Origin of the sequence: Vibrio sp. 10N.261.54.A5 (assembly GCF_041471145.1) — a bacterium.
GTDB lineage: Bacteria > Pseudomonadota > Gammaproteobacteria > Enterobacterales > Vibrionaceae > Vibrio > Vibrio crassostreae_C.
Window position 1 is genome coordinate 1 of sequence record NZ_JBFRNU010000047.1, and the last position, 57550, is coordinate 57550.

Sequence of the window (57550 nt, forward strand, 5' to 3'; positions counted from 1 at the left end):
AAGGCGCCTTGGCAGAGTGGCTATGCAGCGGATTGCAAATCCGTGGACCTCGGTTCGACTCCGGGAGGCGCCTCCACTATTCAAAGTTGAAAGGCCAGCAGAAATGCTGGCCTTTTTGCTATCTGAAATTCTAAACCCTCATGCTATGTTCAAACTTCCACGTATGCTCTCTAATCAGTAGCACCACTAGGAACAAGCTATATCAGATCACTTTTGTGCCGGTCTTTTCCTTATGTAAACCTATCATTTGCTAAACAACCAACAGCATCTGTTAACCAATTGCGCCGTTTGTGAGTGGAATGAGTGGGGAATGGAAAAGGGCGACTGTCTTTTGCGTCATTAAATTCTTCATATTTATACATAGTTGCTCATGATCCTGTAACGCTTTCATGAGTTATTACACTTATTATGACCACAAATGAAAATGATTGTCATTTACTTGTGTTGCTGCTAACCTATTGTGAAACTTTACAACATCTTATTTACTGCACGAAAGTGTATATAAAACCCCGCTAAACCTTATTAAACCTACGGTTATTCGTTTACTTCGTATGATAAATCAGCAGATCTACCTCTTTTGTCCTACCCCTTTAGGGTAGTTCGATTTCGTAATTGATTTACATCATATTTTCATTTTCTTTCATAATTCATTATTCGCTCAGTTAAGAAATATATAACCTTCAGGAATTCTTATGAGCAAGATGAAGCTAGTCGTAATCGGTAACGGGATGGTCGGCCATCGCTATATCGAAGATTTAGTCGAGAAGACAGACGTTGCTAACATGGACATCACAGTCTTCTGTGAAGAGCCTCGCGTAGCCTATGATCGTGTACACCTTTCTTCTTACTTTTCACACCATACTGCGGACGAACTTTCTTTAGTTAAAGAAGGCTTCTACGAGAAACACGGCATCAACATGCTGATCGGTGAGCGTGCTATTAACGTTAACCGTGAAAAGAAAACAGTTTACTCAAGTACTGGTCGTGAAATTCAATACGACAAGCTAATCCTTGCTACAGGTTCATACCCATTCGTTCCGCCAATCAAAGGTAACGAAGGTAAAGACTGTTTCGTTTACCGCACAATCGAAGACTTGAAAGCTATCGAAGCAACCGCTAAGAATTCTAAATCTGGTGTGGTTGTTGGTGGTGGTTTGCTTGGTCTTGAAGCTGCAGGCGCACTAAAAGCTCTTGGTGTAACCACGCACGTTGTTGAGTTTGCTCCAAAGCTAATGGCTGAGCAGCTTGACCAAGCGGGTGGTAACCAACTTCGTCAAAAAATCGAACGTATGGGCGTTAACGTACATACAAGTAAGAACACGCTTGAGATTGCTCCTGAAGGCACTGAAGCTCGTAACGTAATGCGCTTTGCAGACGGTACAGAGCTAGAAACTGATTTCATCGTATTCTCTGCTGGTATTCGCCCACAAGACAAACTTGCTCGTCAAATGGGGCTGGGTATTGCACCACGTGGCGGTATCGAGATTAATGATCACTGTCAAACGACAGACAAAGACATCTACGCAATCGGTGAGTGTGCGTCTTGGAACCAAACGTTCTACGGCCTAGTGGCTCCTGGTTACAAAATGGCAACGGTAGCGGTTGACCACGTTGTTGGTAACGAAAGCACATTTGAAGGTGCTGACATGTCTGCGAAGCTTAAGCTTTTGGGCGTGAAAGTAGGCTCTATCGGCGATGCGAACGGTCGTACTCCTGGCTGTAAGAGCTACGTTTACCAAAACGAAGAACAAGAAGTTTACAAGCGTCTAATCGTTTCTGAAGACAACAAGAAGCTGCTTGGTGCAGTAATGGTTGGCGACACGTCTGACTACGGTGATCTTCTACAGCTTATGCTGAACGAAATCGACCTACCAGAACACCCAGATGCATTGATTCTTCCTGCTCATGCTGGTGCTGAAAAGCCAACACTTGGCGCGGATTCTCTTCCTGAGTCTGCTGTTATCTGTTCTTGTTTCGATGTGACTAAAGGCAAGATCGCTCAAGCGGTTGCTGAAGGTCACCACACAATCGGTGATATCAAAGCAGTAACAGGCGCAGGTACTGGTTGTGGTGGTTGTATTCCACTAGTGACTTCAGTACTAAACGCTGAACTTGCTAAAGCTGGTGTTGAAGTGAAGAACGACGTGTGTGAGCACTTTGCATACTCTCGCCAAGAGCTTTTCCACCTAATTCGCATCGAAGAAATCAAAACGTTCGATGAGCTATTAGAGAAATACGGTAAAGGCTACGGCTGTGAAGTATGTAAGCCTCTAGCAGGTTCTATCCTTGCTTCTTGCTGGGGTGAACACATCCTTAAGCCTGAATTAGTGAAGCTGCACGATACCAACGACAACTTCCTAGGTAACATGCAAAAAGACGGTACTTACTCTGTAATCCCTCGTATGGCGGGTGGTGAAGTAACACCTCAAGCACTAAGCGTTCTTGCTGATGTTGCTGCTGAATACAACTTGTACACCAAGATCACAGGTGCACAACGTATCGGCCTATTTGGTGCTCAGAAAGATGACTTACCAGCAATCTGGAAGAAGTTAATCGCTGCAGGTTACGAAACGGGTCAAGCTTACGCAAAAGCACTTCGTATGGCGAAAACATGTGTAGGTTCTACTTGGTGTCGTTACGGCGTTCAAGATTCAGTTGGCCTAGGCGTGATGATCGAGAACCGTTACAAAGGCATCCGTACTCCTCATAAGATGAAGTTTGGTGTGTCTGGCTGTACTCGTGAGTGTGCTGAAGCTCAAGGTAAAGATTTAGGTATTATTGCGACTGACGCAGGTTGGAACATGTATGTATGTGGTAACGGTGGTATGAAACCTCGTCACGCAGACTTACTGGCAAGCGACCTAGACCAAGAAACGCTAATCAAGTACATCGACCGTTTCATGATGTTCTACATCCGCACGGCTGCGCCACTACAACGTACTTCGGTATGGATGGACAACCTAGAAGGTGGTGTTGATTACCTACGTGAAGTGATTGTAGACAACAAGCTTGGTATCAATGACCAACTTGAAACTGACATTGCTGGCCTAGTTGATAACTTCGCTTGTGAATGGACAGACACTATCAACGATGAAGCTCAACTTAAGCGCTTTGCACACTTCATCAATGCTGATGACCGCGATGATAACGTTGTGTTTGTTGAAGATGGTCGTGAACAACACCGTCCTGCGACATTCACTGAGAAACACCCTGAAGCCATTACTTCAAAGCATCAGGGCGACATCATTCACGTAGAATCTGTTTAATTGGGAGACGACATCATGGCATTTACCAAAGTTTGTAAGATCGAAGACATTATCCCAGGTACAGGTGTTTGTGCGTTGGTTAGTGGTGAGCAAGTGGCTATCTTCCGCCCAACTGAGGCTGAAGAAGTATTCGCGATTAGCAACACAGACCCATACTTCCAATCTAACGTGCTATCACGTGGTTTGATTGTTGAGCACAAAGAAGAGCTTTGGGTAGCAAGCCCACTTAAGAAGCAACGCTTTAACCTAGCAACAGGTGTGTGCATGGAAGACGAGAACTTCAACGTGAAAGCGTACAAAGCTCGTGTTGCCAAAGGCGCTGTAGAAATCTCTGCTTAATCTTCGGATGAGCAAGATTTGATAGTTCAAGGGTTCTAGTTCTCGATATTGCCTTAACTCGGCAACTAGAGCCTTTTCCTATCCAATTTTAACTTTTAATTTAAACTTTTTAAGGACAACCTTATGTCTCCTGATTACAAACCAGCTGAATTCGTTCAAACGATGATTGATGTGGGTGAAGCGAAAACGAAAACAAGTACTCGCGATCTTCTGATTCGAAGCACTATGGCTGGTATCATCCTTTCTCTAGCGGTTGTTGTTGCTATTACAGCAATGGTTCAAACCGGTATTGGCCTTGTTGGCGCACTTGTGTTCCCAGTTGGCTTCGTCATTCTAAGTGTAATGGGTTATGACCTAGTAACTGGCGTATTCGGCCTTGCACCTTTAGCGAAATTCGACAACCGCCCAGGTATTACTTGGGGTCGTATCCTACGTTGTTGGGGTATTGTTGGTCTTGGTAACCTTATCGGTTCTTTGATTGTTGCTTTCCTTGTTGCAGTATCACTAACGGGTAACTTCTCTTTAGAACCAAACGCTGTTGCTCAAAAGTTCATTGCTGTTTCTACAGGTCGTAGCCTAGGTTTTGAAAACATGGGTATGGACGGATGGATCACGTGTTTCGTACGCGGTATCTTCTGTAACCTTATGGTATGTCTAGGTGTGATTGGCAACATGACTGCACGCACAGTATCTGGCCGTGTAGCAATGATGTGGTTCCCAATCTTCATCTTCTTCGCACTCGTATTTGAGCACACAGTAGTAAACATGTTCCTATTCCCACTGGGTATGATTCTTGGCGCTGACTTCGGTATTGCGACATGGTTGAACTTCAACCTTATCCCAACAATCCTAGGTAACATCGTTGGTGGTCTATTAATGACGTGTGTTCCTCTATACCTAACTCATGCTAAAACAGCTCCTTCTCTAGGTGCTAAGTAATTCTGAATACGGTGAAACGTAATTTAGTATGAGATTAAGAGCCCCAACAACATGTTTGGGGCTTTTTTAGTTCGAAAGCCCTTATATCATTGCGCAAATTACTCGCAATAGACTGTTTTGTTATAATTACTTCTATCTTCGTTAGTATTTAGACTGAATATTTATATCAACACCTGATAGTCTAAGGGTTAAGGATTTGGATAAGTCATCATGAATACAGTGACTTATCACATAGATTGAAGCTTGAGATAAAACAAGCAAACCTTCGGAGCACAGCATGTCAGAAGTATCGTCATCGAATGTTAAAGAAGTAACCAAAGGATTGGTTTCATTAGTAGGCGCGGGTCCGGGCGACCCAGACTTACTTACGTTAAAAGCGGCACGAGTGATTCAACAAGCAGACGTTTTGGTTTATGACCGCTTGGTATCAAAGGATATCTTGGCGATGGCTAACCCAGAAGCGGAAATGCTGTATGTGGGTAAAAAGCTCGATCATCACTGCGTACCGCAAGATCAGATCAACCAACTATTAGTGACCAAAGCTCAAGAGAACAAACACGTAGTGCGTCTAAAAGGTGGTGACTCGTTTATCTTTGGTCGTGGTGGTGAAGAGTGTGAAACGTTAGCTGAGAATGACGTGAGATTTGAAGTGATTCCGGGCATCACAGCTGCTGCCGGAGCAACGGCTTATGCGGGCATTCCGTTGACGCACCGTGATCATGCACAAAGCGTGCAGTTTATTACAGGTCACTTGAAGAAAGATGGCGAAGATATTGACTGGCAATCTCTTGCTCAGCACAACCATACCATCGTGTTTTACATGGGCTTGAAAGAGAGTCCGAACATTCAGAAGAATCTACTCGATAATGGTATGCGAGCTGACATGCCAGTTGCGATCATCGAAAACGGTACACGCCAAGAACAAAAGGTGTTTAGAGGTGGGTTACGTGATTTAGCTGACCTTGCGAGCGTCGCAAAGAGCCCAGCGCTGATTGTTGTAGGCAGCGTGGCTCAGCTCCATGAAAAACTTGCTTGGTTTAACAAACAAGCTTGATCGTTTGACCTTCTAATTGGATCTCTAAGCCACTACTGAGTCCATCAAGAATCAAATACTGCAGCGGCTGCCTTGTCGCTGCATTTCTTGTTGGCGCATCGGCATTTCGTCAATGATATTGGTGATCTGTTTCCAATCTGTTTTGCCACTCCATCGGTGCTTCTCTTTCCCGTCTTTACCAATCAAAACAGCGGTATGTGATCCTTTCGGGATCTCGTAAATACTGGTGACTGCTTCTAAGTTAAACTCTTCTTCTAACCAAGTTGGGACTGTGTAACCACTCTCAGCAATAACCATAATGACGACATCTCGTTCGTCCAATTGACAGTTATTGAGCAACACTTCATTCAGAAACTCTTTAACGATTGAATCTTCCTTTGGAGCGAAATAAATCACACTGCGGTGTGGCAAAGGCTTTGAGTGAGAATAAGCGGGGTAGGCGAGTACTGAATTGATGGTTAAGCTCATGATTATTACCGTGCTGATGGTCAGTAGTTTAAGCAAACTAAACCAGCTACCAGAGTTTGATGGTTGATTTAAAGTTTGCATCGCTTTGGTTGTGTCGATGCTTACGATCGAATTGTGTGTTTGTCGGTGCAGCATTGCCAACCTCCCTTTAAAAACTCTAAGCCTGAGTACGATTTGAACGCTACGTAAAGAAGAAGGTGAAGATCAGAACCACCTAAGAAACGCTCAAAACAAATCCACTTACAATAAGCATAGTTAGGATTACGTAAAGACACTTAGCTTTACGCTAAAGATATTAGATTTACGTTAACGATAGCTGGCAGGTTCATTTTTATTGAGTAAAGCGACTCGCATTTTACAATTGAATAGAATAGGGTATACGGAAAATCTAAAGGTATGAATTTATGGAAAACATAGCAATTTTGGTCGACGTTCAGAACGTTTACTACACGACGCGCGACAAATACCGTTCTAACTTCGACTATAACCAGTTTTGGTATGTTGCCACGGAAGGGCGTAACGTTATTGCAGCTAATGCTTACGCAATCTCAAGCCAAGATCCAAAGCAGCGTCAATTTCATCATATCCTTCGTGGTGTGGGCTTTAATGTGAAGTTAAAGCCGTTTATTCAGCGTCGAGATGGCAGTGCAAAAGGCGATTGGGATGTGGGTATTGCGTTAGACGCGATAGAACTTGCTGAGACGGTTGATACGATTGTTTTGGTATCAGGAGACGGTGATTTCGAAATCCTTGTAGAGCGAATCAAAGAGCGCTTTGGCAAGCCTGTTGAAGTGTATGGTGTTCCCGGGTTAACTGCTCAAAATCTTATCGATTCTGCATCAAAATTTGTACCGATTGAAAAAGATTTTCTTCTATAGAGGAAATCGGGCACTTTATAATTGAAATCAATAATAACGATAATTAGAATGCAAACAGTTCTTATTTATCGGTATGTGTAATGTCTCGCGTTTTAGTTGTTGATGATGATATTCAATTGTGTGAATTACTGGGTGAAGTGTTAGAAAATGAGGGGTATCACGTTGATACTGTTCATTGCGGTGAATCCGCGCTTGAGTTTATTCAATCTCACCCTGTCGATTTGGTTCTACTCGATGTAATGCTTCCGAACCTAAGCGGTATTCAAGTGGCAAGACGCATTTGTCAGCGTTTTGCTACTCCCATTCTTATGTTGACCGCGCTTAATGACGACGCTTCAATGCTTGATGGCTACCAAGCGGGCGCCGACCAGTACATCGCCAAACCTTTCAATGTTCCTGAGCTCCTGACTCGTATAAAGGTGATTTTACGCCGAGTGGGCTTTGAGCGTCAGAGACAATCTTTAGCTTCCTCTAATCACGGCTTGTGTGAACAACTCTCTCGTTTGCCATTAACTGGCACTGAAAAAGACTTGCTTGATTATTTGGTCAAAAATGACGGTATTGTCGTCTCAAAATCTGATCTGCAAATCCATGTACTCAAGAAAGAATTGTGTCCCTTCGATCGTAATTTAGATATGCATATCAGCAATATACGTAGAAAGCTCGTTCAGGCAGGTTTGTCTAAACAACATATAAAAACCGTTCGTGGTAAAGGTTACAGTTACCTAAAGTCGGTCGGAGCATGAGTAAAAAACTGCTGCGTTGCCCTGATTTTATTGCTAAGCGTAAAGACGGACTCACTTTCCAACTGTTCAGTTACCTGACCGTCATTTTGGTGAGTATTTTGATCCTGCAAGGTGTCGCTGAAAGAGCCTTGATGAAAGCGCTGCTTAAAGTCCCAGAATCGGTAAAAGCGGAAATGCTCGACCTTGCTTACCAAGCGAATGTGTTGATCGAAGAAGGGGACATGGATGAACTCGCGGACTGGGGTAATGCTCAGCAGTATTATCTGTTCGTCATTGATAAAGACAATCGTCCGATCACACATCGTCACATGCACCCACATTTTGAATTTAAGCTCAAATACTTAAGAACGTTAGATCACCAACTTAGTGATCGTGTGAGTAAGCCGATCTTCGGCCTACCACTGGATAACGGTAAAACACTGGTTATCCAACTACCGCACCAGTTTCATCCCGCAAAATCTTTTGCGCCATATTCCTATATGCTTAAAGCATTGATTGCATTGGTCGTATTGTCTCTGTTCTCGATTATCATGGCCAAAAGCCTTCAGCAACCGTTGGATAGATTGAGAGAAGCGAGCCGCAGACTGGCTCAAGGTGACTTCACGGTCAGTGTGGTGTCGGAGTTGAACTCCACCACGCGTGAATTCAACGAGCTTGCACACGATTTTGATTATATGACCTTTGAGATTAAATCTCTGGCTGAAAAGCAACGTTGTTTGATTCGTGATGTCTCACACGAGTTAAGAACACCATTAGCAAGGCAAAACCTCGCACTACACCTGCTGCGCAGCAAGGTTGATGATAAAAGCATTGGTTTGCTAGAACGAATGGAAAATGAAACAGAAGAGATGAATAAGCTGGTGGGTGAGATACTTGAATTTAGCCGCTTAGAAACCTCTCGCTATGACTCCAAGTTAAGTTTAATGCACCTTGAGCACTATTGTTCAATGTTGATCGCGCAGATGCAAAACGATTTAAAACCGAATCAAACTTTGATTGGTTCCCTAGAGACGCCGATATCAATGGTGAACGTTGATGAGAGGCTACTGCTTCGAGTCATTGGTAACTTGGTCGGGAATGCCATTAAATACGCGGGTGAGAACGCTCATGTGGTCGTGACGACATACGAACAGGTAATGGATAGACGTTACAGTGTAATATCTGTAGAAGATGACGGTGACGGTATTCCTGATAACAAGATTGCAGGTATATTCGACCCGTTTACTCGTATTGAATCAGCAAGAGACAAACGGTCTGGTGGCTACGGTCTGGGCCTTGCGATTGTTAAAGAAGCGATGGGTGTGATGAATGGACATGTAACTGCTGAGAATAGAGAAGGTGGGGGGCTGAGAGTGAACTTGATGTTCCCAATCGGTGATTAGCTTTCCCTATTGATAATTACCTTAAATTGATAACTGTCCCAACTCAGTAGTACTGACTTAAGCGATACCCAATAAAAACGCCACTGCATCTGCAGTGGCGTTTTTCTTTATGCGCTTTGGTATGGGCTAGGCGTAGCCATTAATTACGCCTGAGCTTGAAGACAAGAGCATAAGATAAGCGAGACTATGCCTGTTGGCGAGCTAGCTTAACTTCTTCTTCTTTCTCACCTGCTGCTGGGTCGTTGAAGCGAGACTCGTCTAGAGCGCCTTCAGACTTAGCAACGATGATAGATACGGCACTATCACCTGTGATGTTTACAGCGGTACGAATCATATCAAGAAGGCGGTCAACACCCATGATTAGAGCAATACCTTCAAGCGGCAGGCCAACTTGGTTCAATACCATCGCTAGCATAACAAGACCAACACCAGGGACACCTGCAGTACCAACAGACGCCAGTGTCGCCGTTAGGATAACCATTAGGTAATCACCCATTGAAAGGTCGATGTTGTACGCTTGCGCGATAAACGCCGTCGCAACACCTTGCATGATTGCAGTGCCGTCCATGTTCACAGTTGCACCTAGTGGTACTGTGAAAGAAGCGACTTTGTTGTCTACGCCCATACGGTTCTTAGCCGTTTCCATAGTTACTGGAATTGTTGCGTTCGAAGATGCTGTTGAGAATGCAAACATGATTGCATCTTCCATCTTACGTAGGAACGTAATCGGACTAAGACCTGTGAATCCTTTAAGCATCGCACTGTAAGTCACCAAGCCATGCAACAGCAGGGTACCAGCAAGCACTAAGAAGTATTCTGCTAGGTTCCAAATTGCACCTAAGCCAAGGCCAGAGAACAGTTTCGCCATCAAGAAGAATACGCCGTAAGGAGCAAGGTTCATTAGTAGCGCAACTAGCTTCATGATCACTTCGTTTAGATCAGAGAAAACTGTAGCGATACGTTCACCGGGTTTGCCCGCTGCACTGATTGCGATACCAAACAACACTGCAAATACGATAACTTGTAACGTTTTGCCCTCAGCCATCGCCTGAATAGGGTTGGTTGGGAACATGTCGATGATTACTTGGCCCAGAGAAGGGGCATCCGCTGATTTGAAAGAGCTCGCAGCAGTAAGATCCGCACCAGCTCCAGGTTGGAACAGGTTACCGATAGTTAATGCTAGAGTGATGGCAACGGCAGTAGTACCGATATAAAGTGCAAGCGTTTTGCCACCCATACGGCCAAGAGTTGATAAGTCTTTAAGAGAACTTGTACCGCACACTAGTGAAACGAAGACTAGAGGCACAACAAGCATTTTTAAACTGGCGACAAAGATTTGTCCGCCCACTTCAAAGAGTCCGTTAACGATGTAGTTGTTAACAAATCCGTTGTCTGCAAAAAGGGATTGAATGGCGAATCCCGTTAATATACCTACGACCATACCGAGGATTACTCGACCAGTCAGAGACATAGGTTTCTTGGTATTCATTTAGAACACTCCTTATTATTTATAACTTTGATACCTTTTCAAAGTGAGCAGGAGATTAGCAGTCGGATAATCAATTCGAAAAACAAAAAATGAGTTTGGAATTATAGATGTGATCAAAATCACTGATAATTGTGTAAATTAAACAAATAAAAACAAAATAATTCACTATTAATTTACATCTATCGAGGGTTTTATACATAAATTTGTCGTTTCAAAGGTAGTAAATAAGAAGAGATGATTTTCTTATCAATCTTCACGTCTTCAATTGACTGAACAAATACCGTTGTTTCAAAAAATTCGGTGAAGATAACCAGTCGATTTACGTCCATGAGCCTTAACTATTTGTATTGAATGGTTTTGTTGAACTCCTCAAATATGACTCACCGACAGGCCTTTACAAAACTTTACGAATGCAAAGAATGTAAATTTAATGCAAATGGTAATAGTTATCACTTATATTTACTCCCGAAATAATTCAGTGGTACCGACAACGGTTCAGCGAACACATCGAATAAATAACAAAGTGTTCGTCTAAAAGAATAAAAGCGGAGTAAAGGACATGTTTTCAAAGAGCCCATTGGCTTTAGTAATCGGCGCAGTATTAGCTTCACCAGCAGTATTGGCAGAAACAGCAAAAACAGACGAGCACATGGTTGTTGAAGGTCGTGACTACGGTTACAAAGCCGACACGAATACAACAGCAATGCGCATGGAGGCGACTCAATTAGAGACTCCGGGACAAGTTTCAGTAATCGATGAGCAAATCATCGATGAACAGCGTGCAACAACGCTTGGTGACGTGCTTAAGAATGACGCGAGTGTAAGTGCTGGCGGTACAAGTCGTAACCGTGAACGTTTCTCTCTACGTGGTTTCTCGGTAGAAAGCTCTTCGGGCTTCCTTAAAAATGGCCAGCAACATTGGTCTCACTACCGTCAACCAATTGAACTGCTAGAGCGTGTTGAAGTACTTAAAGGGCCTTCTGGTCTTCTTTACGGTATTTCTGCACCAGGTGGTTTGATCAACATGGTAAGCAAAAAACCAACTTACGATACGCAAGTAAGTGTTAGCCAAGATATTGGTTCTAATGACCATTCTCGTACAACGGTAGACGTAAGTGGCGCTTTGAACGACGCTGAAACTCTACGTGGTCGCGCGATTCTATCTAAAGAAAGCTACGGCTCTTGGAGAACTTATGGTGACGGAACTGAACCACAAACAGAACGTTTTGTTGGTGGTGTATTCGTTGATTACGATGTAACTGAAGACGTGACAGTTTCTGTTCATTACGACAAAACTAACGACGAAGGTAGCGTAGATTCTGGCGCTTTATACACGCTAGACGGCAACCGAGTAGGTAGCGACAAGCACATCTGGGATGCACAGTGGTCACAGATCGAGAATGATGTTGAGAACGTTGGTTTTGATATTGCTGCTAACCTGACTGATACATGGTCATTAAAAACAGGTTTCAACTACCAAGATTTCGAACGTATTGATATGGAAAGCTACCCAAGCTTTTCAAATATGAATCCTGATGGTACGGGCACCGTGACTCAAGGCGGTAACTACCGTCATGATAAATGGCGTTTCAGAACGGCTTACGTTGATCTAACAACAACCGCTGATCTTGCGGGCACAGAGCACCAACTATTATTCGGTGCTAACTGGTTAGGCTACAGCTATTACCGTGGTATGGATCGCTTCAGCAGCGCTGAATACGCACCAGATGCAACAGTACCAGCGCCGTCAGTGGGTCCAACATCGCTAGGTAAGATGAGTACTTACGATACTTGGGGCTTCTACATCCAAGATTTGATTACTATTAATGATGAATGGCAAGTTCTTGCGGGTGCTCGTTTCGACCGTAAAGTAAGTGATGGCGTAGCAGAAGAAAATGTAGCGCCTAAGCTTGGCCTGATTTACCACCCAGCATCAAACGGTAGTATCTACGCTTCTTACTCTGAAAGTTTCGAACCACAAGGTGTTGTGTCTAGCGGAAGCCGCAACTACACCAACGATGGCGAACTTCTTGACGCAGCAACGGGCGTGTCTTACGAAGTCGGTACTAAGTGGGAACTGATGGACGAACGTCTATTCGTTTCTGGTGCGGTATTCGATATTACCCAAGAAAACATTTCAATGGATGTAGAAGACACTTCATCAGGCGATTGGACGAAGACACAAGGTGGCGAACAAGTTCACCGTGGTGCTGAGCTAGCCGCACAAGGCTTTATTTCAGAGCGCTTCTCAATGTCTGGTTCTGCAATGTACTTAGATGCTGAAATCACGAACCATGAAACATATGAAGGTAACCGTCCAGTAGACGTACCTGAGTTTGCAGCAAGCGTTTGGTCTACCTATGCAGCAACAAACGAAGTTGATGTGAACCTGGGTCTTATCTACGAAGGTTCTCGTTACGGCGATAGCGCGAACACATTCAAGAAAGACGGCTACGCACGTGTAGATATGGGTGCTGCATACACGCTTAAGTACGACGATTCTCTTGATTTCGTAGCGCGTCTAACAGTCGAGAACGTATTTGATAAAGAATACCTAGCGGGTGGCGGTTCAACATCTTCAAACCACCAATTTGCTGAAGACGTAGTAATCGGCGAAGGCCGTAACTACATGGCGACTTTACAGGTAAAATACTAATTTGTTAGTAGGGTACTATTGTTAGCCTAAATACTAAGGGGAAAGTTTCGGCTTTCTCCTTTCGTGATTCTGCTATTCAGTAAAATATCCCTAGTAATGCGAGTGACTTTTAATGATAATGAGAGTGCTTATCAATAATAGTATTTATCAATAAAATGTATTTGACCTTCTTCTATAGTAAATGACTACAATTATGAATCTTTTAAAAACTAGCCTAGCGCTTGCCATCAGTTTGGTTGCAACGTCTTCTATGGCAAACAGCTTGGATCAAGCTCAATCAATTCAAAACAAGACCAATAACGCGTCGGCTTCGAGCCAAAAGGTTATTGATAAAAGCTCACAAGCGACTTTAATGCTGCAAGCTGAGATTGAGCGTCTGCAAGAAGAAGTTAAAAACTTAGAAATCTATCACGATCACCTTGCTGCATTGGTTGAAAGCCAAAACCAAGAAGCTCAAAGCATTGAAGAGCAGATCGACGAAATCAAATATACACGTCAAGGTGTCGTGCCTTTGATGTATCAGATGATTGATGGTCTTCAACAGTTAGTTGAGCAAGATGTGCCAATCAGGAAAGAGCAGCGTCTAGAAAGAGTTGAAAAGCTGCAAGCAATGATGACTCGTGCTGATGTGAGTGATGCTGAGAAATATCGTCGTATCCTAGAAGCTTACCAAATCGAGATGGACTACGGCATCAAGCTCGGTGCTTACCAAGGTCGTGTTGCATTGAGCAACGACAGGACGATTGAAGCTGACGTGTTGCACCTAGGTCGTATCTCTTTGGTGGCTCGTAACCTAAATGGCAGCCAATACTGGTCTTGGAATCAAACACAAAATCAGTGGCAAGAGCTAGATTCTTCAATGAAATCTGAGCTAGATAAAGCTTACGACATTGCAAGCCAACAAGCGGCGCCAAGCCTAATTACTTTACCTGTTTCTCTAACTGTTGCGGAGGTTAAGTAATGAACTTAAAACTATTAGCAGCATTGCTTTGCATTACATCACTTTCATTTTCTGCTTTTTCGGCATCAGACACGACGGCTCAGCTAGTTAATAAAGCAAAATCAGAGAGCCGAACTCAAGCTTCTCACAACGTAGTGCGTGAGGCTGACTTCAAAAAGACAGAACAAGAACTGAAAGCGATCAAAGCTCAGCTTGAAGCGAAACGTACCTCTATCCAAGGTGCGACAGATGTTTTGACTCAAACCTTCAGTGATAACGAAAACAAGCTTGCTCGCTTAGAAGAGAAGCTGCGTTTAGAAACCGGTAGCTTAGGCGAGCTGTTCGGTGTCGTTCGTCAAAACGCAAAAGAACTCGGCGCAGAGCTTAGCTCAACCGTGAATAGTGTTGATCGTGCTGAACACACTGCAACTGTTGATCAAATCATTGATGCTAAATCACTGCCTTCAATGCCACAGCTGACCGGTTTGTGGATGAGCATGGTTGAACAGATCCAAGCGAGCTCTGAGCTTAGCAAATCTCAAATTGCATTCATCAATGGTGAAGGCAACACACAAACTGTCGACGCTTATCGTTTAGGTTCAATCGGCCTAGTAACAGACCAAGGCTATGTTAGCTGGAACACTCAGCGTGAAGATGCGATTGCGTATCTGAAACAGCCATCGAATGGTCCAACTTTAGCATCGCTATCTACATTAGCGAATGGCGACGTGTCTAACGTGGTTGTCGATCCTTCTCGTGGGTTCATGCTAGAGCAACTAGCGCTAACACCAAGCCTAGCTGATCGCCTTCAAGCGGGGGGTGTGGTTGGTAAAGTGATTCTTGGCTTGCTTGCAATTGGCTTAATCATCGCATTAGTTCGTGGTATTTCTTTGGCTATCGCTCGCCAGAAAATTCGCGCTCAACTTAAGAACCCAGAGCAAGCGGGTGATAACCCTCTAGGTCGTGTTCTTGCGGTTTACAATAAAGAGCAAAACCAAACCGTTGAAGCACTAGAACTACGACTTTTAGAAGCGGTAGTGGATGAACAAACCCACCTAGAGAAAGGTTTATCGATGCTAAAACTTCTAGCGGCACTTGCTCCAATGTTAGGTCTTCTAGGGACTGTAACCGGCATGATCGAAACATTCCAAGTGATCACACAGTTTGGTAATGGCGACCCTAAAGTGATGGCGGGTGGTATTTCGATGGCACTGGTAACAACCGTACTTGGTCTTGTTGCAGCAATGCCTCTTCTATTAGCACACAACATTCTTAGCACTCAAGCTGAAAATATTCGCAATATTCTTGAGAAACAAGGTATTGGTCTTGTTGCTGAGCAGGCAGAAAAAACGGTTGAATCAAAACCTGTGGTTTCACCAGTTGGGACTGCTGCGTAATGGATATTTTGTCGGGTTCTCTATTACCAGCGAGTTGGTTAACGAGTGACTGGCTGCTGTCTTTATCAAGCTTTATGGATCAGGGCGGTTTCGTCCTGTGGTGGCTAGCGGCTGTCGTCCTAGTTTATTGGGTGCTTGTAGTCGAACGTGTGCTTTATCTTGCGTTCTACTTTCCAAAGCAGCGCCAAGCTTGGATTACTAAGTGGCATGAAAGAGAAGATCACTCTTCTTGGCATGCCAAAGCCATTCGTGAAGGTTGGTTAGGGCAAGCGAGTATCTTACTTAACCAGAACTTGAACTTTATTAAGCTGTTAGTCGCTATTTGTCCGATGTTGGGTTTGTTAGGTACCGTTACCGGTATGATCTCTGTTTTTGATGTCATGGCGACTCAAGGAAGCAGTGACCCTAAATTGATGGCTTCAGGTATCTCGTTGGCAACGCTGCCAACCATGGCGGGTATGGTTGCTGCATTAGCGGGCATGTTTGTTCACGCTCGTTTAGCGAAAGTGTGTAACCGCTTAGAATTGAAATTAGAAAAATCTTTAAGGAGTCAACGATGAGACTCGGTCGACGTCATTCAAAAAACGAAGAGGCTCAAATAGACCTTACTTCGATGCTTGATATTGTATTTATCATGCTTATTTTCTTTATTGTGACCAGTTCATTTGTTCGTGAATCAGGGGTTGAAGTCAATCGCCCACAAGCGTCTAACGTAGTCAGCCAAAAGGATGCGGGCATTTTTGTTGCGATTACTTCTGCGAATGACATCTTCATCGATAAACGTGTTGTTGATGTTGAACGTGTCCAAGCGACGTTAGAACACTTGTTGCTAGAACAACCTGATGCTTCTTTGGTTATTCAAGCGGATGAACACGCTTACAACGGTACGGTTGTTAAAGTGATGGACGCCGCGAAAGGTGCGGGTGTTAAAAACATTGCGCTTGCTGCTGATAAGCGATGATCTTGGAGGATCTTCATAAATGATTCGCCTATTTCTTGCTTTACCGCTAGCGGGTGCCTTGGGCTTAGCTCTGTTTTCTTTTATGGCTTGGATGGTCGATAATGGCCACCAACGTTCACCAGACAACAGTGAAACGTTAAGTTTCAACATGGTAATGGTGGAACAAGAACAAGAAGTCCAAAGAAGACAACGTGCAGTTCCTGAAAAACCAGAAATGCCAGAGCCGCCACCGGAAGCGCAAACGTCTCAGTCACAAGCTGAAGTTACGCCTCTGAATTCGATGTCTTCACTACCTTCTTTGGATTTGAATACATCGATTGATGGCCTAGCGATTAACGCACCGACATTTTCTGATTTTGGGTCAAACCAACAGGCAATGCCTCTGTATCGAGTAGAACCTCGTTACCCAGCTAAAGCGTTGAAGCGTGGCGCTGAAGGCCATGTGATTATGTCTTTTACCATCGACGAAACGGGACGCCCAATTGACATTCAAGTCACTGACGCAAACCCACGTCGTATGTTTGAACGTGAAGCGATGAGAGCACTTAAAAAATGGAAATATCAACCAAAAGTCGTCGATGGAAAAGCGATAGCTCAGGTTGGTCAAACCGTGAAACTAGAGTTTAAGTTGGCAAAATGATGAAACAGATATGGATATTAGTGGGCTTGTTGTTAATGCCCCTTACAACACAAGCGCAAGAGCTATCTCAATATACTGCCATTCGTGTTCAAAAGGCGCATAAGCTTGCTCAAGATGAACAGGTTAAACAGGCCATTGACGTACTAGCAGGTTTAGAGCTTTCTAAAGGTTACGACAAAGCATACGTAGCTCGTATGTTGGGTGTGTTTTACTGGCAAGATGGCAAAACTGACGCGGCGATTAAGCAGCTTACATACGCCGTCGATACCAATTTACTGGTGGATGAACAAGCTTGGATAACGAAGCGTATGCTTGCTGATCTGTTATTAAATGATCAGCAGTTCAAAAACGCGCTTCCACACTACTACGAGTTAGTGAAAACAGCGCCTGAAAAGGAAAAGAAAGACACGCTTTGGATGCGAATTGCACAAGCTGAATACCAAATTGAAAACTGGTCGAAAGTACTAGTGGCCATCGGTAATCATGACAAGTTCAATTCAAAACCAGAGTTATCACCTCTATCGCTAAAACTGGGCGCACAGCTTCAGTTAAAGCAGTGGAAACAGTCGATTCCTACACTGGAAAGCCTGATTGAACTTCAACCAGAGAAAGATAACTGGTGGCGTCAACTTGTGGGTATTCAGTTAAGACTAGAACGTAATCGCGATGCATTGAACACGTTAGCACTGGCTGATTTACAAGGTGTTGATCTGAAGAACTCAGATCGCCGCTTGCTTGCACAGCTTTACGCGAAACGTGGTATTCCAGAGCGCGCAGCACAAGAAATTAGTAAGCTAGATGATGCGAACAGCGACGTTCAACTTCTAGCAGAGCAAGCAACCTACTGGCAGCTAGCGAAAGAGTGGGACAATGCGATTGAAGTGTGGACGTTAGCTTCTAAAAAAGACACTCAGTATCATTGGAATGTGGCTCAGCTATTGGTTCAGCAAGGTTACTACGACCGAGCTCTGGTTGTTTTAGATAAAGTGAAAGACAAAAACAAACAAGCCGACGTTGCGTTAGCGAAAGTGCGTTCATGGTACAAGTTAAAGAATCTTGATAACGCCCTTGCTCAAGCCAAGCGTGCGAACAACATTGAGCCATCTTCTGAAGCAAAAGGTTGGATTAAATATCTGACTCAGCTAAGAACGGTTAGTGATAACGGCAACGTCTAACTGCTGTTAACGCAAAAGAAGACAAGAGAAAGTAGTAAATAGAAAAGGGTGTCATTTGATGGTTCAAATGACACCCTTTTTAATTTTTGGCGGTTAAAGCTTTTTGAACTTTATCGTTCCAGTACGTCAGTTAAGGCTCGCACATCGTACCGCGGGACGTCGCACTTTGGATTACGCCACTGGTATCAGCAACCCAGTTAATAGTGCAATCACGGTAAGGGTTTTTGAAGGCATGCACTGTATAACCATTGTCTAACGGTTTCTTGGTTTCAATCCAAGCATAGTTTCGAGACGCCCAAAAACTGATAGGGCGTGACCGTTCGGTGAGATAACGTTCTTGTACATCGGTTATGTCTGAACCGATGTATTGTTGAATATGTTCTTCCGTGCTGGTTATTTGGCTGGTACACGCTGTTACGAGCGCTGTAAAAGCCAAAACAATAATACGCATTTCAAAATCCCTTTAAGCCTTATTAGCTATCGTTAAATCGGTTACTAGTCTGTATTTAACAAACCGCATCAACCGAAGAGTCCGCCGTTTGTGTATGATCTTCAAAATGTTCCAAAGATCAAATAGCTCCGAAGGTTAATAGTTACGAAGCTTAAATAGTCCCAACTTTCATTCCTTAAAGCCACAACTGCTACCTTAAACCAACCTCAATCAAGCATGTTTATATTGAGATTTTTTGAGGTTTGACCTTACTATCGATGACCTCAAATACAAGCTATCCATTCCCTTTAGTACACGTTAGCAAGAATATGCATACAGTTCGATTACTTCCCATGTAATGTTATGTAAATTTTCTTACGCCGCTCGGCAAACGTAAACAATGTAAATTGAATGCCAATACGAATGATTATCAACTAAATTGTCGCCATAAAATTTATAGGTATTGGTTTGTATGTCGTTAAAAAGTAGGGCGGTTCAGTCATGGTCTCGTCGACTTCATGTTTATATTTCTATGGCTCTTCTGTTCGTGGTTCTTTTCTTCTCAGTGACAGGTATCACCCTTAATCGACCTGAGTTATTTGAATCAAGCCAACCCAATATCCAACGCTCTACGCTAACGCTTCCTACTAGTTTATTTACGATCCAAGACGGCCGTTTAAAAGCTGACGAGACAGCCTTTGAAACGTTTCTGTTTGAAGAAGCTAACCTCTCCGGCGTTCCTTCAGGTTTGGACATCTACGCAGAGATCGAAGACGGTGAGTTGCTCATCGGTGAAGTGTCTATGGACTTCAAAGGACCGGGCTACAACGCTTCCGTGTTTGTTGACGTTACGTCTGAATTTGTAGAAGTCGAAACCACGAATTACGGCGTTATCGCATTGTTGAACGATCTACATAAAGGTCGTAACAGCGGTGAAGTATGGAAATGGTTTATCGATATCACTGCGCTACTGATGATCTTCTTTGTGCTTACTGGCGTGTGCTTACTGTTACCTAAGAAAAAGACGCTTAATACTTCCATCAAATGGACGGTGTTTGGGTCTGCAATCTCATTGGTTATCTATTTTGTCGCCGTGCCTTAACGCTTGATTCGATTGATGAATCGGATTGAAGAGCGAACTTAAGGTTAAACGGATTTAAAAGGTTGTTAAAAATGAAAAAAATGAACTGGAGCAAGGCGCTTCTTGCTTTATCTCTTTTGCCAAGCCTAGGTATGGCACAAGCGATTCCTGATACGGCAAAACTGGATGTCAGCTTTGAGCTTCCAAAGATTGATACCTCTATGTATGCACGTCCTTATGTGGCGGTGTGGGTAGAGAATAGCGAACGAAAGTCAGTGAAAACCATCGAGCTTTGGGTCGGTAAAGACGAATGGCTTAAGGATCTGCGCAGCTGGTGGAGAAAGGTTGGCCGTTACGATCGTGAACTGGTTGATGCTGTGACGTCTGCAACACGTCCTGCTGGCCAGTACCGTTTCGTGTGGGATGGTAAGAGCGACAGCGGTGAAACGTTAGAACAAGGCGAGTACACGGTTCATATCGAAGTGGTTCGTGAACACGGTGGCCGTAATTACCTTCGCCAAAAAGTATCACTCGCAGATTCAAACATATCTTACGAATTAAAAGCAACGGAAGAGACGGGTGAAATCACCCTGAACTACATCGCTAAATAGTAAGTGCGAACAGTAACTAGTAAGTACGAACTAAAACCAAGCTGAACAGAATAGACAGTGGTCATCGTAGGCTCAGATAGAGCGACACGGCTAACAATTATAAATAATGGAATTGAACATGATGAAACAGACAAAAATCAAAGCACTTGCTCTAGCGGGTGTGATGGCATTCGGCCTAGCAGCAACGACAACGGCACAAGCTCACCCACGTTGGATTTTGCCATCTCACTTTACTGTATCTAAAGAAGGTGGTGATTGGCTAACGTTCGATGTTACTGCGTCTCACGGTACGTTTGTTTTTGATAAGCCTGCTGGCAGCGAAAATGCTCATGTCATCATGCCAGATGGCCGCAGCGAGCGTCCTAACTTCGTTATTCGTGGCAAGCGTCGTTCAATCTTCGACTTCTATTTTGAAGAAGAAGGTACACACAAAGTGGCGATCAACAACCAGCCGTCTTACTACACGCAATACAAAGCGGGTCGCCGTGACACGGTGAAGTGGATTAAAGCAAACAAAGCTGAGCGTGACTCAGTTCTGCCTGAAAAATCACGTGACGTGGTAACGCAGATCGGCTTCACTCGTGCAGAAAGCTACATCACGGTAGGTAAGCCAACGGATTCAGTGTTCAAAATTGAAGGCAAGCTTCTAGAAATGAAGCCTGTGACACACCCTTCAGATATCGTTGAAGGCGAACCTGTGACATTCCAGTTCTTCTACAACGGTGAAATCCAGAAAGACGTGAAAGCGGAGATTACTCGTGAAGGTACGCTTTACCGCAACCACCAAGAGCAGATTGATGTGGTGAGTGATGAGAACGGTGAAATCACGTTTACTCCAGACGTAGCAGGTCGTTACGTAATGAAAGCGAACTACAAAGGTGAGTTGATTGACAACCCACTGGCAGACAAAGCAAGCGCGAACGTTCACCTAACGTTCGAAGCGCTGCTTCAATAGTCTGTGATATCGGGGCTAGATCCCTGATTAAGAATCAAAAAAACTTAAGGGCTCATTTGAGCCCTTTATCGCTCAGTTTACTTCTGAGAATTTGCACTGTGGCTAGGGTACGAACCATGACAATAAAAACAAAACTTAACGCTTTAATGACTCCTTGCTTAGCATTGGGACTTGGTTTCGCTGCATTACCTGCGCAAGCACACTTTCCACTGATGAGCTGCTGGTTTGAAGGTAAGACTGTTGCTTGTGAAGCGGGTTATTCGGATGGCAGCAAAGCGATTGATTACGCAGTTGAGATGTACGATTACGAAGACAACTTGATTGCAAAAGAGATGACAGATAAACGTTCTATCGTTGAATTCCCACATCCTGACACTGAGTTCTACCTTGTGTTCGATTCAGGTCATGAGTTTCCAGTTGAAGTTGATGTTGTAGAGATCAGTGAAAAATGATGATTCAAAGCGTACGTGCTGATACGGGCGGCAGAGAGGGCAAATGGGTAGGGCTGATCATTGTGTTCATCCTTTGCTTTGCAACTGTCGCAATCCCATTTCATCAGGCAGAATCCCACGTTAAAGCAGTGCTTGATCATCAAATTCTAGTGACCGATGTTGAACAAGAAAACTTGGCGATGCTATCAGAGCTGCGTTTGGCTCATGAAGAAATTCGTGATCTGCGCATGGACTCAGTTGGCGAATGGCCAAGTGTTATGTCACTTAAAGATGAATGGGTTGCGCCATTTGTAGAAGACCAGAGTTGGAAGCGCAAAGGTTCTCATACTTGGGTACTGGACGAGCGTGGTTACTATTTCTCTGCTCCAAGTGAATCTGCGACACCAAGTGAACAAGCTACGCCTACCGATCATGGTTTTGCGGATTCCTTTATTTTAAATGCGAACAGCGTTTCTCCTGAAATCTGGATCTTCTTGGGCGGTGTAGCGAAACAGCCCGCTACTTTTGACCAACACACGCTAGAGTCTACGGGTTGGAAAATGGTCGTCAATGAATCAGAAATTGAAAAGCATCATGAAAGCGATGCTCACTAATAATAAGAGAATTACTATGCGAATTATGACTCTGTTCATGTCGTTATTAGCGGTGTTCATGGCACCCAATGCATTGGCAAAAGAATATAAGATCGACAGCAACAAGCTGACGATTGGTATCACGCTTCAACCTTACTACAGCTACGTAAAAGCAGTAGTAGGCGACAAAGTGAACATCCTTCCTTTGGTTGATGCCGGCTTTAATCCGCATAACTACTTGCCACAACCGAACGACTTGAAGAGATTGAGCCAGATGGACGCCATCGTGGTAAACGGTATTGGTCACGATGACTTCGCGCTTAAAGTGATTTCAGCCGCGCAACGTGATGACCTAGTCGTGATCGAAGCAAACAAAGAAGTGCCTCTACTTCCTGCTCTTGGTCAGTCTGTGGGTCAAGGTGCCGTTAACCCGCATACCTTTGTTGGGCTTTCAACAACGATTCAAAAGGTTTACACCATCGCTAGTGAAGTGTCTAAGCTCGACCCAGACAACGCTGCGTTTTATCGCAAGAATGCGCGTAAGTACGCTAAGCAATTCCGCTTTATGAAGCGTGACGCGATGCTGTCACTGGGCGAACTCGATACATCAGGTATGAAGGTCGCGACTACACATAATGCTTATGGCTACATCCTTCAAGAGTTTGGTGTGGATGTTGCGGCAGTAATCGAGCCTGCACACGGTGTTGAACCAAGTGCTAGTCAACTGCAAGAGACGATCGAGAAGATCCGCGCATCAGGCATTGATGTTCTGTTTTACGAGTTAAACATGCCAAACCGTTTTGTTGACACAATTGAAGCGGAAACAGGCGTTCAGCTTTATCGTTTTTCTCACATGACGCACGGTGAATATGAAGACGATAAAGTCGAAGTTGAGATGAAGAAGAACCTAGAGACGTTAATCGAAGCCATGAAATTTGCGGCGGCGAACCAAGCTAAAAGCGGGAACGCATAATGTTAGGTCCATCAATCTCAATTAATAAACTCGGTCTGCAATACGATAACAACGTAATTCTTGATGATATCTCGCTCGAACTTAAAGCGGGCGAGTGTCATGTGATCATGGGGCCAAACGGTGGCGGTAAAACTTCATTACTGCGCTCTGTGCTTGGCCTTACGCCTTTCTCTGGCCAAATCAATATCCACTGGCCAGAAAAGCAGAGTATTGGTTACGTACCTCAAAAAGCGACCTTCGAGTCTAGCTTGCCTTTGACTGTAATGGACTTCGTACTGCTTAACCAAACACGAATCCCATTGTTTTGGCGTCGTAAATCTAAGCAATTGGATCTTGCACTCGCACAATTAGATCGCGTTGGTATGGTTACTCGTAGCGACCGCCGCATGGGACAGTTATCGGGTGGTGAGCAGCAACGCGTGCTGTTTGCCCAAGCGCTATTAGATAACCCAAGTCTACTGGTGTTGGATGAACCAACCACGGGTATGGACGAGCAGGGCGTTCGTTATCTTGAATCGTTAATTCGTGAATGTGTTAGTGAAGGTCGTACGATCCTTGCGGTACATCACGATGTCACGGCAGTGCGTCGACTCGAAGCGAGCGTACATGTTGTGAATCGATTCTTGGTTGATAGTGGCCCACACGAACAAGTCTTACACCCAAGTAAAATCGAGAGCCTGTTCCAGCACTACAGCAGTGGCTCTGCGATGACCAAATCGAAGGAGGTTGCGTAATGGATTGGTTACGACAACTAGCCATTAGTGGCGTGGAAGCGGGCTGGTTATCAGACAGTTTCATGTATGCCTTCATGGTCAATGCTTTGGTTGCAGCGTTACTACTTGGTCCTCTGTTAGGTGGTCTGGGTACTTTGGTGATTGCCAAGCGTCTGGCTTTCTTCTCAGAAGCCGTCGGCCACGCAGCGTTAACCGGTATCGCTATTGGTGTTTTGCTTGGCGAGCCACCAGAAAACCCAATTATTGGTTTGTTTAGCTTCTGTATGATCTTCGCTCTGCTTCTTCACTTTGTAAGAAACAGGACCAACGTTCCATACGATACCTTAGTGGGTGTTTTCCTTGCGCTAGCGTTGGCTGTGGGTGCGGCGTTACTGATGTATGTTGCTCGTAAGATCAATATCCACATGCTTGAAAACGTACTGTTTGGCTCGATTCTTACGGTAACAGACCAAGACTTAGCGATTCTCGCAGGTAGTTGCGCGATCATCATCTTGCTCTTGATACCGACATTCAACCGCATTCTCCTGACTTGTATCAGCCCTGATATAGCTAAGGTTCGTGGTTACAACACCAGCTTTTACGATTACTTGTTTGTCATGATGATCACCTTAGTGACAATTGCGGCCGTGAAGATCGTAGGTGCAGTTCTAGTGGGTGCGTTATTGTTGATTCCAGGTGCGACCGCTCGATTGTTAACTAAACGTATGGGGAGCTTTGTTCTCTTGTCGGCATTACTCGCAACCATCGCATGTTTGGTTGGAACCGTGTTGCCTATGGAACTCAAACTGCCAGTGCCATCGGGCGCTTCAATCATCATCGTTTCTGCAACGTTTTTCCTAGCAGCAACGCTATACCGAATTGTAAGAAAGGCGTAATCATGACTTGTTTAATGAATCGTATCGCTAGCTCAGTAAAAGCAACGGCTCAAGTGAGTGTACTTGGTAGTGTATTAATGGCTGGTTCTTTGATGTCACTGAACGTGAATGCAGAAGACATCCTAACCAGTACACCTGTGACTTATGCATTGGCGACAGAGCTAACCAAAGGCACGGACATTACGACCGAATATCTACCACCTAAGCGCTACGGCATTGATCGTCTGCCAAACTGGTTTGGTACTAAAGGCGCAAGCAAAGTCCTTCAATCCGGCGAAAAGGCGACCGTAGCATTAACGCTGTCATCTATTTGGCAAGCTGATCCTACATTTGTATACGCAAGACAGGGCAATATCCGTTTGGTTGAAGTGGATGCGGCTCAAGCGATTACACCGCGCGCGCAAGGTGTAGCTGCGCTGACGTTATCAAATGGTGAAGTGTCTAAATACGCGTGGTTAAACCCAACCAATCTAACGCGTATGGCGGCGATTGTGGCTGACGACTTTAAGTTGTTGTGGCCTGCGCAAGCTGAAACGATTGATAGCAACCTACAACGCGTGATGCTTGATGTTCGTGAACTGATTAACAAGCAACAAGCGGTGTTATTGGATAACGACGTAGATTCAGTATTGTTGCTTTCAGAAAGTTTGGAAGATTTCGCTTCAGGTAGTCAACTGTTTGTTGAAGAGCGTATATTCAAAGCTGAACTGGAATGGACAGTTCAAGACAAAGCCAAACTCAAAGCGATGTTTTCGGAAGATGATGCTCTATGGTTAGTTACAGCGAAAAAGCCAAGCAACTTGATTAAATCATTGGTACCGAATGAGCGTATCTTGGTAGTGGATTCTGTTGATCGTTGGGGCAGAGCGGGAATCAACGCAAAAGCACCGTTTGCCCGTTGGGAAGTGCAGCCATTCAAAGGCTAACCAGCGCGATTAAAAATGGTAGGATCAAAAAAGCAGCCCAATTTGAGGCTGCTTTTTTGTTCTTGTCTGTTGGCTCTGAAAAGAGTGTCAGACAAGAGGACTGCGAGTATAAACTTACTCTGCAGCTTTTGTCTCTTCAGCTTCAACAGTTGCTTCTACTGAACCTTCAGCTTGCTCTTGAGCTGCTTTCGCTTGTTCTTCAGCTTCCATTTTTGCACGGTCAGCTTTAGAGATGTAGCGAGGCTTGTTGCTACTATGCAGTTTAGAATTCGCCTGTTTCTGCTTCTTTTTTAGAATTTGATTGATTTTTTTCTTACGGTTCATTGCTGCATAGCCTTGTATTTAGTTTAGGCGGTGGAGGATAATCATTTTAGCTCTAGAACTCAATATTTACATGGTATTCAGCAAGGAAAATATCACTATGCAGGCCGTCGAGACCGAACGTTTACGATTAAGAATGATCACGCCTCAAGATGCGGCGTTTATTCAGCGATTATACAGCTCAGAAGATTTCCTGCGTTACATTGGAGACAAGGAAATCAGCGACACAGATAAGGCCGTTGAATACATCAAAAACAACATTCTTAAGATGCATAAAGAGGAGGGTGTTTGCCTATTGATGGTCGAAATAAAGGACTCCTTAACTCCAATTGGTATTTGCGGGTTAATTAAAAGAGATACCTTAGACTCGCATGATATTGGCTATGGCTTTGTTCCAGAGGTGTATGGGCAAGGTTTTGCTCAAGAAGCGGCACAAGCAATAATTGAACAAGCTAAGCAGAATGCTGATATCGATCATTTAGTTGCCATCACCACCTCTGATAACATTCGAAGTATCGCATTACTGACTAAGTTGGGTTTTGTGTTTGAGCGAGTCGAAGACGTATTAAGTGAAAGCGTCAATCTCAACCTGTACGGTTTATCTCTGGGCAATTAATCATGTTTCAACATAACAACATTCTACAAGGCGAACTCGCAACGGAGTACAAAACCGTTATTGCGATGGTGCACATCTACTGTAAAGATCACCACGGTGCAGTGCGTCAGGATAACGCGTTATGTGAGGAGTGTGAGCAACTGTTGCGTTATACCGAAACACGATTGGATAGATGCCCTTATGGTGAAGCCAAACCGACCTGCAATAAGTGTCCGATCCATTGCTATAAGCCCGATCCGAAAGAGCAGATGCGTTTAGTCATGCGCTATGCCGGGCCAAGAATGCTACTTAAGCATCCGATATTAGCGATTCGACATCTGATTCATGAGAAACGGAAAGTGCCTGAAAAGCCGTTGCCGAATGTGTCGAACCGCCATATCCGAATGAATAAGAAGTAACTGGCGTTTAAAAGTGGTTGCTGAAGAAACGAAAAAGGTCTGATTGCGCAGACCTTTTTGATGTAGATACACTTCCATCTCAGCTTGAATCTAGCCAAGTAGCCTATGCCGCTTGAGGCTCGTCATAGGTCACTGTGAGGTTGTTGATCCAGCGTCGGCTTAGGTAACGATGAGAACAAATTGCCAGTTTCACCACTTCTTCCACCAACATCAAACCATAGATGTATTTGAAATCCCATCCAGCGACAAACGCGCCGTAAACACATACTGGAATGCCGACCATCCACATTGCGATGAAGTCCATACGAAGGCAGAACGCATTATCACCACCAGCGCGAATGATACCGTTGATGATCACCATGTTGAGCATACGAATCACCACAGCAAAACACATAATGGTCATTGCAGGTGAAGCAAGCGGGTATAAAGCGTCTTTGGTCAGGTTTAGCCATGACAGAACGTGCTCTTTACCCATAAACAATAGCAAGCCTACAACCGCACCAAAACCAACCACGGCTTTGATGAACGTCAGCCCCATGCTCATTGCGTCATCAAACTCATCACGGCCTAATGAATGACCAAGCAACACTGAACACGCTACCGAAATACCAAAGAAAATCGAATAACACAACGATTCAAACGGTGCGAGCATAGAGAACACGGCAAGTTCCGTTGTGCCCATGTGACCGAAGATCATTTGGTATGCCATAGTACCCATTGCCCATAACACGGCATTCATCGTTAGTGGCAAAGCAATACGACGGTAAGACAACCATAATGACGGACGATGTGGTGAGCTAGGCGTGGTTAACAACCAGTGTTTACGCATGCGCATATAGCCATACATCAAACCCACTTGAATCAAGCGCGCTAAAGTGGTTGCCAATGCCGCACCTGCAACGCCCATCGCTGGAATACCGAAGGCACCTTTAATGAGTACGAAGTTAAGTGCGATGTTGAGGGCAATCGTGACCGCACCAAGCAATAGTGGTGTTACGGTGTCACCTGATGAGCGCATGCTTGCTTCTACCACGACCACAATGTGAGTCAGAAGAAGGACAGGGAATCCATACCACAGGTAAGTCGCGCCAAGTTCAATCACGGTTTGATCGCTGGTCTGCAACATCATTAAAAACTGAGAACCAAGAGTGATGATTGCAGTAACAGGCAGCAGAACTTTTAAGCCAAACACCATTGCGATAGATGATACCGTTCGCGCGCTTTTTCGGTCGTTCTTTCCCCAGTATTGAGCGACTAATGTTCCGTTTGCTGAGGCCAACCCTGCCATAATCATAATAGCAACGAAGTGCCATTTTGATGCAATTCCCACAGCCGCAGCTGCTTCCATACCATAATCACTGACCATTAATACGTCAGCAAGGGCAAGAATAGCGACAAGCGCACTTTGTAAAGCAACAGGTAAACCCAGTTTAACGATACGAGGTAAGATGCTCTCTGGCTTGTTATTCATAGATGAGTTAGGGTTGATGTTAGTTGTCATAAGCTCTCCGATTTATGGCAGAACTATAGTGATTTGAGCGAAGTAACAACATGTTTAAAAAACAACAAAACCTGTGCGAATCCGTCATTGATTCAATGAGACCAAAATCAACTTGGCATGATGATGTTTTTCTCGCTGAACAGTGCAAAGAACGTTTTTTGACCGTTGAAGATATTCCAGAGATGAAAAGCTTTGGTGTCTATATGGGCGGCATGGCGAAGCTATATGATGGCTACTGGGTTGAGCGCGAATCCGTTAATGTTCATACGTTGATTTTCACTATGGAAGGTGGCGGCATTCTAACAACCGCAACATCGGTCCAAGCGATTACACCTTATACACTCGTGGTGCTTCCTGCTGAAACCCCATTTCGTTTTGAACTCGATCCTCAATATAATTATTGGAAAATGGCGTGGATGCTGACGCCTGACACCAAGCAATGGCAGCACATAGCAAGTTTAGGACAGGGGATTGTGCCTTTTGGAGAGTGTGAGCAGATCTGGTCATTAATGAACTTGGTTTACTTTGAGATAGGCGGTAGAGCCAGTTACCGTAAGTTACTCTTGAGTGAAATTATCCGAACATTGACGGGGTTTGAGCCTAAGTCGACCAGCACCACTGCACGTGTTCAAGCGCTCTATAACGAAATTGAAAGTAGTCTGCATCAGCCATGGACAGTGGCAGGGATGGCTGAAAGAGTGTTCATCAGTGAAGAGCAACTCAATAGAGTCACCAAGACGCTATTCAACCTCTCACCACGCAGTAAATTGATTCAATTACGCATGGACAAAGCCACCAGTCTACTGAAATATCAAGATTGGTCAGTTTCTATGATTGCTAATCGCTTAGGCTACAAAGATCCTTATAACTTTTCGCATCGTTTCAAAAAGCATTTCGGTTTGTCACCCAGTCAATATCGAAAGAGCCATCGACTTCTTGGTTAGCCTTGCACGATGAAATGAGAAGTGTGGGAGAAGAAGGTTACATATAGGCATGAGTTGAAAAGAGCCCTTCGCTTAGACATAAAGCCTGAACTCGGAGCCCTAATGACACGCATCTAGTGTCTGTCTATTTAAGCTTACTCGCCTGCAATCTGTAGGTGAGAGCGCTTTAGGCTAGCAATCAACATGTAGATCGTTGTAGCAAGTAGAGACGCGAACAGGTAAGTGAACAATCCTGCTTGTGAATCCATAAAGCTGTCTGCAACGATTGGTCCCGCAACAGAACCGATGCTGTAGCAAAGTAGCATGATTTGAGTCACTGACACCAAGTAGCTTGGGTCAAGGTTACGGCAACCTAAGTTAATCGCGATTGGGTATAGCGCAAATGTGGCCATGCCTAATACGAACAAGCTCATGCCTAGTACGTAGAAATCGTGATTGATAGTCAGCACACCAATGCTTGCAACCCCTAGCAGGCAGAACAAAGCCATTAATAACACTTGTCCTACGTGGTGAGATAACCAAGTCACCATCGGCTGTACAGCCATACCACCCATGATAACCAAAGCCATCAAACCACCAATGTCTTCGTGTGCAATGTTACGTTGAGCAAGTTCAACTGGCATCAAGCCGTAAATCGCACCTAGCGTTAATCCGGAAACAATGCAGCCAATTAGCGCGCTGTGGCTTAATTTACTGATCTGCTTTAAAGACAAAGATTGCGCATCGTGGATCTGTGGTGGAGTTGCTTGTCCGTACATCAGCACAATGATCGCACCAAACAGAAGGGTGAACATTGCGATGAAAGGTACGCCACCAGTAATACCTAAGTAACCGATACCAAGCTGACCAACTGCAGAACCGCCGTACAGTGCACACATGTAGATAGCGAGACGTTTTGCGCGTTGTGACTCGTCACCGCTCATTAGCCAAGACTCTACAATCACGAAGATACCTGCAACCGCCACACCAGCCACAAAGCGAGCTAGTAGCCATACTGCTTGGTGTGGGATCAATGGCAATACAAGGATCGTTGCGATGAACACACTCAATGCGATGACGAACGCATCTTTGTGGCCAACACGCGCAATGGCACGTTCAATCAATAATGTACCAGCCAGTAGACCTGCATAGAATGCACTCGCCAACCAACTCGATAGATCTTTGTCTAAGCCATACTCAGACAGCATTAATGGTAATGAACTCATTAAGTAGCCTGAAGCGATCGCGTAAAAAGACAATGCAATAACAGGAACAGTTATGCGAGTTGTTGGTTGGATGTTGTCCAATGCAGGAGCCTCTGATAGTAAAAGAAACGATGAATTTTCCGCGACTATGGGGGAGAAACTGAATTGGGTAAAACAAATAAAAATGGTCGTTAAGATAAAAGAAATTTATCGACCAACTAAACTAAAATACGGTTGCGATATTTGGTGGTTTGGCGAGATTTTATGCGGGCAAAAAGTCGTTAAGCCGTTGTTCATTGGTGGTTTAATTTAGAAAAAGATTGCAGCGTGATTGTCTTTTTATGATTTGGATTGAGTGGGATTTTAAGTGTTAGACCGTTTCTTTACGGTATTGACGTGGCGAGCTTCCACTCCACTTACGAAAGGCATGTCGAAAGTTAGCGCTGTCTGAAAACCCAACGCGCTCAGATATCTCTTCAATGCTCATTTGAGTTGAAGAAAGGTAGTGTCGAGAAAGGTGAAAACGAACGTGGTCCAGTATCTTCTGGTAGCTGGTATCGGCTGCTTTCAGGTGACGACGCAGAGTTCGAGAAGACATGCCCAGTTCTGAAGAAATGGATTCTATAGAAGGGTAACATCCTGGCCTTTCAATCAGCATCTGAGAGACTTTCTCTTTGAGGCTACTGGGTGCACTGACTTTTGCCAACATGTCATCACACGATTTTAAGCACATCTGTAAAGTGATGGGGTTGGCGGTAGGAGGAAATGAATACAAGGTGGTTGCGTCGAACTCCCATTCAAGCCGGTCACTATTGAATTCAACCGGGCAGCGGAAAATCTCTGTGTATAGATCGCCGTATTCAGGTTTTGGATAGGGGAAGCGGATCACTTGAGAAGGAAAGGGCTGCTGTAAGACCTCTTCGCACAAACTGTATATCGCCGAGAACCAGTATTCACAACAAAAGGGCAGTAAAGAATCGAGTTCGATAAGTTGCTCTGCGCGAAAGTAACCAATGTTGTCTTCTACAGACATGGTTTTCCTGAGGACAGGGCCAGCAAGTTGCAGATACTTAAACCCGATTAAAAAGGCATCGAGTAGTGTTTCGCTGCTAAACACCGCATAACCGAGCACGCCGAAATCGCTGAACCTCGCTTGTTGGCCAACTTTAAGCCCCAATCCGTCTTCGTTGGAATTCGCTAACGCATTACTGAACACAGCAAGCTTTTGCGCCAAAGTGATGTGTGTATCGGGTGTGTTGAGTTGGAGAGCATCGATGTTACTTCCTTCGAGCAACTCTTCGATACTGAGAACAGGCGACAGGTAACGATGCAGCAACTGAAGATCCAGAATGCCGAATGCTTGCATGTCGGGTTCGTAAACTGCGGTGTATTCCATAAGCTGCCTCTTGTTGAATATCGATATCTTAACCGAACTTTTAACATTTACGCCTGTTGCTTGTTCTCACTTTCGCAAGCTTGTTCCAAATTTTGGTTTATGTGTGCAAGGTTTTATTGTGCTAGCGCAGGCTGTGTCCGAATATCACCGGTTTTTGTCTTTTTGAAACCTGTTCGAAATGTTATCGAAATGTTGTAATTTGTTGGGCTGCACATTGGAGCGTCTCAAACATTTTGCTCAATAACGACTCTTATCTACATGACACACCAATGTGCAGGCTCGTGATGACAAGAAAGAGACTTATTACAACGATTAGAACGTCTACGGTGACCGTCACAAACAGGTCTAAGCCGCACAAGGAGATCATGGATGCACAATCTTGCTGTTAATTTGGAGCGTAGCGCTTCGCTTTTTCCAACTAAAGCCGCTCTGCGTATGGGATCGGATGAAATCAGTTTTTCTCAGTTAGAACAACTTTCTGGAAACGTGGCTGCTAACTTGAAAAGACTTGGGTTGCAGAACGGAGATAAGGTAGCGTTGTCATGCCCGAACGTGACTTACTTTCCGATAGCCTATTACGGGATTCTAAAAGCGGGTTGTGTAGTCGTGCCTTTGAACGTGCTATTCAAGGCCAGAGAGATCGCTTATCACCTTAATGACTCTAACGCGAAGGCCTATTTATGTTTTGACGGCAGTGAAGAGCTTCCCATTGGTCGCTATGGTTTACAAGGTTTTGAGCAGGCAAACCACTGTGAACACTTTGTCGAGATGCCTATCCCAACAAACACAGACACTACTTTAGAAAGTAATGAGGAGCATGAATCAATCGCTGATTGGTTGGCACAACCTTTTACTCCTTTTGAGTCTGTGGCTTGTCATGGCGATGATACCGCTGTGATCCTTTATACCTCTGGCACGACGGGTCAACCAAAAGGGGCTGAGCTTTCCCACACCAACATGCAAACCAATGCGATGTCGTCACAGTATCTAATGAGATTGGAGTACAGCGACACCACAATGGCTACACTGCCTTTATTCCATAGCTTCGGTCAGACGGTGATGATGAACGCGAGTGTGCTAACAGGGTCCACCATGGTGTTGATTCCTCGTTTTGAACCGTCATTGGTTATTGAACAGATCATTAGCCATAAAGTCAGCGTGTTTGCGGGTGTTCCTACTATGTATATCGCGCTATTAAAGGCGGGAGAAGAGTCTTCTGATAGTTTAGAAAACACAAGCAAACGCTCTGAACAGGTTAAACACAGCTTGAGGTTAGGTGTTTCTGGCGGTGCTTCTATGCCGCTTGAGGTTATACGACAGTTTGAATCTCGTTTTGAATTACCAGTCTTAGAAGGTTATGGGCTCTCGGAAACGGCGCCGGTTGCGACCTTTAATCATATTGATGGCGATCGTTTATCGGGTAGTGTCGGTCAGCCTTTATGTGGCCACCTCATCAAGATTACTGATATACAAGGCAACTCTGTCGCTATGGGTGAACTCGGCGAAGTCTGCATTAAAAGCCCAAGTGTGATGAAAGGCTATTATCAAAGGCCAGAGGCGACAGCTGAATCTATTCGTGATGGTTGGTTCTTAACGGGAGATATCGGTCGCGTCGATGAGCATGGCAATTTGTTCATTGTTGACCGTGTTAAAGACATGATTATTCGTGGTGGGTACAACGTTTATCCACGTGAAGTCGAAGAAGTGTTGATGTGTCACCCCGATGTCGAAATGGTCGCGGTGGTAGGCGAGCATCATGAACATTTAGGCGAGGAGATCCACGCGCATGTGGTTCTTCACGAACATACGCAATGTGATAGTGCCGCCTTGATAGCATGGTGTCATGAGCAACTCGCCGACTACAAATACCCGCGTAAGGTATTCATTCGTAAAGCCTTACCCATGACAGCAACCGGAAAAATCTTGAAGCGTGAGTTACACCCACTAGAAATAGCGGAGATGGCAAATGGATAGTTATGATTTTATTATTGTTGGCGGTGGTTCAGCTGGGTGTGTGATGGCTTCTCGGCTGTCGGAAGATCCTGATGTGACGGTTTGCTTGTTAGAAGCGGGTGGTAAAGACACCAGCCCATTCATTCACACACCCGTTGGCGTGGTGGCGATGATGCCAACCAAACTCAATAATTGGGCATTCGAAACGGTTGAACAGCCGGGTTTGAACGGTCGTAAAGGCTATCAGCCTAGAGGTAAGACACTTGGCGGTTCTAGCTCTATCAATGCCATGATGTACGCTCGTGGACATCGCTATGACTACGATAGATGGGAAAGCTTGGGCAATGCTGGCTGGAACTATGAATCCTGTTTGCCTTACTTTAAGAAAGCAGAAAACAACGAAGTCCACCAAGATGAGTTCCATGGCCAAGGTGGTCCTCTTAATGTGGCCAATCTTAGATCGCCAAGCCCTATGTTGGAACGTTATTTAACGGCGTGTGAATCGATAGGTGTCCCTCGCAATGAGGATATTAACGGCGCTGCTCAGTTTGGGGCGATGCCGACGCAGGTAACACAGCTGAATGGTGAACGATGCAGTGCTGCCAAGGCTTACTTAACGCCAAACCTTTCACGATCGAATCTCACGGTCGTGACTAAAGCCACCACACATAAGGTTTTGTTTGAATGCAAGAAGGCGATTGGTGTTGAATATGGTTCTAGCGGAAAGCGTTATCAGATACGATGCAACAAAGAAGTGATTCTTTCCGCTGGCGCGTTTGGTTCTCCCCAATTGCTGTTACTGTCTGGTGTCGGTGCTCAAACTGAACTAGAGACACATGGAATCGAACAGGTTCATGAATTACCTGGAGTGGGCAAGAACCTTCAAGATCATATCGACTTAGTACATTCGTATAAATGCAGTGAAAAGCGTGAAACTTTTGGTATCTCGCTGCAAATGGCCTCTGAAATGACCAAAGCCTTACCACTATGGCACAAAGAACGCCGCGGTAAAATGAGCAGTAATTTTGCAGAGGGAATAGGCTTTCTCTGTTCCGAAGATCATATCGCTGTACCGGATTTAGAGTTTGTATTTGTGGTCGCTGTTGTAGATGACCATGCTAGAAAAATTCATACCAGTCATGGCTTTACCTCTCATGTCACCTTATTGCGACCGAAGAGCTACGGCACCGTAACGCTCAATAGTAATGATCCCTATGATCCGCCTAAGATCGATCCTGCGTTTTTCAGTCATCCTGAAGACATGGAGATCATGATTAAGGGCTGGAAGAAGCAGTATCAAATGTTAGAGAGTTCCGCGTTTGATGATATCCGAGGCAATGCTTTCTACCCTGTGGACGCCAGTGATGACAAGGCTATCGAGCAAGATATTCGCAATCGTGCAGACACTCAGTATCACCCGATCGGGACCTGTAAAATGGGACCTAGTAGCGATTCTTTAGCTGTGGTAGATAAAGATCTCAAAGTTTATGGATTGGATAATTTGAGAGTCATTGATGCTTCTGTGATGCCGACACTGATTGGGGCAAACACCAATGCACCAACCATTATGATTGCTGAGAAAGTCGCAGATCAAATCAAACAGCAATACGGGTTTGGCAAGCAAGAATCTAATATTCAAGCGAAAGGCGAAGCTGTAGTTTTATTCAAGAAGTTAAGTGATAACCATAAATAAAACAGTAGGTTAGATAGTCTTGATTTGGTAAGACTCTCTAACCTATTTTTGTGTGCTTACTTAGAATTAAGTAATGCTAAATCAATAGCTTAACCAATAGTATTACTTAGTTAGTGCTTGATTAAGCCACTGATCAAATTGACCTTTTGGCAGTGCACCGTTAATCGTATCAACACGTTGACCGTTCTTGAACACCATCACCGTTGGGATGCTTCTGATTTGATACATAGCCGCCAGTTGCTGTTGAGCTTCGGTATCAATTTTAACAAATCGAACATCGCCAGCGCGCTCTTTAGCGACATCGCTAAATACAGGTGCGAAACCTACACATGGGTTGCACCATGTCGCCCAAAAATCGACAACGACAGGCTGTGAACTGTTCAAAATTGATTGGAAATTCAGTGACGTACCTTCGATTGGTACACCGTCTAGAAGTGCGTTTTTGCACTTACCACAAGTAGGGCTTTCTGAAATTCTTTCTGAAGGAACTCGGTTTACGCCACCGCAAGAAGGGCAACGTGTGTTGAATGTAGACATAACTTTCTCTTTTTATTGCGTCTCCGTGCCTAACGCGATTTACGAATCATGTACGGAACGCTTATACTGTTTAAAACAAGAATAAGATACTCAAATAAAAACAAACAATAAACAGGTAAATGATGACAAAATTTTACGCTGAAATTACGGGCTGGGGAAAGTGTCTGCCACCAGCCGTGCTATCCAATGATGATTTAAGCACTTTCATTGATACGTCTGACGAGTGGATTCGTACTCGAACTGGTATCGAAAATCGTCGTATCAGTCATGTAAATACCTCTGAGCTAGCGACCGTTGCTGCTCAACATGCAATGGCGTGTGCTGGTTTAACAGCCGAAGATATCGATCTTGTGATCGTAGCGACGTGCAGTCCAGACTCTCTTATTCCAAATACCGCGTCTAAAGTTCAACAGAACTTAGGCATCAAGAGCGCAGCAGCTTTTGACCTTAATGCAGCGTGTACAGGCTTTATCTACGGTGTTGAAACAGCAACTCGATTGATTCAAGCGGGCAACTACCGCAATGCGATCGTTGTGGGTGCAGAGCGTCTTTCATTCTTCATCGACTGGACCAAGCGTGATACTGCGGTTCTATTCGGTGATGGCGCTGGCGCTGTGGTTCTATCACGTACTGAAGAACAAGTGGGTTTACAAGAAGCTCAAATCGGTTGTGACGCAGAGGGCCGTGACATTCTAGCAGTACCAAAATTCGGTACTTCTATGGACCGCTTTGCTGCTGATAACGGTTACTGGGATTTTGATTTCGTTGGTAAAGAGATCTTCAAGCGTGCAGTGAAAGGAATGGGCGCTGCAGCACATACAGTATTGAGTCGCACTGGCATCTCAACTGAAAACATCGATGTTGTGATTCCGCACCAAGCGAACATCCGAATTATTCAAACTCTGTGTGATATGGCGGGCATTGAACGTGAGAAAGCGTTTGTGAACATTCAAAACTACGGCAACACATCGGCTGCGACTGTGCCGATTGCATTGTGTGAATCGTTAGAGCAAGGCTTTGTTAAACCTAACTCAAACATTCTTGTGGCGGCATTCGGTGCCGGTTTAACTTGGGGGGCAGGCCATATTAAGTGGGGTAGCCGTGTTGAGCCGTTAGGTCAATCGGACGCTAAGCTTCCAGAAGCAGATAGCTCGGCATTAGAACTTCTAGAGAGAGCCATTTTACACTGTAAAACGCGTCCTAATTCTGAGAATGAGTAGCAGCATGGCCCAAGTTCGTTTTATGACAGAAGCCGACCTCGATGGAGCGGCTTTAGTTCACCAAGCTACTTTTGTTCGACAGCAAAACTCAATAAATTGGTTACAATGTAACTTAAATGCTGCGCCACGCTTTCTTAACTTTGTTGCTGAAAGCGATGGCGAGATTGTCGGCTACATTATTTGGGTTCAAAAGAGTGGGTTTAGGCCTGAAGCTGTTTTGGAGCTAGAACAACTTGCTGTGTTACCGAGTGCTCAGGGGCAAGGATTGGGCAAAAAGCTGATTCTAGACTCTTTGCCTCAAGTGAAGCAGAAGCTATCAGAGCAGGGCTCGACACTAAAACATGTATTAGTGACCACCAGAGCAGATAACTTTGCACAAAAGCTCTATCAGTCGACATTGGGCGCTCAAGTCGAAACCACGATTTCAAACTTTTACTCAGCCGATGAAGTGCTTATGATAGCTCGCAATGTAGGTGAACGAATCTGATCGCTGAGTTCTTAGAACCATTATTATCAGCGGCATAACTCGATTAACGTTTTATTAGGGGCTTCTGTGGCCCTTTTGTTATTTCTTAGGAAGTATTTTGAAGAAAGTTTTAGCAATTGGCTACGTTTGGCCAGAACCGAATTCATCGGCGGCTGGCAGCCATATGATGTCTCTTTTACGTCTATTTAAGAGACAAGGTTGGTCAGTTGAATTTGCAACACCCGCTCAAGAAACCGAGCACATGATTGATCTCTCTGAAGAGGGCATCACAAGCCAATCTATACAGTTAAATTGCGATAGCTTTGACGATTACATTGAAGAGCTGCAGCCCGATGTTGTGATGTTTGACCGTTTTATGATGGAAGAGCAATTCGGCTGGCGCGTCGAGAAGGTATGTCCCAATGCCTTTAAGCTACTGGATACTGAAGATTTACAATTCCTACGCAATGCTCGACACGAAGCGGTTAAGAAAGAAACAGATCTGACCAAAACACACTTGTACAGTGACTTGGCTAAACGTGAAATTGCCGCGATTTTGCGCTGTGATCTTTCGTTGATCATTTCAAGTTACGAGATGGAACTGCTTCAATCTGAGTTCAATATCGATCCCAAACTGCTTCATCATCTGCCGTTCATGGTTGATCTTAATACGCTTCCTGAAAGCACGAAAAGCTTTGAAGAACGTAAGCATTTCATGACGATAGGCAACTTTAGACACGCACCGAACTGGGATGCCGTACTTCAGCTACAGAAGATTTGGCCGAAGATTCGTAAACAGTTACCTGACACTGAACTTCATATTTATGGATCGTATCCGCCGCCAAAAGCAACCGCTTTGCATAACCCTAAAACTGGCTTCCATATCAAAGGTTGGGCGAAAGACGCTCAAGAAGTGATGGAGCAGGCTCGTGTGTGTGTTGCACCTTTACGATTTGGCGCAGGCATTAAAGGCAAGTTACTTGATGCGATGAAGCTACAGACTCCGAACGTGACCAGTGAAATCGGCAGCGAAGGCATGTTGCCACAAGGAGAACTGCAATGGCCAGGTGCGGTTGCTGATGATATCGACGAATTTGTTGAAGCTGCAGTTGCCCTTTATAAAGATGAAGAGAAGTGGCTTAAGGCACAAAGCCGATGTCATTCAATCCTTGAAGCGCACTACGAGCAGAATAAACTGGGCGACACATTGATTGAGCGATTGATTGCGTTAGAGTCGGATCTTGAATCTCATCGACTGGATAACTTCTTTGGTTCGATGCTCAAACACCACAGCATGGCGAGCACGAAGTATATGTCCCAGTGGATAGCTGAAAAGAACAAGACTAAGTAGCTTACATAATACAACCAATACAACCGAATTAAATCATAAGCCCTTAGGTTAACGCCTAGGGGCTTTTTTCATGCAGGGCGCTTGTTAATTCCAGACTTACAAAACGACACATACTCTCAGTACATTAGCATTGACTAATTTATATTTATTAGTAAACTCTAATTTATAGGTTGTCATGAGTTTATGATGTTTGTGGATAGGAGAGGTTTGTGCTTAGTTTGATTCCTTGGGATGCTTTTTTCGGCGGCATGTTGTTAGGCGTGTCGGCCATTGTTTTAATGTTGGGGATTGGTCGAGTTGCTGGCATTAGTGGCATTGTCAGCCGATTATTGCCAACTGGCACCAGCAACAAAGAACGTAAAGATGCGGATACAGCAAACACCGAAAAACACTGGCGTATCGCCTTTGTTGTGGGAATGGTCGCAAGTGGTTGGCTATTAATTCCGACGGGCTACCAACTTCCGCAGTTAGAAGAGATGAATCTCGCTTTAGTGATTATTGCTGGCCTTCTGGTGGGCTTTGGTACTAAAACAGCGAACGGTTGTACTAGCGGGCATGGCATTGTCGGAATGGCGCGTTTATCTAAACGTTCTATTGTTGCGACCTGTGTATTTATGGGTGTGGCAATCGTAACCGTGTTTATCAAGAATCTGACTGGCTTGGGGGCATAATGAAAAACGCTTCATTTACTATCGTTATCGGTTTGGTCGCAGGTATTCTTTTTGGCTCTGGCATGATCATCTCAGGGATGGTTGATCCTGAGAAGGTACTCGGCTTCTTAGACATTACCGGTAACTGGGACATTAGTTTGGCATTCGTCATGGGTGGCGCGCTATTGGTCTTTGCACCGTTTTATCATCTGGTCATTAAAAAGCGCGCTAAAGCCATCAATGGCGAGCCGTTAGATAGCCGTAACAATCCGTTGATAGACAGAAAGCTGATTCTTGGATCTACAGCGTTTGGCTTAGGCTGGGGGATTGCAGGCTTTTGCCCAGGCCCTGCGGTAACCAACCTAAGTGGCGGCAACCCGACGGTGTGGGTGTTTATGATAAGCATGCTGGTGGGAATGTGGCTGGCGGATCGTATGAACAAAACGTGTTAGTAGCAAGCTTATAGCTGATTACATTGGCTTTGACGTTATCCGTTCTGAGCTGACCAAGCATAGAGGTTGACTCGCTTTCAGCACGAAAGTCAGTCAGCCTCTTTCTATATTTACTGTTTCTATTATTTTCAGGTATCTACAATCTGCTGTTATCTAAAATCTACTATTTAATAGTCGTTGAAACTGGACAGTGGTCGCTGAGTTTGTAGTCCAGAACATCTTGTGTTTCAAATACCTTCTGCTTTGCAGGAGAAGCATTTAGCGACTCACTCACCACAATATGATCAATAACAGAGCGGAACTGATGTGTGCGATAATTGTTGCGGTTAGAGCGTACCTTACAATCTGCACGGGTCTTTCGTGTCGCTAACTGCGCATCAGTATATTGTGATAACTCTTTCCACATCCAATCTCGTGAGTAAGCGAGGTTATGGTTAAAGTCGCCAAGAATGGCGTAGTCTTCGTTATTGCGCTCTCTTTGCTTTATCCACTTGTTCAGTTGCTGAGCTTGCTCTTTTAAACGAGAGCAATCGCGGTTGGACTTATACGCTCCGCTACAACCTGCCTTTAAATGCACAGACAACATGTGAATGGGTTTAAAGTTTGTTTCTACAACGATATAGCTGGCAAACCTAAGTTTACTGTTGGATGTGGTTTCAAGCGGAAAGTCAGCGTAGTCGGTGAGGGCTACTCCTTTACGAACTGCAAATCCCGTGTATTGGTTCACTTCTTTAAATTGGCGGTTGCTGTTCTTAGATAGCGCCCGGTCAGACATCAATATCTTGTATTGATCACCAGCCACACGCTGAATGGCATTTACGTTATCGACTTCTTGAAACGCAACCACGTCTGCGTCTAAGGATTGAAAATAAGTTGCGAGTTTGTCGAAATCAGCTTGATCACGTTTGTCAGAAAACTTATTCACAGCCTCGTTGGTTGATAACCATTCGATATTCCAACTGGATATGGTCAAAGGTTCAGCAAATGTCTGGCTACTGAGTAAGCAGCCTAACATTATCCAGTTTTGAAGTCGTTTCATGCCAAATATCCCTAATTTTGTCTGCCAATATTGATGAGCCGTTATCCTACAACACTTACCAAAAATTCAACTCTTTTTAGGAGTTTTTTTATTGTTACATTGTTTCTTTTCGACTTGAGAACTAGCGTAATAATATTGAATTGATCTTAGTCAGCGTTCTCTTTTTATTGATCCAAATCAATACTCAAAGTTGGTGGTTCTCGTTAAATACGCCACAATATCTAGTGTTAGTTAAACGATAAATCGCTCTATATAGTGTGTTTGTGGATAAGTCTGTGAATACCTCAAGAGTAAGGAGAAGTGGTGAAATCAATCGTAATCAAGCGTGATGGCTCAAGAGCTCCATTCAGTAGAGATCGCATCCAAGCTGCAGTGGAAGCAGCATCAGACAAAGCCGATAAGGAAATTGCTATTTATGCACTGAATGTGGCATTAGCAGTTGAGTTGAAGCTCGAAGACTACGATGAAGTTCATATCTCTGAAATTCAAACCATGGTCGAGAACGAGCTAATGCAGGGACCATACAAGTCTCTGGCTCGTGCCTACATTGAATATCGTCATGACCGCGACATCGCCCGTGAGAAGCAAAGCGCTTTAACTCGTGAGATCGAAGGTTTGATCGAAGAAAGCAACGTTGATCTAATCAATGAAAACGCGAACAAAGATGGCAAAGTAATCCCAACTCAGCGTGACCTGCTGGCGGGTATCGTGGCTAAACACTATGCGAAAACTCACATTTTGCCACGTGATATCGTACATGCTCACGAATGTGGTGATATTCACTACCACGATCTAGACTACGCACCGTTCTTCCCAATGTTTAACTGCATGCTTATCGATCTGAAAGGCATGTTAACGCATGGCTTCAAGATGGGTAACGCGGAAATCGACACACCTAAGTCTATTTCTACGGCGACAGCGGTAACCGCGCAGATCATCGCGCAAGTGGCGAGTCACATCTACGGCGGCACAACGATTAACCGCATCGATGAGGTTCTTGAACCTTACGTTATGGCGAGCTACGAGAAGCACTTATCGCTAGCGAAAGAGTGGGACATTCATAGCCCAGAAGCTTTTGCTATCTCTCGCACAGAGAAAGAGTGTTACGACGCGTTCCAATCTCTGGAGTACGAAGTAAACACGCTGCACACCGCTAATGGTCAAACACCATTCGTGACGTTTGGTTTTGGTTTAGGTGAAAGCTGGGGCTCGAAATTGATTCAGCAATCAATCTTGAAAAACCGCATTGCAGGTTTGGGTAAGAACCGTAAAACAGCCGTGTTCCCTAAACTGGTATTTGCGATCAAAGATGGTTTGAACCACCAGAAGCAAGATCCAAACTACGACATCAAGCAATTAGCGCTAGAGTGTGCGTCTAAGCGTATGTACCCAGACATTCTTAACTACGACAAAGTAGTAGAAGTGACAGGGTCATTTAAAACTCCTATGGGTTGTCGTAGCTTCTTGAATACTTACGAAGAAAATGGTGAGTTGATTCACGAAGGCCGTAACAACTTAGGTGTTGTTAGCTTGAACTTGCCACGTATTGCGATTAACGCAAAACAAGATATGGCTAAGTTCTACGAACTGCTTGATGATAAACTCAAGCTGGCTCGTCGTGCATTAGAAACTCGTATTTCTCGTCTAGAAAACGTGAAAGCGCGTGTTGCTCCAATCCTATACATGGAAGGTGCGTGTGGCGTTCGCTTGAAAGCAGACGACTCTATTGCAGACATCTTCAAGAACGGCCGTGCGTCTGTTTCTCTTGGTTACATCGGTATCCACGAAGCAATGACTGCGCTTTACGGCACAGACGTTCACTTGTACGACGACGGCGAAATGCGTGCTAAAGCGCTTGAGCTAGTGGAGTACATGAAGCGTGAAGTAGAATCTTGGACGAAAGAGACAGGTTATGCATTCAGCCTATACGGCACACCAAGTGAAAACCTATGTAGTCGTTTCTGCAGCATCGACACCAAAGAGTTTGGTGTGATTGATGGCGTAACAGACCGTGGTTATTACACCAACAGCTTTCACTTAGACGTGCAGAAGACAGTGAACCCATACGACAAGATCGATTTTGAGATGCCTTATCCTGAAATCTCTAGTGGTGGTTTCATCTGTTACGGTGAGTTCCCGAACATGCAGAAGAACATCGAAGCACTAGAAAACGTATGGGACTACAGCTACACACGTGTTCCTTACTACGGTACAAATACGCCGATTGATGAGTGCTACGAATGTGGTTACAACGGTGAATTTGACTGTACTAGTAAGGGCTTTACGTGTCCTAAGTGTGGCAACCACGACTCAACCAAAGTATCGGTAACACGCCGTGTTTGTGGTTACCTTGGTAGCCCAGATGCACGACCATTTAACTTCGGTAAGCAAGAAGAAGTTAAACGCCGAGTGAAGCATCTTTAGTAAGCTCTAAGATTATTAGCTAGCTTATTTAGAAGAGCTACGTTTCAAGAAATATGATTGGTATCGGCGTTATGTCGATACCAATTCTTTCGTTTCAGCTTTTACAACACATCTTCTCAAACTATTAAGTAATCACGAGTTTTCAATACTGCCTTATGAATTATCACCAATATCACCCAATCGACGTTGTAAATGGCCCTGGAACACGCTGCACTTTGTTTGTGTCGGGTTGTGTACACCAGTGTCGCGGGTGTTATAACCAATCGACGCAAAGGTTGGACTCTGGGCATTTGTTTACTCAAGAACTGCAAGACCACATTATCGCTGATCTCAATGATCCGCGAATTAAGCGTCGTGGCTTGTCGCTTTCTGGTGGTGATCCTTTGCATCCTGCAAACGTGTCTGAAGTGCTTAAGCTTGTTCAGCGTGTAAAAGCAGAATGTGAAGGCAAAGACATCTGGATGTGGACGGGCTACGAGCTCGACGAACTCGACGAAAAGCAGAGGCAAGTACTTGAATATGTTGATACTTTGATTGATGGTCGTTTTGAGCAAGATAAAGCGGATCCAATGTTGGATTGGCGTGGTAGTTCAAACCAAATCATCCATCGATTTACTGATATATAACTGCTGTCGTGACTTTGCACACTCGTAAACGAAAAAGGGCTTCATCGTTAGCGCAATGCTACAAATCAGCCCTTGGGTGTGAGTTCTTTGAATCTATCGCCTGCACGTCAGTGTCAGTTTATCGCCTGTTTATATAGGAATGTGCTCAGGCTCGTCGATTAGATTGTTGATCCATTTCTTAGAGTGAATTCGCTGGCTAGTTAAAGCGATCTTCGCTAACTCCTCCAGTAACACAATCATCAACACCCATTCTAGCGGCCAACCCAACACCAGCGCAGTAAAGTAAGCAAGGGGAATACCGATTGCCCATTGGCCAAACAGGTCGATGAAGATACTGTAGTTGATGTCTCCACCACTTTTCAGCACGCCACCAATACCAACCATATTGAAGACTCTTAGTATCATGCCGAGTGCCATGACTAAGGTGACGTTAACGGCTGTCTCTTTGAGCTCTAAGTGAGTAAGGCCGATCATGTATACGATCGCGGGTTTAGCAAACCAACACACCAAGGCTAATATAGCCGCAAGCCCACAGCTGACCAATACATAACCCCATGCGGTGTTCTCAACACGTTGATAGTTCTTCGCGCCGATCTCGTTGCCTAGAATGATCGAAGCGGCGACCGCAAACCCCATGAACGCCGAGATCAAGATACTTTCTACTGGCGATAACAGCGAAATGATCGCAAGCTCTCCAACACCCATTTGCCCAACTATCACGTTATAAATAAGAATCCCGCCCGCCCATGCTGTGTCATGAACCAACATAGGTATTGCTATCGTGAAGTACTTCTTTCTATGCTTCGGTAATATCGCTTCTCGCCAATTACTTAATGTCGGGAATAGATGCGCGTAGTGTTTCTTCGCCATGATAAGCACCGCTATCGTCTGAAAGAATCGAGACACCGTGGTGCCAATAGCCGCACCAACTACGCCCAGTTCTGGAAATCCAAACAAACCAAAGATCAGCAATGCATTGAGAATCGCATTAACGATGATTGCCCAAATACTGATCTTGGTGGGTAGATTGGCTTCGCCGACCGATCGCAGTGCGCTTTCTAAGGGCACTACGATCGCGGTACCAAAAAGGCTGGCTCCTGTTATCCAAAGGTAATCCGTTGCCAAGCGGACGTAATCAGGGTCTGAGGCCACCACAGACACGACTGATTCAGGAGCCAATGTATAAATCAACACAAAGGGGATGATGGTAAAGACAGACAATGCCCATGACTGTGCTAATGTGCGTCTAATTCCGTTGAAATCTCCCGCACCGAAATATTGCGAAGCTAGCACACTGACAGCGCCGCTAATCCCGGATACCATGATCAAGTTGAAGAAAAATATGCGGTTACCTACACCAACCGCCGCAGTTGCAGAGTCACCCAGTTGGTTAACCATAAAAATATCGACCACGCCGAGTAATGAAAACAACATGGTTTGTAGCGATACAGGCAAACCGATGTGTAAAAGCTTTTGCCAAAAATCTTTGTCTAGATGACGATATGTCGAGCGCATCGCATTTCCCCTGTGGTTAATATGCGAGAAGTTTATCGGTATTTGTTTTGGCTGTATTGTTCAGGTTCATCACAAACTTTTGCCAAACTATCTATTTTCAAAAGCTTCCTATTTGTCAAAACGACCTGTTTTCAAAATCATCTATTTCAAAACTATCGAATGACTAATGTGGCGATTTAATTGCAGACAAACCTAATGAGCGACCAGTGAAATGAGTGAGAAACACGAACGGTACGAGATCTCTGATCAGACACACCAAGAGTTTGTCGATCAAAGCCATGTATTGGCATTCGAAGAATTGGGTATCGTTCAGTGTGGGACGGCGTCGTGCCGAGATTTCTTTTCTGTCCATCGGAAGAATCCACAGAAACACATGCTGCTTTACACGGTTAGGGGCAAAGGGTGGTTAGAAAGTGGGGCGTGTCGCTATATTCTAGAGCCGGGGTCGTGCATTACTGTGCCTGCAGGCGTTGAGAATGGCTTTGGGATTGAAGAAGAAACATGGCAGATAGCGTGGATCTTTCTATCGCCTGATAAGCATTGGGATAATGTCGTCAATGATGAAGTGAGTTATACGCTCTCTCCTGCAGCCGAAGTCGTCTCGTCTTGTATTCATACCTTGCTGAGAAGTATTGCCTTGCCCATTGATTTAGGCGGAGCGATTGCCATTCACAGCGTAGCCCAAATAGAGTTCATGATTAATGCACCAGTCCCGCAGCAACAGTCTCGAAATTTGATTCGCTTGAGACGTGTGTTCGACAGTGTTCAAAAGCAGCTTCATAAAGAGTGGAATGTGCATGAGCTAGCAAACCTATTTCCTTGTTCAGAGCCGCACTTCCATCGTTTGTGCCAACGTTATTACTCTCATAGCCCGATGACTCATATTATGCGTATGAGAATGGAATACGCTGCAAGGCTGCTCAGGTCGAGTGATTGGTCGATTCAACACATTGGCGAGATAGTTGGATATCCCAATGCCGCTAACTTTAGCACTCGGTTTAAGGCTTGGTCAGGAATGACACCAAGACAATTCAAACAGAGTGCCCAGTAGTAATCTTAATAGAGCACGTGCAAACATAAGAATATAGGAACATAAGACGCATAGAAATAAAGCAATTTGAATTGTGCAATGGGTCATTAGGTGTTTGAAATTTGCACTATTTATCCGTTTGAAACGACCAATCTCTGATTACTTATGGTAACTAAGCGCTTCTATTAAAAAATGTTTCTGATTTTAGTACGAAAATGTTAACGTGAAATCCATTACTTGAATTTCAAAGGGTTGTGACTTTCATGTTTTCACATCTACCAAAACCAACTTTAGATCCAATTCTATCTCTTTCTGTTGCTTACCGCGGCGATACTCGTACTGATAAAGTCGATTTAGGCATTGGCGTTTACAAAAACGACCAAGGCGAAACTCCGATCATGAAAGCCGTTTCTAAGGCTCAAGATATCGTTGTTGAGACTCAGAAAACCAAAGCTTACGTTGGCCTAGCAGGCTGTGAAGAGTTTAACCAGAGCATGGTTGATCTGCTGCTTAAAGGGACTTCTGCAATGGATCGCGTAGCTGCGATTCAAACACCGGGTGCAAGTGGTGCACTTCGCATGTTGGGTGACTTAATGAAAGTTTCTCAACCAGACACCACGGTTTGGATTTCAAACCCAAGCTACGTTAACCACAAACCGGTGATGGAAGCGGCAGGCTTAAAAGTTCGATATTACAATTACTTCAGTCCTGAAACGAAGCAAGTTGATACTGCAAGAATGTTGGATGATCTTTCAAAAGCGGGTCCATCAGACGTGGTACTACTGCACGGTTGCTGTCATAACCCAACGGGTGCGGATATCAACTTTGAGGCGTGGCAGGAAATTACCAAACTATCGCAGAAAAATGGCTTCTTGCCGTTCGTTGATATTGCTTACCAAGGCTTTGGTGATGGCTTAGAAGAAGACGCAAAAGGTCTTCAACACATGGCTAACAACGTCGAAGAGATGTTGATTACGACATCTTGCTCGAAGAACTTCGGTTTATACCGTGAAAGAACGGGTGCCGCTATCGTGATTGGCAAAAACAGCGAACACGTTGGCAATGCTAAAGGTAAGCTTCTAACGCTTGCTCGTTCAACTTACACAATGCCGCCAGATCATGGTGCAGCTTTGGTTAAAACAATTCTTCAGAATCAAGAGCTAACCTCGATTTGGAAGCAAGAATTGAGTGAAATGCAGCAACGTTTGTTAAATCTGCGCCAAAGTTTATGTGATGAATTGCGAAATACTTATAACACGTCACAATTTGACTTCATTGAAAGCCATAAAGGCATGTTTAGTGTACTAGGCTTTAAAGAAGCTCAAATGAATCAATTACGTGAAGAATATGGAGTCTATGGTGTTGGTGATGGACGCATCAATATCGCAGGCCTTTCCGAATCTCATATTCCTTATGTAGCAAAAGCGATAGCAAACGTTTCAAAATAGAAGGTGACTGAATGTATAATTGGAAAGCGATTGTAGTTTTAATGCTAAGTGGTGGCCTGTTTGCTTGTTCGGCTACAACTCAAGCTCCTGTTGAGCCAGAGCAAAAGCCTCAAATCGAACAACCTGTTGTGGATGACTCTTCAAAAACTGACGCAACAGAAGGCGAGAAAGTAACGGAACCTACTGAGAAGCCTGAAGAAGTAAAACCAACTGAGCCGGAAGTAAAACCTGCACCTGTTGAAAAACCAGTAGAGAAGGTTAGAAAAACAAGTGACGGCAAACTGATTCTTGGTGAAGAAGAGTGGGTGTTTGTTCCTGGTTTAAAAGAAGCGTTTAAAGCACGTGTCGATACCGGTGCAACAACCTCTTCAATCAGTGCAGTTGATATTGTTGATTTTGAACGTGACGGCAAAGACTGGGTTAAGTTCAAGATTGAACACGACGGAATTACAACTGAAGAGATCAGCTTACCAGTAGAACGCTGGGTTAAGATCAAGCAATCAAGCGCAGAAGGCACACAACGACGCGCTGTGGTTGTAGCTTCGATTCAAATTGGCGATCTAAAAGACAAAACTGAATTTACGCTAGCCGACCGAACGCATCTTTCTTTCCCACTTCTGTTGGGTAGAAGCTTCTTTAGAGATGTTGCGGTTGTCGACGTGAGCAAAAAATACGTTCAGAAGAAAATTACTAAATAACAAGTTCTGCTCGTCATCAAAGCTTTTCGTTTGAAGAGCTATAGTTTCAAAGGTGACGAGCTTAAAAGACTTTTAGTGTTGATAAATGAAATCCCTACCAGTTCTGCTGGTGGGGATTTTTTTATTTACACCCCATAACGTATGAAAAGCATCTAAATGGTCTATGTTTACTATTCGTTTACTGTTTAGCCTCGACAACGTGATCGAGATCTCTATATAATCCGCGCTTCGATTTTTGTTTAATCCATACTTTCGTACTTCTTATTTAGGTTCTTGAAATAGCCTAATAATTATCTGTCAGTACACGCTTAGGAATTAGTTCTTTGATATCTACCGCGAACATCACAATGCAATTTGGCGCAGAGCCGCTGTTTGAAAACATCTCTGCTAAATTTGGTAACGGCAACCGTTATGGTTTGATCGGCGCTAATGGTTGCGGCAAATCAACGTTCATGAAAATCCTAAGTGGCGCATTAACGCCAAGCTCGGGCAACGTTTCTATCACTCCAGGAGAAAAACTGGGTGTGCTAAGCCAAGATCAGTTCGCTTTCGAACAGTACAGCGTTATCGACGTTGTGATCATGGGCGACAGAAAACTTTGGGAAGTAAAACAAGAACGTGACCGCATTTACTCTTTGCCAGAAATGAGCGAAGACGACGGCATGAAAGTCGCAGAACTTGAAAGTGAATTCGCGGAAATGGATGGCTACACAGCAGAAAGCCGTGCTGGCGACATCCTAATTCAAGCGGGTATTGAAGAAGAGTTCCATTTCGGCTTGATGCAGCAAGTAGCTCCAGGTTGGAAACTGCGTGTGCTATTGGCACAAGCTCTGTTTGCAAACCCAGATATCCTGCTTCTTGATGAACCAACCAACAACTTGGACATTCACACGATCAACTGGCTTGCTGAAGAGCTAAACCAGCGTAAATGTACAATGATCATCATTTCGCACGATAGACACTTCCTGAACTCTGTGTGTACACACATGGCAGACATCGACTACGGTGAGCTACGTGTCTACCCTGGTAACTACGAGTACTTCCTAGAAGCATCTGGCTTGATTCGTGAACAGCTTTTAGCAAGCAACGCTAAGAAAGCGGCTGAAATCAGCGAGCTTCAAGATTTCGTAAACCGTTTTGGTGCTAACGCATCTAAAGCAAAACAAGCAAGCTCTCGTGCCAAGAAAATGGATAAGATCACGCTTGATGAAGTGAAATCATCGAGCCGTATGAGCCCATCTATTGATTTTGGCGAAGGTAAGAAACTACACCGTCAAGCGCTTGAACTTCAAGACCTTGGTCACGGCTTCGATGGCGAAACATTGTTTGCCGGTGGTAACTTGCTGCTTGAAGCGGGTACTCGTCTTGCGGTTATCGGTGAGAACGGTGTAGGTAAAACCACGCTGCTACGTTGCCTAGTTCAAGAGCTAGAGCAAAACGAAGGTATCGTAAAATGGTCTGAAAACGCATCTGTAGGCTACTGCCCACAAGATAGTACGTCTGACTTTGATAACGACCTGAGCATCTTCGATTGGATCTCACAATGGCGCACAGTGAAGCACGATGACCTTATGGTACGTGGCATTCTAGGTCGCCTATTGTTTACTGCTGACGATGCGAACAAAAAAGCGCGTAACTGTTCTGGTGGTGAGAAGAACCGTCTGTTATTCGGCAAGCTAATGATGCAAGACATCAACGTGCTTGTAATGGACGAACCAACCAACCACATGGACATGGAAGCAATCCAAGCCCTGAACGACGCGTTGAAGGTTTACACTGGCACGCTTATCTTCGTAAGCCATGACCGAGAGTTCGTTTCTTCATTAGCAACACACATCATCGATGTAAAAGATCAACAGCTAGTGAGCTTCCAAGGTACTTATGAAGAGTACTTAGATCACCAGAAAAAGATGCTGATGGTTAGCTTATAAAGCAAGTCGCTGGCTCAGGTCGTGAACGACTAAAAGCCAGCGAAACTAACAAACAAAAAAGCCCCGAACATTAATATGTTCGGGGCTTTTCTATGTAATACGTTTAGCTATTTATTACTCAGTAATTGAAATCTAGATTAGAATCCGAATCGAGCCGACATTAAGATTTGGTGGCCATATGTGCCGTTATTGCGCATATCAAGACCAACAGACAGTTGATCAGTTGAATGGAAACGAGCACCGATACCCAAAATTGAACGAGTGTCATCGTTGTCGATCAGTTGACCAAGGCGTGCGTTAACTTCAACGTTTGCCATTAACCAAGCTCTCAAGCCAAGGTTAATTTCTGTTTTGATGTGGTTATCGTCATTCCGTTCAATGTTGTGCAGTAACATTTGGCCAGTAACGTCAGCAAATTGACTGATTGGGCCGTTGAATCCCATACCTACCGCTGCATCCCAATCACTTTCAAATTCTGAATCGATACGAGCAACAAAATGAGAGTTCTGAGTGAACATTGTTGTGACTTCACCACCGAAAGTACTTGGGCTAGTACCCATGCGCAGCTCGAATGTGTTGTAGTTAAAGTTGTTTGCAGACGCAGAGAATGAACACAGTGCAGCGAGTCCTAAAAGGACAGTCTTATTCGTGCAACCTAGCATGGTGACTCCATATAAATTGTATTTTGCGGCAGTATAATACAAAAAAGCCTGCAATATACAGGCCAATTATTTGAAGTCGGTATTTTTATATTAATCGCTTATAGAACCTGGATGTGGTCCACTTCGATTTCAGGTGTCTTACCACCTTCATATTCACCGAAGATACGAACTTTTGTATCAGCGGTCAGTGGTTGTGCTAGGCGGATATCATCATCAAGTTCGATTTGAATTTCACTCTGGCCATCAGAGAAGACAAACGTGTCATTCTTAAGTTGACGAACGATCTTGCCATCCACAATTGCTTCTTGCTCTGCGAACATGCTTGTGTCGGCAAGTAGTGTCGCAACAGAAACGGTTTCAATTGGGCCAGTATAAGCAATAGCGCTTTCGTGCTTGTTGCTGTTGTGGTCACTAGCCATTGCGAAAGTAGGAGCAAGGATAATAGTAGATGCGATAGCTAATACAGTTTTTTTCATGGTGAATCCCTTAATGTTGTTTTTAGTAGAAACGTTTTTCTGAATTTGAAACGTTTCTTTTCGTTAGTACGTTTTTTGTTGAAGCGCCTGTTATCGTTCACAAGCTTCGTTTCGATGGAGCTATTAAACAACACTGGGGTTGAATCCAGAGTGAGTAACACATTCATTTTCCATTCATTTTATTGAGCATCTACTCGGCAATGACGTTAAGATGGTCGCAGAGAAATATTGCCCACAGCTATAAATTGAAAATTAAGAAATTAAGAAATTAAGGATTTAAGTACAAATGCGAGCACCATTAAGTGCCCTTATGGTTCAAGGGACAACGTCAGATGCCGGAAAAAGTGTTTTGGTGGCAGGTTTATGCCGTGTTTTGGCAAGGAAAGGAATCAAAGTGGCACCTTTTAAGCCACAGAACATGGCGTTAAACAGTGCTGTGACAAAAGATGGTGGCGAAATTGGTCGCGCTCAAGCGGTTCAGGCGCAAGCTTGTAATATAGAGCCAACCGTTCACATGAACCCTGTATTGTTAAAGCCTAATTCAGATACCGGCGCGCAAGTGATTCTGCAAGGCCGAGCGCTGAGTAACATGGAAGCGACGGGCTATCATGATTACAAGAAAGTCGCGATGGATACGGTTATCGATTCGTTTGACCGACTTTCTGAAGAATATGAAAGCGTGATGATTGAAGGTGCGGGGAGCCCAGCCGAAATCAATCTTCGTGAAAATGATATCGCTAACATGGGATTTGCTGAGAAAGCGGACATCCCTGTGATCATCGTTGCTGATATAGACCGTGGTGGTGTTTTTGCGCATCTCTACGGGACATTAGCTTTGTTGTCTGAATCTGAACAAGCTCGCGTAAAAGGCTTTGTGATAAACCGTTTTAGAGGCGATATCGCACTGCTTCAATCTGGCCTAGATTGGCTAGAGGAAAAAACCGGTAAGCCAGTCATTGGTGTGTTGCCATATCTGCATGGTTTTAACTTAGAAGCGGAAGATGCCATTACCTCTGCTCAAGAGTCTGACGGAGAAGCTAAGCTTAAGGTGGTGGTGCCCGTGCTAACCCGAATCAGCAACCATACAGACTTTGACGCGTTAAGATTGAATCCTTCAATTGATTTACGTTATGTCGGTAAAGGTGAACGTGTAAACAACGCTGATTTAATTATCTTGCCGGGTACAAAATCGGTAAGGGCAGATTTGGACTACCTAAAGCAACAAGGTTGGGATAAAGATATTCAACGCCATCTGCGCTTAGGCGGCAAAGTGATGGGTATCTGTGGCGGCTACCAAATGTTAGGTAACATCATCCACGATCCTGATGGTGTTGAAGGCGCGCCCGGCAGCAGCGAAGGGTTAGGGTATCTGGATACTGAAACAACCCTTACACAGCAGAAAACCTTAACCAACGTACGCGGCACCATGACGCTGGATGGCAAAACAGCACAAGTAAAAGGGTATGAAATCCACGTAGGTAGGACTGATGTCAAAGAAACAGCCTTACCGGTTCAGTTAGAATCTGGCAGCCTAGATGGCGCTGTGAATCAAGATAACTCGATTTTTGGTACTTACTTGCATGGCGTATTCGACAACAGTGATGCGTTGTCGCTTATTTGCGAATGGGCAGGAGCCAACGATGTGATCGCGATTGACCACGAACAGCTTAAAGAGCTGGGTATTAATCGAATCGCTGATGCCATCGAAGAGTACTTAAATCTTGATCTGCTTTGGCCAGAGTTAACAGCTTAAGCCGCCATTTAGAGTTAGCTAAAGAACTTAAACAAATAATAGATAAGTGATAACAATGAAAAAGCGAGTCTTCTTTTTAACCATGGCTTTAACTTCGGCATTGAGTTCTAGCCACCTTTTGGCTGCCGAAAAGCTACGAGTTTACGCTGCATCGTCGATGACCAATGCGGTTAATCTGTTGGTTGAAGAGTTTGAGAAAGGCCATTCTGTCGATGTGATTCCTGTGTATGCGAGTACGTCGTCTTTGGTGCGACAAATTGAAAGAGGAGCACCAGCAGACATTTTTATCTCGGCAAATGAGAAATGGATGACACATTTAGTCGACCGTAAATTAGTTTCTAGTGACAATGTCACAAACCTATGTGAAAACGAACTGGTGCTGATTTCCCCTAAAGAGACATCGGTAACGTTAGACCTATCAAAAGGTGAACAATGGGCTGAACTGCTTACTAATGAGAGACTTGCAGTGGGTAACACCATATCGGTTCCTGCTGGTATCTATGCGAAAGAAGCGTTAGAAACGTTAGGTGTATGGGACGATGTGAAGACTCGATTAGCACCAAGTAACAATGTTCGTATGGCTTTAGCCTTAGTCGAGCGCAGTGAAGCTAAGCTTGGCATTGTCTACAAAACGGATGCGTTGCTTTCTAAAGAAGTAAACCTAGTGTCGACCTTCCCATCAGATCTGCACACGCCAATACGTTACCCTGTAGCGAAGTTGAGCGATAAAATCGTTGCAGAAGAGTTCTATACTTTCCTAAAGAGCGAAAAAGCGAAAGACACCTTGAACAGTTTTGGATTTGAAGTGCGTTAAATGATGTATTTATCGGAATACGAATACCAAGCCTTAATGCTGAGCTTAAAAGTCGCTGGGTTTGCCATCTTGTGGCTTATCCCAATCGGCATTGGTTTAGCATGGTTACTTGCTAAGAAACAATTTGTAGGCAAAAGCATTGTAGAGAGCATTGTCCATTTACCTTTGGTACTTCCACCTGTGGTTATTGGCTATTTACTGCTAGTGATGATGGGCAGGCAAGGTATCATAGGTTCGTGGCTCAATGACGTGTTTGGTATTGTATTCAGCTTTAGCTGGAAGGGCGCGGCACTCGCTTGTGTGGTTGTGGCGTTGCCGCTGATGGTTCGCTCTATTAGATTGAGCCTAGAAACCGTAGACAGTAAGCTTGAAGAGGCGGCTGCTACATTAGGCGCTTCACCTCTTCGTGTGTTTTTCACGATCACTTTACCCTTGATGATCCCAGGGGTCATTACCGGCACCATGCTTTCATTCGCAAGAAGCCTAGGGGAGTTTGGCGCGACCATCAGCTTCGTTTCAAATATTCCCGGTGAAACTCAAACCATTCCTTTGGCTATGTATACCTTTATTGAAACCCCTGGCGCTGAAATGGAAGCCGCGCGTTTGTGTGTCATTTCTATTGTGATAGCGCTGGGTTCATTGATGCTATCTGAGTGGCTCAACAAAAAGTCAGCACAACGCTTGGGAGGCAATGCATGAGTGCTTTGATCCTCCAATATCAACAACAACTTGGTGAAACGTTCTTTGATATCGACTTGGAATTACCAAGTAGCGGCATTACGGCAATTTTTGGTCGTTCTGGCGCGGGTAAAACCTCACTTATCAATGCAATCAGTGGCCTTAAACAGCCCGATAAAGGTCTGATCAGCGTATCTGGAACCACACTGTTCGATAGTGAAAATGGCATTAATTTGCCGACTCACAAACGCAACGTCGGTTATGTGTTCCAAGAGTCGCGATTGTTTCCACATATGAAGGTGGCAGCGAACCTTAAATACGGTATGAAAAGCGTCGATCAAGCGCACTTTGAGCAAATAGTCTCGCTGTTGTCTTTGGGTTCATTGCTTGACCGATACCCAGCTCGTTTGTCTGGCGGTGAGAAGCAACGTGTGGCGATTGGCCGCGCTTTGTTATCAAAGCCGAGCATTTTGTTGATGGATGAGCCTTTAGCGTCTCTCGACTTGCCTCGTAAGCGCGAAGTGATGCCATTTCTGGAAAACTTATCCGAAACCGTCCAAATACCGATCATCTATGTCACTCATAGCCTCAATGAAATTTTACGCTTGGCAAATCACCTTGTGATTATTGACCAAGGCAAAGTGATTTCGTCGGGTGTGACGGAAGAGGTTTGGGCATCGAGAGCCATGCAACCTTGGCAATCTTTCTCAGAGCAAAGCTCGTTGTTTGAAGCGACATTAGCGGAACACAATGACGATTATGCGCTGTCTCGCCTGATGCTAGGAAAGTCGACGTCGTTATGGGTTCAGAAAGTATCGAGTGAGCTTGGTACGACAGTGAGGCTGCAAGTTAGGGCAAATGATGTCTCTATCACGCTAGAACGGCCGAAAGGGACTTCTATGCGTAACATCCTTCCTGTCACCATTAAAAGCGTAGAGACGCACCAACAAGGCACAAATAAGCAGAGTGTCGAGGTCGAGTTAGAGTTAGAGTCTGGGTGCTACCTATGGGCAACCATTACATTGTGGGCGCTGGATGAGTTAAATCTAGAAATCGGGCAGCGTGTTTACGCTCAAATTAAAGGTGTGAGTGTCGCTCAAAGAGATATCGTGGTAACGCATTAAACCTGACAAGGTCAGTTTTTCGATATTGCCGCGATACTGCCTGTTATAGGTTCTGAAAATTCGGTCTTGATTCCATGAATGGATACATGCGTCATTTTTATACGGTATAACTGCCAGTTTTGCGCCACACTATATGAGTGTTGAGGCATATGATTTGTCGAATCATATGAACATTAGCAACAAGAACATACAGACGTAACGATCGACGAACAGAAAATAGCGGATATAAAAAAGCCGCGTGTTTAAAGAAACATGCGGCTTAATTCTAAGTAGTACTGATAGCGCTTAGCCTAGTTTAGGCGACTAGCGACTTACTTAGTAAAAACTTCTTTGAAATCACGCTTCAAGATTGCATCACGACGAGCTTTCTTGATTTGTTTAACCATGTCTTTTACACAGTTGTGTAGAACTTGGTCTAGCAGTTGAGCACGGTACTCTTCTTTTTCTTCGTCAGACATGTCTTCTGGAAGTTTAAGAGTAGGGAACTCTTCCATCACGTTAACACCAGCGAAAGCTTGGCTAACTGAGATTAGAGCGTGGAACTGCTCGAAGTTGTCTAAAACATTTTGTGCGCTTGCTGGAAGACTATCCCAAGCTTCGCGTACTGCTTCTTCAGACACTTCGTGAATAGAAGTAACCATAAAGTGCATCTCTTTTGGTACGCCATCAAATTCGATAACTTGACGAAGTTCTGGTGAGATGGTGGTTAAA

General features: G+C 44.4%; 57 protein-coding genes and 1 tRNA gene (1 of these 58 cut by a window edge). 45 read left to right on the forward strand and 13 right to left on the reverse strand.

The genetic code is table 11. The features are described 5' to 3' along the window. Window positions 1-2 precede the first annotated feature (2 nt). From AB4329_RS14775 to cobA, 5 genes are all read left to right on the forward strand, one after another. Window positions 3-76, forward strand: a tRNA-Cys gene (locus tag AB4329_RS14775). A gap of 616 nt (window positions 77-692) precedes the next feature. Continuing rightward, window positions 693-3266, forward strand: coding sequence for a nitrite reductase large subunit NirB (gene nirB, locus AB4329_RS14780; RefSeq protein WP_017062560.1), 2574 nt, complete (start codon window positions 693-695; stop codon window positions 3264-3266). Window positions 3267-3281: 15 nt separating this feature from the next. After that, window positions 3282-3605 carry a nitrite reductase small subunit NirD gene (nirD, locus tag AB4329_RS14785; protein WP_017062559.1) on the forward strand — a complete coding sequence of 108 codons (324 nt, stop codon included), beginning with the start codon at window positions 3282-3284 and terminating at the stop codon, window positions 3603-3605. A 123-nt stretch (window positions 3606-3728) separates the two neighbouring features. Then, complete coding sequence (locus tag AB4329_RS14790) at window positions 3729-4544, forward strand: formate/nitrite transporter family protein (protein ID WP_017062558.1); 816 nt, start codon at window positions 3729-3731, stop codon at window positions 4542-4544. A gap of 277 nt (window positions 4545-4821) precedes the next feature. Beyond that, on the forward strand, window positions 4822-5598 hold the full coding sequence (gene cobA / locus AB4329_RS14795; protein ID WP_372114559.1) for a uroporphyrinogen-III C-methyltransferase: 777 nt from the start codon (window positions 4822-4824) through the stop codon (window positions 5596-5598). A gap of 51 nt (window positions 5599-5649) precedes the next feature. On the opposite strand, the gene AB4329_RS14800 is transcribed toward cobA, so the two are convergent. After that, entirely contained in the window at window positions 5650-6147 is a 498-nt protein-coding gene (locus AB4329_RS14800) for a DUF4174 domain-containing protein (RefSeq protein WP_050546503.1), read from the reverse strand. Between the two features lie 323 nt (window positions 6148-6470). Here AB4329_RS14800 and AB4329_RS14805 point away from each other — a divergent pair, with 323 nt between their 5' ends. The 3 genes from AB4329_RS14805 to AB4329_RS14815 all read left to right on the forward strand — a co-directional run bounded on the left by AB4329_RS14805 (window position 6471) and on the right by AB4329_RS14815 (window position 9072). Beyond that, a complete protein-coding gene (locus tag AB4329_RS14805) occupies window positions 6471-6944 on the forward strand; it encodes an NYN domain-containing protein (protein WP_010429860.1) in 474 nt (157 codons plus the stop codon). 80 nt (window positions 6945-7024) lie between these two features. Then, a complete protein-coding gene (locus tag AB4329_RS14810; protein ID WP_372138638.1) occupies window positions 7025-7690 on the forward strand; it encodes a response regulator transcription factor in 666 nt (221 codons plus the stop codon). Further along, a complete protein-coding gene (locus AB4329_RS14815; protein ID WP_017064547.1) occupies window positions 7687-9072 on the forward strand; it encodes a sensor histidine kinase in 1386 nt (461 codons plus the stop codon). The genes AB4329_RS14810 and AB4329_RS14815 overlap by 4 nt, the downstream gene beginning before the upstream one ends. 184 nt (window positions 9073-9256) lie before the next feature. Here the strand turns inward: AB4329_RS14815 and AB4329_RS14820 are convergent, their stop codons facing one another. Next, window positions 9257-10561 (reverse strand): dicarboxylate/amino acid:cation symporter, encoded by a 1305-nt coding sequence (locus tag AB4329_RS14820; protein ID WP_372138640.1) that lies wholly within the window; start codon window positions 10559-10561, stop codon window positions 9257-9259. 559 nt (window positions 10562-11120) lie between these two features. On the opposite strand from AB4329_RS14820, the gene AB4329_RS14825 reads away from it, so the two are divergent. The 7 genes from AB4329_RS14825 (at window position 11121) to AB4329_RS14855 (ending at window position 18330) form a co-directional block, all read left to right on the forward strand. Further along, complete coding sequence (locus AB4329_RS14825) at window positions 11121-13217, forward strand: TonB-dependent siderophore receptor (protein WP_372138641.1); 2097 nt, start codon at window positions 11121-11123, stop codon at window positions 13215-13217. Between the two features lie 193 nt (window positions 13218-13410). Beyond that, a complete protein-coding gene (locus AB4329_RS14830; RefSeq protein ID WP_372138642.1) occupies window positions 13411-14178 on the forward strand; it encodes a DUF3450 domain-containing protein in 768 nt (255 codons plus the stop codon). Further along, window positions 14178-15554 (forward strand): MotA/TolQ/ExbB proton channel family protein, encoded by a 1377-nt coding sequence (locus tag AB4329_RS14835; RefSeq protein WP_372138643.1) that lies wholly within the window; start codon window positions 14178-14180, stop codon window positions 15552-15554. Before AB4329_RS14830 ends, AB4329_RS14835 begins: the two co-directional genes overlap by 1 nt. Continuing rightward, complete coding sequence (locus AB4329_RS14840; RefSeq protein ID WP_372138644.1) at window positions 15554-16114, forward strand: MotA/TolQ/ExbB proton channel family protein; 561 nt, start codon at window positions 15554-15556, stop codon at window positions 16112-16114. Before AB4329_RS14835 ends, AB4329_RS14840 begins: the two co-directional genes overlap by 1 nt. Beyond that, a complete protein-coding gene (locus AB4329_RS14845) occupies window positions 16111-16515 on the forward strand; it encodes a biopolymer transporter ExbD (RefSeq protein WP_004739212.1) in 405 nt (134 codons plus the stop codon). The genes AB4329_RS14840 and AB4329_RS14845 overlap by 4 nt, the downstream gene beginning before the upstream one ends. Window positions 16516-16534: 19 nt before the next feature. Further along, the gene (locus tag AB4329_RS14850) at window positions 16535-17155 is read left to right on the forward strand and encodes an energy transducer TonB (RefSeq protein WP_048612627.1); all 621 of its coding nucleotides are present in this window, start codon (window positions 16535-16537) and stop codon (window positions 17153-17155) included. Next, window positions 17152-18330 carry a lipopolysaccharide assembly protein LapB gene (locus tag AB4329_RS14855; RefSeq protein ID WP_065677081.1) on the forward strand — a complete coding sequence of 393 codons (1179 nt, stop codon included), beginning with the start codon at window positions 17152-17154 and terminating at the stop codon, window positions 18328-18330. The genes AB4329_RS14850 and AB4329_RS14855 overlap by 4 nt, the downstream gene beginning before the upstream one ends. A gap of 130 nt (window positions 18331-18460) precedes the next feature. Here AB4329_RS14855 and AB4329_RS14860 read toward each other — a convergent pair whose 3' ends face one another. Then, complete coding sequence (locus AB4329_RS14860; protein WP_136981834.1) at window positions 18461-18781, reverse strand: hypothetical protein; 321 nt, start codon at window positions 18779-18781, stop codon at window positions 18461-18463. A gap of 451 nt (window positions 18782-19232) precedes the next feature. Between AB4329_RS14860 and AB4329_RS14865 the strand changes: the two genes are divergently transcribed. The 9 genes from AB4329_RS14865 (at window position 19233) to AB4329_RS14905 (ending at window position 25939) form a co-directional block, all read left to right on the forward strand. Next, window positions 19233-19862 carry a PepSY-associated TM helix domain-containing protein gene (locus AB4329_RS14865; RefSeq protein WP_136981835.1) on the forward strand — a complete coding sequence of 210 codons (630 nt, stop codon included), beginning with the start codon at window positions 19233-19235 and terminating at the stop codon, window positions 19860-19862. Between the two features lie 71 nt (window positions 19863-19933). After that, the gene (locus tag AB4329_RS14870) at window positions 19934-20452 is read left to right on the forward strand and encodes a DUF2271 domain-containing protein (RefSeq protein WP_017062545.1); all 519 of its coding nucleotides are present in this window, start codon (window positions 19934-19936) and stop codon (window positions 20450-20452) included. A gap of 118 nt (window positions 20453-20570) precedes the next feature. Then, on the forward strand, window positions 20571-21407 hold the full coding sequence (locus AB4329_RS14875; RefSeq protein WP_136981836.1) for a DUF4198 domain-containing protein: 837 nt from the start codon (window positions 20571-20573) through the stop codon (window positions 21405-21407). A gap of 116 nt (window positions 21408-21523) precedes the next feature. Then, a complete protein-coding gene (locus AB4329_RS14880; RefSeq protein WP_017062543.1) occupies window positions 21524-21859 on the forward strand; it encodes a hypothetical protein in 336 nt (111 codons plus the stop codon). Continuing rightward, a complete protein-coding gene (locus AB4329_RS14885; protein ID WP_136981837.1) occupies window positions 21856-22452 on the forward strand; it encodes a DUF6162 family protein in 597 nt (198 codons plus the stop codon). Before AB4329_RS14880 ends, AB4329_RS14885 begins: the two co-directional genes overlap by 4 nt. A 16-nt stretch (window positions 22453-22468) precedes the next feature. Then, window positions 22469-23404: a metal ABC transporter solute-binding protein, Zn/Mn family gene (locus AB4329_RS14890; RefSeq protein WP_017062541.1), complete on the forward strand. Its 936-nt coding sequence runs from the start codon at window positions 22469-22471 to the stop codon at window positions 23402-23404. Beyond that, window positions 23404-24138: a metal ABC transporter ATP-binding protein gene (locus tag AB4329_RS14895; protein ID WP_136981838.1), complete on the forward strand. Its 735-nt coding sequence runs from the start codon at window positions 23404-23406 to the stop codon at window positions 24136-24138. Before AB4329_RS14890 ends, AB4329_RS14895 begins: the two co-directional genes overlap by 1 nt. Beyond that, complete coding sequence (locus AB4329_RS14900; protein ID WP_065206162.1) at window positions 24138-25013, forward strand: metal ABC transporter permease; 876 nt, start codon at window positions 24138-24140, stop codon at window positions 25011-25013. The genes AB4329_RS14895 and AB4329_RS14900 overlap by 1 nt, the downstream gene beginning before the upstream one ends. A gap of 2 nt (window positions 25014-25015) precedes the next feature. Beyond that, complete coding sequence (locus tag AB4329_RS14905; RefSeq protein WP_372138645.1) at window positions 25016-25939, forward strand: ABC transporter substrate-binding protein; 924 nt, start codon at window positions 25016-25018, stop codon at window positions 25937-25939. A 114-nt stretch (window positions 25940-26053) separates the two neighbouring features. On the opposite strand, the gene AB4329_RS14910 is transcribed toward AB4329_RS14905, so the two are convergent. After that, complete coding sequence (locus AB4329_RS14910; RefSeq protein WP_017060973.1) at window positions 26054-26263, reverse strand: DUF2986 domain-containing protein; 210 nt, start codon at window positions 26261-26263, stop codon at window positions 26054-26056. A gap of 97 nt (window positions 26264-26360) precedes the next feature. Between AB4329_RS14910 and AB4329_RS14915 the strand changes: the two genes are divergently transcribed. Both AB4329_RS14915 and AB4329_RS14920 read left to right on the forward strand, forming a co-directional pair. After that, the gene (locus tag AB4329_RS14915) at window positions 26361-26876 is read left to right on the forward strand and encodes a GNAT family N-acetyltransferase (protein ID WP_372138646.1); all 516 of its coding nucleotides are present in this window, start codon (window positions 26361-26363) and stop codon (window positions 26874-26876) included. Window positions 26877-26878: 2 nt separating this feature from the next. Beyond that, window positions 26879-27274 (forward strand): nitrous oxide-stimulated promoter family protein, encoded by a 396-nt coding sequence (locus AB4329_RS14920; protein WP_372138647.1) that lies wholly within the window; start codon window positions 26879-26881, stop codon window positions 27272-27274. Window positions 27275-27377: 103 nt separating this feature from the next. Here AB4329_RS14920 and AB4329_RS14925 read toward each other — a convergent pair whose 3' ends face one another. Next, a complete protein-coding gene (locus AB4329_RS14925) occupies window positions 27378-28775 on the reverse strand; it encodes an MATE family efflux transporter (protein ID WP_372138648.1) in 1398 nt (465 codons plus the stop codon). A 50-nt stretch (window positions 28776-28825) separates the two neighbouring features. Here AB4329_RS14925 and AB4329_RS14930 point away from each other — a divergent pair, with 50 nt between their 5' ends. Then, on the forward strand, window positions 28826-29719 hold the full coding sequence (locus AB4329_RS14930; RefSeq protein WP_017060977.1) for an AraC family transcriptional regulator: 894 nt from the start codon (window positions 28826-28828) through the stop codon (window positions 29717-29719). A gap of 134 nt (window positions 29720-29853) precedes the next feature. Here AB4329_RS14930 and AB4329_RS14935 read toward each other — a convergent pair whose 3' ends face one another. Further along, entirely contained in the window at window positions 29854-31005 is a 1152-nt protein-coding gene (locus tag AB4329_RS14935) for an MFS transporter (protein WP_372138649.1), read from the reverse strand. Here AB4329_RS14935 and AB4329_RS14940 point away from each other — a divergent pair. Then, a complete protein-coding gene (locus AB4329_RS14940) occupies window positions 30977-31216 on the forward strand; it encodes a hypothetical protein (RefSeq protein ID WP_017060129.1) in 240 nt (79 codons plus the stop codon). The two genes, AB4329_RS14935 and AB4329_RS14940, sit on opposite strands and share 29 nt — an antisense overlap. A gap of 57 nt (window positions 31217-31273) precedes the next feature. On the opposite strand, the gene AB4329_RS14945 is transcribed toward AB4329_RS14940, so the two are convergent. Continuing rightward, window positions 31274-32299: an AraC family transcriptional regulator gene (locus tag AB4329_RS14945; RefSeq protein ID WP_372138650.1), complete on the reverse strand. Its 1026-nt coding sequence runs from the start codon at window positions 32297-32299 to the stop codon at window positions 31274-31276. A 369-nt stretch (window positions 32300-32668) separates the two neighbouring features. On the opposite strand from AB4329_RS14945, the gene AB4329_RS14950 reads away from it, so the two are divergent. Further along, entirely contained in the window at window positions 32669-34273 is a 1605-nt protein-coding gene (locus tag AB4329_RS14950; protein WP_372138652.1) for a long-chain fatty acid--CoA ligase, read from the forward strand. Then, window positions 34266-35945 carry a GMC family oxidoreductase gene (locus tag AB4329_RS14955; protein ID WP_102333614.1) on the forward strand — a complete coding sequence of 560 codons (1680 nt, stop codon included), beginning with the start codon at window positions 34266-34268 and terminating at the stop codon, window positions 35943-35945. Before AB4329_RS14950 ends, AB4329_RS14955 begins: the two co-directional genes overlap by 8 nt. A 102-nt stretch (window positions 35946-36047) precedes the next feature. On the opposite strand, the gene trxC is transcribed toward AB4329_RS14955, so the two are convergent. Continuing rightward, the gene (gene trxC / locus AB4329_RS14960) at window positions 36048-36482 is read right to left on the reverse strand and encodes a thioredoxin TrxC (protein ID WP_372138654.1); all 435 of its coding nucleotides are present in this window, start codon (window positions 36480-36482) and stop codon (window positions 36048-36050) included. A 122-nt stretch (window positions 36483-36604) separates the two neighbouring features. Here trxC and AB4329_RS14965 point away from each other — a divergent pair, with 122 nt between their 5' ends. The 5 genes from AB4329_RS14965 (at window position 36605) to AB4329_RS14985 (ending at window position 40621) form a co-directional block, all read left to right on the forward strand. Next, window positions 36605-37702, forward strand: coding sequence for a ketoacyl-ACP synthase III (locus AB4329_RS14965; protein WP_102333615.1), 1098 nt, complete (start codon window positions 36605-36607; stop codon window positions 37700-37702). 22 nt (window positions 37703-37724) lie between these two features. After that, a complete protein-coding gene (locus tag AB4329_RS14970; protein ID WP_372138675.1) occupies window positions 37725-38189 on the forward strand; it encodes a GNAT family N-acetyltransferase in 465 nt (154 codons plus the stop codon). Window positions 38190-38286: 97 nt separating this feature from the next. Next, window positions 38287-39519 (forward strand): glycosyltransferase, encoded by a 1233-nt coding sequence (locus tag AB4329_RS14975; protein WP_372138655.1) that lies wholly within the window; start codon window positions 38287-38289, stop codon window positions 39517-39519. A gap of 209 nt (window positions 39520-39728) precedes the next feature. Continuing rightward, window positions 39729-40190: a YeeE/YedE family protein gene (locus AB4329_RS14980; RefSeq protein WP_010429747.1), complete on the forward strand. Its 462-nt coding sequence runs from the start codon at window positions 39729-39731 to the stop codon at window positions 40188-40190. After that, entirely contained in the window at window positions 40190-40621 is a 432-nt protein-coding gene (locus AB4329_RS14985) for a DUF6691 family protein (RefSeq protein WP_372138657.1), read from the forward strand. The genes AB4329_RS14980 and AB4329_RS14985 overlap by 1 nt, the downstream gene beginning before the upstream one ends. Before the next feature lie 163 nt (window positions 40622-40784). Here the strand turns inward: AB4329_RS14985 and AB4329_RS14990 are convergent, their stop codons facing one another. Then, on the reverse strand, window positions 40785-41660 hold the full coding sequence (locus AB4329_RS14990; RefSeq protein ID WP_017064569.1) for an endonuclease/exonuclease/phosphatase family protein: 876 nt from the start codon (window positions 41658-41660) through the stop codon (window positions 40785-40787). 303 nt (window positions 41661-41963) lie between these two features. Here AB4329_RS14990 and nrdD point away from each other — a divergent pair, with 303 nt between their 5' ends. Further along, window positions 41964-44084, forward strand: coding sequence for an anaerobic ribonucleoside-triphosphate reductase (gene nrdD / locus AB4329_RS14995; protein WP_102394372.1), 2121 nt, complete (start codon window positions 41964-41966; stop codon window positions 44082-44084). A 155-nt stretch (window positions 44085-44239) separates the two neighbouring features. Next, window positions 44240-44710, forward strand: coding sequence for an anaerobic ribonucleoside-triphosphate reductase-activating protein (gene nrdG, locus AB4329_RS15000; RefSeq protein ID WP_017069098.1), 471 nt, complete (start codon window positions 44240-44242; stop codon window positions 44708-44710). A gap of 129 nt (window positions 44711-44839) precedes the next feature. On the opposite strand, the gene AB4329_RS15005 is transcribed toward nrdG, so the two are convergent. Continuing rightward, the gene (locus AB4329_RS15005) at window positions 44840-46225 is read right to left on the reverse strand and encodes an MATE family efflux transporter (RefSeq protein WP_372138658.1); all 1386 of its coding nucleotides are present in this window, start codon (window positions 46223-46225) and stop codon (window positions 44840-44842) included. A gap of 211 nt (window positions 46226-46436) precedes the next feature. Here AB4329_RS15005 and AB4329_RS15010 point away from each other — a divergent pair, with 211 nt between their 5' ends. The 4 genes from AB4329_RS15010 to AB4329_RS15025 all read left to right on the forward strand — a co-directional run bounded on the left by AB4329_RS15010 (window position 46437) and on the right by AB4329_RS15025 (window position 51332). After that, entirely contained in the window at window positions 46437-47276 is an 840-nt protein-coding gene (locus AB4329_RS15010; RefSeq protein ID WP_137001489.1) for an AraC family transcriptional regulator, read from the forward strand. A gap of 242 nt (window positions 47277-47518) precedes the next feature. Beyond that, window positions 47519-48703 carry an amino acid aminotransferase gene (locus tag AB4329_RS15015; RefSeq protein ID WP_372126419.1) on the forward strand — a complete coding sequence of 395 codons (1185 nt, stop codon included), beginning with the start codon at window positions 47519-47521 and terminating at the stop codon, window positions 48701-48703. An 11-nt stretch (window positions 48704-48714) separates the two neighbouring features. Beyond that, window positions 48715-49401: an ATP-dependent zinc protease gene (locus AB4329_RS15020; protein ID WP_017069095.1), complete on the forward strand. Its 687-nt coding sequence runs from the start codon at window positions 48715-48717 to the stop codon at window positions 49399-49401. A 323-nt stretch (window positions 49402-49724) separates the two neighbouring features. Beyond that, on the forward strand, window positions 49725-51332 hold the full coding sequence (locus AB4329_RS15025; RefSeq protein WP_080582218.1) for an ABC-F family ATPase: 1608 nt from the start codon (window positions 49725-49727) through the stop codon (window positions 51330-51332). 137 nt (window positions 51333-51469) lie between these two features. On the opposite strand, the gene AB4329_RS15030 is transcribed toward AB4329_RS15025, so the two are convergent. Both AB4329_RS15030 and AB4329_RS15035 read right to left on the reverse strand, forming a co-directional pair. Then, on the reverse strand, window positions 51470-51994 hold the full coding sequence (locus tag AB4329_RS15030) for a hypothetical protein (RefSeq protein ID WP_017060115.1): 525 nt from the start codon (window positions 51992-51994) through the stop codon (window positions 51470-51472). 98 nt (window positions 51995-52092) lie between these two features. Beyond that, window positions 52093-52470, reverse strand: a complete 378-nt coding sequence (locus tag AB4329_RS15035) for a YgiW/YdeI family stress tolerance OB fold protein (RefSeq protein ID WP_048608277.1) — start codon at window positions 52468-52470, stop codon at window positions 52093-52095. A 286-nt stretch (window positions 52471-52756) separates the two neighbouring features. Here AB4329_RS15035 and AB4329_RS15040 point away from each other — a divergent pair, with 286 nt between their 5' ends. The 4 genes from AB4329_RS15040 to modC are packed head-to-tail and all read left to right on the forward strand — an operon-like array spanning window position 52757 to window position 56839. Next, window positions 52757-54223 (forward strand): cobyric acid synthase, encoded by a 1467-nt coding sequence (locus AB4329_RS15040; protein WP_102394375.1) that lies wholly within the window; start codon window positions 52757-52759, stop codon window positions 54221-54223. Between the two features lie 55 nt (window positions 54224-54278). Beyond that, on the forward strand, window positions 54279-55037 hold the full coding sequence (modA, locus tag AB4329_RS15045) for a molybdate ABC transporter substrate-binding protein (protein WP_102394376.1): 759 nt from the start codon (window positions 54279-54281) through the stop codon (window positions 55035-55037). Beyond that, the gene (gene modB / locus AB4329_RS15050) at window positions 55038-55736 is read left to right on the forward strand and encodes a molybdate ABC transporter permease subunit (protein WP_017060110.1); all 699 of its coding nucleotides are present in this window, start codon (window positions 55038-55040) and stop codon (window positions 55734-55736) included. Beyond that, window positions 55733-56839 carry a molybdenum ABC transporter ATP-binding protein ModC gene (gene modC, locus AB4329_RS15055; RefSeq protein WP_372138659.1) on the forward strand — a complete coding sequence of 369 codons (1107 nt, stop codon included), beginning with the start codon at window positions 55733-55735 and terminating at the stop codon, window positions 56837-56839. Before modB ends, modC begins: the two co-directional genes overlap by 4 nt. Before the next feature lie 311 nt (window positions 56840-57150). Here modC and AB4329_RS15060 read toward each other — a convergent pair whose 3' ends face one another. Continuing rightward, window positions 57151-57550: the 3' portion of a DUF3069 domain-containing protein gene (locus AB4329_RS15060; protein ID WP_017060108.1), read on the reverse strand. The gene runs 38 nt beyond the window's last position; only the last 400 of its 438 coding nucleotides appear in the window; its start codon lies beyond the right edge, outside the window — the gene reads right to left on this strand; it ends in the stop codon at window positions 57151-57153.

Excerpts from the sequence above, each read along its gene's own strand:
- AB4329_RS15020 (WP_017069095.1), top strand. The coding sequence starts at position 48,715 with ATGTATAATTGGAAAGCGATTGTAGTTTTAATGCTAAGTGGTGGCCTG.
- AB4329_RS14815 (WP_017064547.1), top strand. The coding sequence starts at position 7,687 with ATGAGTAAAAAACTGCTGCGTTGCCCTGATTTTATTGCTAAGCGTAAA.
- AB4329_RS14895 (WP_136981838.1), top strand. The coding sequence starts at position 23,404 with ATGTTAGGTCCATCAATCTCAATTAATAAACTCGGTCTGCAATACGAT.
- trxC (WP_372138654.1), bottom strand. The coding sequence starts at position 36,482 with ATGTCTACATTCAACACACGTTGCCCTTCTTGCGGTGGCGTAAACCGA.
- nirD (WP_017062559.1), top strand. The coding sequence starts at position 3,282 with ATGGCATTTACCAAAGTTTGTAAGATCGAAGACATTATCCCAGGTACA.
- AB4329_RS14830 (WP_372138642.1), top strand. The coding sequence starts at position 13,411 with ATGAATCTTTTAAAAACTAGCCTAGCGCTTGCCATCAGTTTGGTTGCA.
- AB4329_RS14965 (WP_102333615.1), top strand. The coding sequence starts at position 36,605 with ATGACAAAATTTTACGCTGAAATTACGGGCTGGGGAAAGTGTCTGCCA.
- AB4329_RS14880 (WP_017062543.1), top strand. The coding sequence starts at position 21,524 with ATGACAATAAAAACAAAACTTAACGCTTTAATGACTCCTTGCTTAGCA.
- AB4329_RS14930 (WP_017060977.1), top strand. The coding sequence starts at position 28,826 with ATGTTTAAAAAACAACAAAACCTGTGCGAATCCGTCATTGATTCAATG.
- AB4329_RS15015 (WP_372126419.1), top strand. The coding sequence starts at position 47,519 with ATGTTTTCACATCTACCAAAACCAACTTTAGATCCAATTCTATCTCTT.
- AB4329_RS14790 (WP_017062558.1), top strand. The coding sequence starts at position 3,729 with ATGTCTCCTGATTACAAACCAGCTGAATTCGTTCAAACGATGATTGAT.
- AB4329_RS14805 (WP_010429860.1), top strand. The coding sequence starts at position 6,471 with ATGGAAAACATAGCAATTTTGGTCGACGTTCAGAACGTTTACTACACG.
- AB4329_RS14950 (WP_372138652.1), top strand. The coding sequence starts at position 32,669 with ATGCACAATCTTGCTGTTAATTTGGAGCGTAGCGCTTCGCTTTTTCCA.
- AB4329_RS14800 (WP_050546503.1), bottom strand. The coding sequence starts at position 6,147 with ATGCAAACTTTAAATCAACCATCAAACTCTGGTAGCTGGTTTAGTTTG.
- AB4329_RS14875 (WP_136981836.1), top strand. The coding sequence starts at position 20,571 with ATGATGAAACAGACAAAAATCAAAGCACTTGCTCTAGCGGGTGTGATG.
- AB4329_RS14940 (WP_017060129.1), top strand. The coding sequence starts at position 30,977 with ATGCGAGTTGTTGGTTGGATGTTGTCCAATGCAGGAGCCTCTGATAGT.
- AB4329_RS14850 (WP_048612627.1), top strand. The coding sequence starts at position 16,535 with ATGATTCGCCTATTTCTTGCTTTACCGCTAGCGGGTGCCTTGGGCTTA.
- AB4329_RS14810 (WP_372138638.1), top strand. The coding sequence starts at position 7,025 with ATGTCTCGCGTTTTAGTTGTTGATGATGATATTCAATTGTGTGAATTA.
- modC (WP_372138659.1), top strand. The coding sequence starts at position 55,733 with ATGAGTGCTTTGATCCTCCAATATCAACAACAACTTGGTGAAACGTTC.
- AB4329_RS14870 (WP_017062545.1), top strand. The coding sequence starts at position 19,934 with ATGAAAAAAATGAACTGGAGCAAGGCGCTTCTTGCTTTATCTCTTTTG.
- AB4329_RS14900 (WP_065206162.1), top strand. The coding sequence starts at position 24,138 with ATGGATTGGTTACGACAACTAGCCATTAGTGGCGTGGAAGCGGGCTGG.
- AB4329_RS14970 (WP_372138675.1), top strand. The coding sequence starts at position 37,725 with ATGACAGAAGCCGACCTCGATGGAGCGGCTTTAGTTCACCAAGCTACT.
- AB4329_RS14835 (WP_372138643.1), top strand. The coding sequence starts at position 14,178 with ATGAACTTAAAACTATTAGCAGCATTGCTTTGCATTACATCACTTTCA.
- nrdG (WP_017069098.1), top strand. The coding sequence starts at position 44,240 with ATGAATTATCACCAATATCACCCAATCGACGTTGTAAATGGCCCTGGA.
- nirB (WP_017062560.1), top strand. The coding sequence starts at position 693 with ATGAGCAAGATGAAGCTAGTCGTAATCGGTAACGGGATGGTCGGCCAT.
- AB4329_RS14945 (WP_372138650.1), bottom strand. The coding sequence starts at position 32,299 with ATGGAATACACCGCAGTTTACGAACCCGACATGCAAGCATTCGGCATT.
- AB4329_RS14920 (WP_372138647.1), top strand. The coding sequence starts at position 26,879 with ATGTTTCAACATAACAACATTCTACAAGGCGAACTCGCAACGGAGTAC.
- cobA (WP_372114559.1), top strand. The coding sequence starts at position 4,822 with ATGTCAGAAGTATCGTCATCGAATGTTAAAGAAGTAACCAAAGGATTG.
- AB4329_RS15005 (WP_372138658.1), bottom strand. The coding sequence starts at position 46,225 with ATGCGCTCGACATATCGTCATCTAGACAAAGATTTTTGGCAAAAGCTT.
- modB (WP_017060110.1), top strand. The coding sequence starts at position 55,038 with ATGATGTATTTATCGGAATACGAATACCAAGCCTTAATGCTGAGCTTA.
- AB4329_RS15040 (WP_102394375.1), top strand. The coding sequence starts at position 52,757 with ATGCGAGCACCATTAAGTGCCCTTATGGTTCAAGGGACAACGTCAGAT.
- AB4329_RS14840 (WP_372138644.1), top strand. The coding sequence starts at position 15,554 with ATGGATATTTTGTCGGGTTCTCTATTACCAGCGAGTTGGTTAACGAGT.
- AB4329_RS14885 (WP_136981837.1), top strand. The coding sequence starts at position 21,856 with ATGATGATTCAAAGCGTACGTGCTGATACGGGCGGCAGAGAGGGCAAA.
- modA (WP_102394376.1), top strand. The coding sequence starts at position 54,279 with ATGAAAAAGCGAGTCTTCTTTTTAACCATGGCTTTAACTTCGGCATTG.
- AB4329_RS14845 (WP_004739212.1), top strand. The coding sequence starts at position 16,111 with ATGAGACTCGGTCGACGTCATTCAAAAAACGAAGAGGCTCAAATAGAC.
- AB4329_RS14990 (WP_017064569.1), bottom strand. The coding sequence starts at position 41,660 with ATGAAACGACTTCAAAACTGGATAATGTTAGGCTGCTTACTCAGTAGC.
- AB4329_RS14855 (WP_065677081.1), top strand. The coding sequence starts at position 17,152 with ATGATGAAACAGATATGGATATTAGTGGGCTTGTTGTTAATGCCCCTT.
- AB4329_RS15030 (WP_017060115.1), bottom strand. The coding sequence starts at position 51,994 with ATGCTAGGTTGCACGAATAAGACTGTCCTTTTAGGACTCGCTGCACTG.
- AB4329_RS14890 (WP_017062541.1), top strand. The coding sequence starts at position 22,469 with ATGCGAATTATGACTCTGTTCATGTCGTTATTAGCGGTGTTCATGGCA.
- AB4329_RS14985 (WP_372138657.1), top strand. The coding sequence starts at position 40,190 with ATGAAAAACGCTTCATTTACTATCGTTATCGGTTTGGTCGCAGGTATT.
- AB4329_RS14825 (WP_372138641.1), top strand. The coding sequence starts at position 11,121 with ATGTTTTCAAAGAGCCCATTGGCTTTAGTAATCGGCGCAGTATTAGCT.
- AB4329_RS14910 (WP_017060973.1), bottom strand. The coding sequence starts at position 26,263 with ATGAACCGTAAGAAAAAAATCAATCAAATTCTAAAAAAGAAGCAGAAA.
- AB4329_RS14955 (WP_102333614.1), top strand. The coding sequence starts at position 34,266 with ATGGATAGTTATGATTTTATTATTGTTGGCGGTGGTTCAGCTGGGTGT.
- AB4329_RS14915 (WP_372138646.1), top strand. The coding sequence starts at position 26,361 with ATGCAGGCCGTCGAGACCGAACGTTTACGATTAAGAATGATCACGCCT.
- AB4329_RS14925 (WP_372138648.1), bottom strand. The coding sequence starts at position 28,775 with ATGACAACTAACATCAACCCTAACTCATCTATGAATAACAAGCCAGAG.
- AB4329_RS14820 (WP_372138640.1), bottom strand. The coding sequence starts at position 10,561 with ATGAATACCAAGAAACCTATGTCTCTGACTGGTCGAGTAATCCTCGGT.
- AB4329_RS15010 (WP_137001489.1), top strand. The coding sequence starts at position 46,437 with ATGAGTGAGAAACACGAACGGTACGAGATCTCTGATCAGACACACCAA.
- AB4329_RS15035 (WP_048608277.1), bottom strand. The coding sequence starts at position 52,470 with ATGAAAAAAACTGTATTAGCTATCGCATCTACTATTATCCTTGCTCCT.
- AB4329_RS14865 (WP_136981835.1), top strand. The coding sequence starts at position 19,233 with ATGTCGTTAAAAAGTAGGGCGGTTCAGTCATGGTCTCGTCGACTTCAT.
- AB4329_RS14860 (WP_136981834.1), bottom strand. The coding sequence starts at position 18,781 with ATGCGTATTATTGTTTTGGCTTTTACAGCGCTCGTAACAGCGTGTACC.
- AB4329_RS14905 (WP_372138645.1), top strand. The coding sequence starts at position 25,016 with ATGACTTGTTTAATGAATCGTATCGCTAGCTCAGTAAAAGCAACGGCT.